At 53.4% G+C, this 56,799-nt stretch carries 54 protein-coding genes (1 of these 54 only partly in view); 33 read left to right on the top strand and 21 right to left on the bottom strand.

The features are described 5' to 3' along the window. Positions 1-386: the beginning of an EF-P beta-lysylation protein EpmB gene (gene epmB / locus MRS74_RS00270; protein WP_254578266.1), read on the bottom strand. The gene continues 634 nt to the left of window position 1, outside the view; only the first 386 of its 1,020 coding nucleotides appear in the window; the start codon lies at positions 384-386; its stop codon lies off the left edge, out of view. Between the two features lie 120 nt (positions 387-506). Between epmB and efp the strand changes: the two genes are divergently transcribed. Both efp and epmA read left to right on the top strand, forming a co-directional pair. Beyond that, positions 507-1,070, top strand: coding sequence for an elongation factor P (gene efp, locus MRS74_RS00265; RefSeq protein WP_067377782.1), 564 nt, complete (start codon positions 507-509; stop codon positions 1,068-1,070). A gap of 127 nt (positions 1,071-1,197) precedes the next feature. Then, entirely contained in the window at positions 1,198-2,172 is a 975-nt protein-coding gene (gene epmA, locus MRS74_RS00260) for an EF-P lysine aminoacylase EpmA (RefSeq protein ID WP_254578265.1), read from the top strand. A 37-nt stretch (positions 2,173-2,209) separates the two neighbouring features. Here epmA and MRS74_RS00255 read toward each other — a convergent pair whose 3' ends face one another. Further along, positions 2,210-3,364 (bottom strand): MalY/PatB family protein, encoded by a 1,155-nt coding sequence (locus tag MRS74_RS00255; RefSeq protein WP_254578264.1) that lies wholly within the window; start codon positions 3,362-3,364, stop codon positions 2,210-2,212. 328 nt (positions 3,365-3,692) lie between these two features. Here MRS74_RS00255 and MRS74_RS00250 point away from each other — a divergent pair, with 328 nt between their 5' ends. The 4 genes from MRS74_RS00250 to MRS74_RS00235 are packed head-to-tail and all read left to right on the top strand — an operon-like array spanning position 3,693 to position 7,316. Beyond that, the gene (locus MRS74_RS00250; RefSeq protein WP_254578263.1) at positions 3,693-5,234 is read left to right on the top strand and encodes a 2-isopropylmalate synthase; all 1,542 of its coding nucleotides are present in this window, start codon (positions 3,693-3,695) and stop codon (positions 5,232-5,234) included. Then, the gene (locus MRS74_RS00245; RefSeq protein ID WP_254578262.1) at positions 5,234-6,184 is read left to right on the top strand and encodes a uracil-DNA glycosylase family protein; all 951 of its coding nucleotides are present in this window, start codon (positions 5,234-5,236) and stop codon (positions 6,182-6,184) included. Before MRS74_RS00250 ends, MRS74_RS00245 begins: the two co-directional genes overlap by 1 nt. After that, positions 6,177-6,626 carry a ribosomal protein S18-alanine N-acetyltransferase gene (rimI, locus tag MRS74_RS00240; RefSeq protein ID WP_254578261.1) on the top strand — a complete coding sequence of 150 codons (450 nt, stop codon included), beginning with the start codon at positions 6,177-6,179 and terminating at the stop codon, positions 6,624-6,626. Before MRS74_RS00245 ends, rimI begins: the two co-directional genes overlap by 8 nt. 21 nt (positions 6,627-6,647) lie before the next feature. Then, positions 6,648-7,316, top strand: coding sequence for an energy-coupling factor ABC transporter permease (locus tag MRS74_RS00235; RefSeq protein WP_254578260.1), 669 nt, complete (start codon positions 6,648-6,650; stop codon positions 7,314-7,316). Between the two features lie 3 nt (positions 7,317-7,319). Here the strand turns inward: MRS74_RS00235 and MRS74_RS00230 are convergent, their stop codons facing one another. From MRS74_RS00230 to MRS74_RS00215, 4 genes are all read right to left on the bottom strand, one after another. Beyond that, on the bottom strand, positions 7,320-7,862 hold the full coding sequence (locus MRS74_RS00230; protein WP_254578259.1) for a response regulator transcription factor: 543 nt from the start codon (positions 7,860-7,862) through the stop codon (positions 7,320-7,322). Continuing rightward, the gene (locus tag MRS74_RS00225) at positions 7,849-9,117 is read right to left on the bottom strand and encodes an ATP-binding protein (RefSeq protein ID WP_254578258.1); all 1,269 of its coding nucleotides are present in this window, start codon (positions 9,115-9,117) and stop codon (positions 7,849-7,851) included. Before MRS74_RS00225 ends, MRS74_RS00230 begins: the two co-directional genes overlap by 14 nt. Positions 9,118-9,276: 159 nt before the next feature. Beyond that, entirely contained in the window at positions 9,277-12,420 is a 3,144-nt protein-coding gene (locus MRS74_RS00220) for an efflux RND transporter permease subunit (RefSeq protein ID WP_254578257.1), read from the bottom strand. Positions 12,421-12,436: 16 nt separating this feature from the next. Next, positions 12,437-13,639 (bottom strand): efflux RND transporter periplasmic adaptor subunit, encoded by a 1,203-nt coding sequence (locus MRS74_RS00215; RefSeq protein WP_256557720.1) that lies wholly within the window; start codon positions 13,637-13,639, stop codon positions 12,437-12,439. A gap of 135 nt (positions 13,640-13,774) precedes the next feature. Between MRS74_RS00215 and MRS74_RS00210 the strand changes: the two genes are divergently transcribed. From MRS74_RS00210 to MRS74_RS00160, 11 genes are all read left to right on the top strand, one after another. Next, positions 13,775-14,437, top strand: a complete 663-nt coding sequence (locus MRS74_RS00210; RefSeq protein ID WP_254578256.1) for a TetR family transcriptional regulator — start codon at positions 13,775-13,777, stop codon at positions 14,435-14,437. A 397-nt stretch (positions 14,438-14,834) separates the two neighbouring features. Beyond that, positions 14,835-16,043: a tyrosine-type recombinase/integrase gene (locus tag MRS74_RS00205; RefSeq protein ID WP_254578255.1), complete on the top strand. Its 1,209-nt coding sequence runs from the start codon at positions 14,835-14,837 to the stop codon at positions 16,041-16,043. 526 nt (positions 16,044-16,569) lie between these two features. Further along, complete coding sequence (locus tag MRS74_RS00200) at positions 16,570-16,809, top strand: hypothetical protein (protein WP_254578254.1); 240 nt, start codon at positions 16,570-16,572, stop codon at positions 16,807-16,809. 48 nt (positions 16,810-16,857) lie between these two features. Further along, positions 16,858-17,130 (top strand): hypothetical protein, encoded by a 273-nt coding sequence (locus tag MRS74_RS00195; RefSeq protein ID WP_254578253.1) that lies wholly within the window; start codon positions 16,858-16,860, stop codon positions 17,128-17,130. Between the two features lie 17 nt (positions 17,131-17,147). Further along, a complete protein-coding gene (locus tag MRS74_RS00190) occupies positions 17,148-18,323 on the top strand; it encodes a tyrosine-type recombinase/integrase (RefSeq protein WP_254578252.1) in 1,176 nt (391 codons plus the stop codon). A 399-nt stretch (positions 18,324-18,722) separates the two neighbouring features. Next, positions 18,723-18,905, top strand: a complete 183-nt coding sequence (mads1, locus tag MRS74_RS00185) for a methylation-associated defense system helix-turn-helix domain-containing protein MAD1 (RefSeq protein WP_193054396.1) — start codon at positions 18,723-18,725, stop codon at positions 18,903-18,905. Between the two features lie 11 nt (positions 18,906-18,916). Continuing rightward, complete coding sequence (locus tag MRS74_RS00180) at positions 18,917-22,132, top strand: helicase-related protein (protein WP_254578251.1); 3,216 nt, start codon at positions 18,917-18,919, stop codon at positions 22,130-22,132. A 12-nt stretch (positions 22,133-22,144) separates the two neighbouring features. Next, the gene (locus MRS74_RS00175; RefSeq protein WP_254578250.1) at positions 22,145-22,927 is read left to right on the top strand and encodes a DUF4391 domain-containing protein; all 783 of its coding nucleotides are present in this window, start codon (positions 22,145-22,147) and stop codon (positions 22,925-22,927) included. Positions 22,928-22,965: 38 nt separating this feature from the next. Then, positions 22,966-24,813 carry a site-specific DNA-methyltransferase gene (locus tag MRS74_RS00170; protein ID WP_254578249.1) on the top strand — a complete coding sequence of 616 codons (1,848 nt, stop codon included), beginning with the start codon at positions 22,966-22,968 and terminating at the stop codon, positions 24,811-24,813. An 11-nt stretch (positions 24,814-24,824) separates the two neighbouring features. Further along, entirely contained in the window at positions 24,825-27,857 is a 3,033-nt protein-coding gene (locus MRS74_RS00165; RefSeq protein WP_254578248.1) for a type III restriction-modification system endonuclease, read from the top strand. Between the two features lie 330 nt (positions 27,858-28,187). Beyond that, a complete protein-coding gene (locus MRS74_RS00160) occupies positions 28,188-29,012 on the top strand; it encodes a DNA methyltransferase (RefSeq protein ID WP_254578247.1) in 825 nt (274 codons plus the stop codon). 54 nt (positions 29,013-29,066) lie between these two features. Here MRS74_RS00160 and MRS74_RS00155 read toward each other — a convergent pair whose 3' ends face one another. Further along, positions 29,067-30,278: a toll/interleukin-1 receptor domain-containing protein gene (locus tag MRS74_RS00155; RefSeq protein ID WP_254578246.1), complete on the bottom strand. Its 1,212-nt coding sequence runs from the start codon at positions 30,276-30,278 to the stop codon at positions 29,067-29,069. A 413-nt stretch (positions 30,279-30,691) separates the two neighbouring features. Between MRS74_RS00155 and MRS74_RS00150 the strand changes: the two genes are divergently transcribed. After that, complete coding sequence (locus MRS74_RS00150; protein ID WP_254578245.1) at positions 30,692-31,024, top strand: XkdD/Y8K6 family phage-associated protein; 333 nt, start codon at positions 30,692-30,694, stop codon at positions 31,022-31,024. Continuing rightward, positions 31,015-31,326 (top strand): hypothetical protein, encoded by a 312-nt coding sequence (locus MRS74_RS00145; RefSeq protein WP_254578244.1) that lies wholly within the window; start codon positions 31,015-31,017, stop codon positions 31,324-31,326. Before MRS74_RS00150 ends, MRS74_RS00145 begins: the two co-directional genes overlap by 10 nt. A gap of 41 nt (positions 31,327-31,367) precedes the next feature. On the opposite strand, the gene MRS74_RS00140 is transcribed toward MRS74_RS00145, so the two are convergent. Then, entirely contained in the window at positions 31,368-31,550 is a 183-nt protein-coding gene (locus tag MRS74_RS00140; RefSeq protein WP_254578243.1) for a hypothetical protein, read from the bottom strand. Positions 31,551-32,387: 837 nt separating this feature from the next. Here MRS74_RS00140 and MRS74_RS00135 point away from each other — a divergent pair. The 3 genes from MRS74_RS00135 to MRS74_RS00125 all read left to right on the top strand — a co-directional run bounded on the left by MRS74_RS00135 (position 32,388) and on the right by MRS74_RS00125 (position 34,464). Continuing rightward, positions 32,388-33,296, top strand: a complete 909-nt coding sequence (locus tag MRS74_RS00135) for an ArdC family protein (protein WP_254578242.1) — start codon at positions 32,388-32,390, stop codon at positions 33,294-33,296. A gap of 85 nt (positions 33,297-33,381) precedes the next feature. Beyond that, entirely contained in the window at positions 33,382-33,594 is a 213-nt protein-coding gene (locus MRS74_RS00130) for a carbon storage regulator (protein ID WP_254578241.1), read from the top strand. A gap of 408 nt (positions 33,595-34,002) precedes the next feature. Continuing rightward, positions 34,003-34,464, top strand: a complete 462-nt coding sequence (locus tag MRS74_RS00125; protein ID WP_254578240.1) for a hypothetical protein — start codon at positions 34,003-34,005, stop codon at positions 34,462-34,464. An 11-nt stretch (positions 34,465-34,475) separates the two neighbouring features. Here the strand turns inward: MRS74_RS00125 and MRS74_RS00120 are convergent, their stop codons facing one another. Next, a complete protein-coding gene (locus MRS74_RS00120; RefSeq protein ID WP_254578239.1) occupies positions 34,476-34,892 on the bottom strand; it encodes a hypothetical protein in 417 nt (138 codons plus the stop codon). Between the two features lie 595 nt (positions 34,893-35,487). Here MRS74_RS00120 and radC point away from each other — a divergent pair. Continuing rightward, positions 35,488-35,988, top strand: a complete 501-nt coding sequence (radC, locus tag MRS74_RS00115; RefSeq protein ID WP_254578238.1) for a RadC family protein — start codon at positions 35,488-35,490, stop codon at positions 35,986-35,988. A gap of 73 nt (positions 35,989-36,061) precedes the next feature. Here radC and MRS74_RS00110 read toward each other — a convergent pair whose 3' ends face one another. Genes MRS74_RS00110 through MRS74_RS00100 form a run of 3 tightly spaced genes read right to left on the bottom strand, consistent with a single transcriptional unit; the run spans position 36,062 to position 38,129 of the window. Beyond that, positions 36,062-37,165: an AAA family ATPase gene (locus tag MRS74_RS00110; protein WP_254578237.1), complete on the bottom strand. Its 1,104-nt coding sequence runs from the start codon at positions 37,163-37,165 to the stop codon at positions 36,062-36,064. A 13-nt stretch (positions 37,166-37,178) separates the two neighbouring features. Continuing rightward, on the bottom strand, positions 37,179-37,895 hold the full coding sequence (locus MRS74_RS00105; protein WP_254578236.1) for a hypothetical protein: 717 nt from the start codon (positions 37,893-37,895) through the stop codon (positions 37,179-37,181). Positions 37,896-37,934: 39 nt separating this feature from the next. Then, a complete protein-coding gene (locus MRS74_RS00100; RefSeq protein WP_254578235.1) occupies positions 37,935-38,129 on the bottom strand; it encodes a hypothetical protein in 195 nt (64 codons plus the stop codon). A gap of 168 nt (positions 38,130-38,297) precedes the next feature. Between MRS74_RS00100 and MRS74_RS00095 the strand changes: the two genes are divergently transcribed. From MRS74_RS00095 to MRS74_RS00085, 3 genes are all read left to right on the top strand, one after another. Beyond that, positions 38,298-39,179: a hypothetical protein gene (locus MRS74_RS00095; protein WP_254578234.1), complete on the top strand. Its 882-nt coding sequence runs from the start codon at positions 38,298-38,300 to the stop codon at positions 39,177-39,179. Between the two features lies 1 nt (position 39,180). Further along, a complete protein-coding gene (locus MRS74_RS00090) occupies positions 39,181-39,681 on the top strand; it encodes an ankyrin repeat domain-containing protein (protein ID WP_254578233.1) in 501 nt (166 codons plus the stop codon). An 81-nt stretch (positions 39,682-39,762) separates the two neighbouring features. Continuing rightward, entirely contained in the window at positions 39,763-40,170 is a 408-nt protein-coding gene (locus MRS74_RS00085; RefSeq protein ID WP_254578232.1) for an ankyrin repeat domain-containing protein, read from the top strand. Positions 40,171-40,173: 3 nt separating this feature from the next. Here the strand turns inward: MRS74_RS00085 and MRS74_RS00080 are convergent, their stop codons facing one another. After that, entirely contained in the window at positions 40,174-41,718 is a 1,545-nt protein-coding gene (locus MRS74_RS00080) for a type IV secretory system conjugative DNA transfer family protein (RefSeq protein WP_254578231.1), read from the bottom strand. 342 nt (positions 41,719-42,060) lie between these two features. Between MRS74_RS00080 and MRS74_RS00075 the strand changes: the two genes are divergently transcribed. Continuing rightward, the gene (locus MRS74_RS00075) at positions 42,061-42,270 is read left to right on the top strand and encodes a hypothetical protein (protein ID WP_254578230.1); all 210 of its coding nucleotides are present in this window, start codon (positions 42,061-42,063) and stop codon (positions 42,268-42,270) included. A gap of 46 nt (positions 42,271-42,316) precedes the next feature. Here the strand turns inward: MRS74_RS00075 and MRS74_RS00070 are convergent, their stop codons facing one another. Both MRS74_RS00070 and MRS74_RS00065 read right to left on the bottom strand, forming a co-directional pair. Further along, positions 42,317-42,493 (bottom strand): hypothetical protein, encoded by a 177-nt coding sequence (locus MRS74_RS00070; protein ID WP_254578229.1) that lies wholly within the window; start codon positions 42,491-42,493, stop codon positions 42,317-42,319. 170 nt (positions 42,494-42,663) lie between these two features. After that, on the bottom strand, positions 42,664-43,389 hold the full coding sequence (locus tag MRS74_RS00065; protein WP_254578228.1) for a SprT-like domain-containing protein: 726 nt from the start codon (positions 43,387-43,389) through the stop codon (positions 42,664-42,666). Between the two features lie 718 nt (positions 43,390-44,107). Between MRS74_RS00065 and MRS74_RS00060 the strand changes: the two genes are divergently transcribed. Genes MRS74_RS00060 through MRS74_RS00050 form a run of 3 tightly spaced genes read left to right on the top strand, consistent with a single transcriptional unit; the run spans position 44,108 to position 46,508 of the window. Beyond that, complete coding sequence (locus MRS74_RS00060) at positions 44,108-44,458, top strand: hypothetical protein (RefSeq protein WP_254578227.1); 351 nt, start codon at positions 44,108-44,110, stop codon at positions 44,456-44,458. Beyond that, the gene (locus tag MRS74_RS00055) at positions 44,455-46,080 is read left to right on the top strand and encodes a relaxase/mobilization nuclease domain-containing protein (RefSeq protein ID WP_254578226.1); all 1,626 of its coding nucleotides are present in this window, start codon (positions 44,455-44,457) and stop codon (positions 46,078-46,080) included. The genes MRS74_RS00060 and MRS74_RS00055 overlap by 4 nt, the downstream gene beginning before the upstream one ends. Before the next feature lie 44 nt (positions 46,081-46,124). Beyond that, positions 46,125-46,508 (top strand): hypothetical protein, encoded by a 384-nt coding sequence (locus MRS74_RS00050; protein ID WP_254578225.1) that lies wholly within the window; start codon positions 46,125-46,127, stop codon positions 46,506-46,508. A gap of 93 nt (positions 46,509-46,601) precedes the next feature. Here the strand turns inward: MRS74_RS00050 and MRS74_RS00045 are convergent, their stop codons facing one another. The 4 genes from MRS74_RS00045 to MRS74_RS00030 form a co-directional block, all read right to left on the bottom strand. Then, positions 46,602-47,306, bottom strand: coding sequence for a competence protein CoiA (locus tag MRS74_RS00045; protein WP_254578224.1), 705 nt, complete (start codon positions 47,304-47,306; stop codon positions 46,602-46,604). Between the two features lie 46 nt (positions 47,307-47,352). Beyond that, positions 47,353-48,384 (bottom strand): AAA family ATPase, encoded by a 1,032-nt coding sequence (locus MRS74_RS00040; protein WP_254578223.1) that lies wholly within the window; start codon positions 48,382-48,384, stop codon positions 47,353-47,355. Further along, positions 48,369-49,940, bottom strand: a complete 1,572-nt coding sequence (locus MRS74_RS00035) for an ATP-dependent nuclease (protein ID WP_254578222.1) — start codon at positions 49,938-49,940, stop codon at positions 48,369-48,371. Before MRS74_RS00035 ends, MRS74_RS00040 begins: the two co-directional genes overlap by 16 nt. 67 nt (positions 49,941-50,007) lie before the next feature. Continuing rightward, positions 50,008-50,400 (bottom strand): hypothetical protein, encoded by a 393-nt coding sequence (locus tag MRS74_RS00030; RefSeq protein ID WP_254578221.1) that lies wholly within the window; start codon positions 50,398-50,400, stop codon positions 50,008-50,010. 439 nt (positions 50,401-50,839) lie between these two features. Between MRS74_RS00030 and MRS74_RS00025 the strand changes: the two genes are divergently transcribed. Together MRS74_RS00025 and MRS74_RS00020 are read left to right on the top strand one after the other, a co-directional pair. Beyond that, a complete protein-coding gene (locus tag MRS74_RS00025; RefSeq protein ID WP_254578220.1) occupies positions 50,840-52,426 on the top strand; it encodes a peptide chain release factor 3 in 1,587 nt (528 codons plus the stop codon). Between the two features lie 51 nt (positions 52,427-52,477). Continuing rightward, positions 52,478-53,284: a TatD family hydrolase gene (locus tag MRS74_RS00020; protein WP_254578219.1), complete on the top strand. Its 807-nt coding sequence runs from the start codon at positions 52,478-52,480 to the stop codon at positions 53,282-53,284. A gap of 26 nt (positions 53,285-53,310) precedes the next feature. On the opposite strand, the gene MRS74_RS00015 is transcribed toward MRS74_RS00020, so the two are convergent. Together MRS74_RS00015 and MRS74_RS00010 are read right to left on the bottom strand one after the other, a co-directional pair. Continuing rightward, positions 53,311-53,700: a hypothetical protein gene (locus MRS74_RS00015; protein ID WP_254578218.1), complete on the bottom strand. Its 390-nt coding sequence runs from the start codon at positions 53,698-53,700 to the stop codon at positions 53,311-53,313. A gap of 41 nt (positions 53,701-53,741) precedes the next feature. Beyond that, positions 53,742-55,652: a beta-ketoacyl synthase gene (locus MRS74_RS00010; protein WP_254578217.1), complete on the bottom strand. Its 1,911-nt coding sequence runs from the start codon at positions 55,650-55,652 to the stop codon at positions 53,742-53,744. Positions 55,653-55,963: 311 nt separating this feature from the next. On the opposite strand from MRS74_RS00010, the gene MRS74_RS00005 reads away from it, so the two are divergent. Then, complete coding sequence (locus MRS74_RS00005; RefSeq protein ID WP_497536482.1) at positions 55,964-56,620, top strand: YiaD family glycine zipper/OmpA-like lipoprotein; 657 nt, start codon at positions 55,964-55,966, stop codon at positions 56,618-56,620. Positions 56,621-56,799 lie beyond the last annotated feature (179 nt).

The raw sequence follows: 56,799 nt of genomic DNA, 5'->3' as shown, positions 1-56,799 counted from the left end.
GGAAAGTGACGCCGAAAGCAGTAGCGGCAGTTGATGGCGCAGGCGCCGGTGAGAATCAGCAGCACCCGTCCCTTGTACTTGTGGATCAGGCCATCGTGGTGATTGGCGGCCATTTCTGCCAGCGGGTCGGTCACATAGCCCGGCACATGCAGACGCTCGGCGCCAAGCGGCAATACCTGGCGCAGTAGCGGATCATCCGGGTCGCCCTTGCGGATACGGTTGAGGTAAGGCTTGGGGACGCGCAGCGGGAAGTCACCGGCTGCCGCCAGGGCCTCTGCCAGCAACACCTCAGGCAGTTCCAGCAGGCGCAGCAGCTCGGCAGGATCGTCAATGGTATGACTGAGCAGCTGCTGCCAGTCATCGAGCAGTGTTACCGGAAGATTCATCAGGGGTCGCGGACGCAAGAAGGGAATTTGATCGCATTCTGCTTTCAAGTAGAATGGCTGTCAATTTTCGGGCACTGCCCGGTCTTCAGTTAGCTAATCGAGTCCCGAGACTTTCCGTATATGGCAAATTACTCTGCGAACCAGTTCAAGAACGGCCTGAAAATCATGCTCGACGGTGATCCCTGCACCATGACGGACGTCGAGTTTGTCAAGCCGGGTAAAGGTCAGGCGTTCACCCGTGTAAAAATGCGCAACCTGATTTCCGGCCGCACCTGGGAAAAGACCTTCAAGTCCAACGAATCGGCGGAAGGCGCTGATGTCATGGACCGCGACATGGAATATCTCTACAGCGATGGCGAGATGTGGCACTTCATGGAGCCTGCCACTTTCGAACAGTTTGCCGCCGACAAGAACGCCGTTGGCGATGCCCACCAGTGGCTGAAAGAACAGGATCGCAGCATGATCACGCTGTGGAACGGCAACCCCATCTCCGTTACTCCGCCCAACTTTGTTGAGCTGGCCGTGACTGAAACCGATCCCGGCGTTAAGGGTGATACTGCCCAGGGCGGCTCCAAGCCCGCAACCTTGAGCACCGGTGCCGTGGTTCGTGTACCGCTGTTTATCGAAGAAGGCGATATTCTGAAAATCGATACCCGCACGGGTGGCTACGTCAGCCGCGCCTGATTCGAGCCTGCGGTTTTTCAGCGACGGCAGCTTAGGCTGCCGTTGTCGTTTTTGGACCCTGGCGCCCGCTGGCATTGCCATTGCTTCGCCCGGCGGGCCTGATCGTTCAACCAAGACATCTTTATATATGAAAGCCCAAGACTGGCGCCCGAGCGCATCAATTGAAAACCTGCGTCGCCGGGCGCAGATTCTGGCCGCTATCCGCCGCTTCTTTGCCGAGCGCTATGTGCTTGAGGTGGAAACGCCGGCGCTGTCGCACTGCGCCGTGAGCGACCCCTTTATCGACAGCATTGAGGCGGCCTATGCGCCTTTTCCGGGCGGGCCGTCGCAGCCGCTGTATCTGCAAAGCTCACCCGAGTACGCCATGAAACGGCTGCTGGCGGCGGGTTCCGGTGCTATCTATCAGCTGGGACGGGCCTATCGCAACGGTGAGTCGGGCGGCCGGCACAACCCGGAGTTCACCATGCTGGAGTGGTATAGGCCGGACTTCGACGACCGTGCGCTGATGGATGAAGTGGAGGCGCTGGTCTGCGGCGTGCTGAGCTTGCCGCCGATTCGCCGCGTGACCTATAGGGCGCTGTTTCAGGAGCAGCTGGGGCTGGATCCGCTAAGGGCAACGCTTTCGGATCTGAAGAGCAGGGCGCGGGCGTCGCTCGATGTGGCCATGGAGGATGACGACCGCGACAGCTGGCTGAATTTGCTGATGTCGCATCTGATCGAACCTGCGCTGGCCGGACAGGGCGCCGTGTTCGTACATGAATTCCCTGCCAGCCAGGCCGCGCTGGCACGCCTGCGCCCCGGTGCAGACGGAACGCCGGTGGCAGCACGCTTTGAGCTGTTTATCGAAGGCATGGAGCTGGCCAACGGCTACCACGAACTCACCGATGCTGCCGAGCAGGCACGCAGGCTGGAGGCGGATCAGGCTGGCCGTGCCGCTCTTGGCCTGCCGCAGCGGCCGCTGGAAGAGCGGCTGGTGAGTGCGCTGCAGCAGGGGCTGCCTGATTGCGCCGGTGTCGCCCTCGGGGTGGATCGGCTGGTGATGCTGGCGCTGCAAACCCGCTCGATCCGTGATGTGATCGCCTTTCCATACGATCTGGCTTAGCCGGCTGCCGCAAGGCGTTTGCCAAGCCGTTGCAGGGCTAGGCCGGCAGGTGATTCAGCAGGGCGCTGCGTATGCGGCGTACGGCTTCTTCGAGCATGCCGCGGGGGCAGCCGAAGTTGAGGCGCATATAGCGGTCATCGCCGAAGTCCCGTCCCGGTGACATGCCGACGCCTGCCTGTTCGAAGAAGTGTGCCGGGTTGTCGAGCTTGGCGGCAGATACATCGATCCAGGCGAGGTAAGTGGCCTCCACCGGCTCCATGCGCAGGCCGGGAATGCTGTTGATCTCCCGCACCAGGTAATCGCGATTGTCTCGCAGGTAATCGATCTGGCGTCGGTTCCAGGCATCGCCATCGCGGTAGGCAGCCAGCGCCGCAGTGTAGCCCAGCAGGTTGACGTCCGGCACTATGCCCCGGCGCACCCGGCGGAAAGTCTTGCGCAGATCGGGGTCGGGGATGATGGCGAAGGAGCAGCCCAGGCCCGCGATGTTGTAGGTCTTGCTCGGCGCCATCAGGGTGATGGTGCGGGCTTCGATGCTGCTGTTCAGCGAGGCCAGCGGCAGGTGTTCGACGCCCGGCTCCAGAATCAGATCGCAGTGGATTTCATCGGAGCAAACAACGAGATCATGCTGCTGCGCTATGGCCGCCAGGCGCTCCAGTTCGTCCAGCCGGTAGCAGGTGCCGCCTGGGTTGTGCGGGTTGCAGAACAGCAGCAGATGGCTGTCGGGGGTAATGGCGGCTTCCAGAGCATCAAGATCCAGCGTCCAGCGTGAGCCCTGTTGCTGCATAGGTACGGTGATCAGCTGGCGAGACGACAGCCGCGGAGCAGTCATGAAGGGCGGATACACGGGTTTGGGCGCCAGTACGCTGTCACCGTCGATACCGACACTGCGACAGCTGAGATTGAGGCCGCACACCAAGCCCGGCAGCCACACCAGCCAGTCGGCACTGATCGTCCAGCCGTAGAACCGCTGCATGCGCTCGATCACCAGGCGATTGAGTTCGGCCGGCGTCTGGGTATAGCCGAAGACGCCGTGGCTGATACGCTGCTGCAGCGCTTCGGTCACGGCCGGCGGCGACATGAAGTCGGTATCGGCGACCCACATGGGCAGTATTTCACTGTCGCGATACTTTTCCCATTTCTCGCTGGCGGTATCGCGGCGGTCGATAATGCGGTCAAAATTTTCTGGGGCCATGCTGCACCTTTTCGCGTTTGAGCCTGGGTTGCGGGCCATTGTAGCGGCACCGGGTTGCAAATAGTCAACGCGGCGTTATAGTTACGAACCGGAGCAGCCAGGCACTTCATTCCACCCTGTTATCGCAGTGATTGCAGGCCCGGGAAGAGGCCTGTACGCGGACTCGCAGTGCTGTAATCGGGCGCGCTGAGTGACTTGATTAGCGGGATGCGACCTGATTTTTCCTCCCCTCTTTCCTTTATATTAGTATCCTGTGAGCAGACCAGGCCGCATCCCGCCTGTGACGGCAACAACCGGGCGACGCCGCAACCCATTTGGAGACTTCCCGATGAGCGATAACAACAGAGTCATCATTTTCGATACCACCCTGCGTGATGGCGAGCAGAGCCCCGGCGCCTCCATGACCCGGGATGAAAAGCTGCGCATTGCCCGCCAGCTTGAGAAAATGCGCGTCGATGTTATAGAGGCGGGTTTCGCCATCGCCAGCCAGGGTGACTTCGATGCGGTCAAGGCGATCGCCGATACGGTACGCAACAGCACCATCTGTTCACTGTCCCGTGCACTGGACAAGGACATAGACCGCGCTGGCGAGGCTCTGCGCAACGCCAATTCCGGGCGTATTCATACCTTTATAGCCACCTCGCCGATCCACATGAAGTACAAGCTGCAGATGCAGCCGGATCAGGTGGTGGAGCAGGCGGTGAAGGCCGTTACCCGGGCCCGCAACCTGATGGACGATGTCGAGTTCTCGCTGGAGGACGCCAGCCGCTCCGAATTTGATTTCATGTGCCGCATTATCGAGCAGGTTATCGATGCCGGTGCGCGCACCATCAATATTCCGGATACCGTGGGCTATGCGGTGCCGCAGGAATTTTCCGCGACCATCGCGCGGCTGATTCAGAACATTCCCAATGCTGACAAGGCGATCTTCTCGGTCCACTGCCACAACGACCTGGGGCTGGCCGTGGCCAATTCCCTGGCGGCGGTGTCGGCCGGTGCGCGACAGGTGGAATGTACCGTAAACGGCCTGGGCGAGCGTGCCGGTAATGCCTCGCTGGAAGAGATCGTCATGGCGATCCGTACGCGCCACGATACCCTGGGCGTGACCACCAATATCGATACCACCCAAATCGTGCCGGCCTCCAAGCTGGTGTCCAGTGTGACCGGTTTTCCGGTACAGCCCAACAAGGCCATCGTCGGCGCCAATGCCTTCGCCCATGAATCGGGCATTCACCAGGACGGCGTGCTCAAGCACCGCGAAACCTATGAAATCATGACGGCCGAAGATGTGGGCTGGCACACTAACCGCATGGTGATGGGCAAGCATTCCGGTCGCAACGCCTTCCGTACCCGCCTCGAAGAGCTGGGCACCAGCGTGGCGTCGGAGGCCGAGCTGAACGATGCCTTCGCCCGCTTCAAGGATCTGGCGGACAAGAAACACGAGATTTTCGATGAAGACCTGATGGCGCTGGTGTCCGATACCCGTGCCACCGCCGGTAACGAAACGTACCGCCTGAGCAGCTTGAGGGTAACCTCCCAGACCGGTGAAGTGCCGGAGTCCAGCGTGACCCTGATGGTCAACGGCCAGGAACAGTCGGCGCAGGCGGTGGGGTCGGGTCCGGTGGATGCCACCTTCAAGGCGATCGAGTCCATGGTGCAGTCGGGCTCCAGCCTGGAGCTGTACTCGGTCAATGCCATCACCAGCGGCACCGATTCCCAGGGTGAAGTCACCGTTCGGCTGGAGCTGGGTGGGCGTATCGTCAATGGGCTGGGCGCCGACACCGATATTATTATCGCCTCGGCCAAGGCCTATGTGCACGCGCTGAATCTGCTTGAGGCCAACGTTCAGAAGGCCCATCCCCAGGTTTGATGAACGCTCAGGATTCGCAGTCACAACAGCTACGTCACCAGTATCTGCAGGCGATGGGCATCAGCAGCTGGCTCCCGCGGGAGCCGCTGGCCGGTGCCCGGCCGTCTGACGACTGGGTGTGGCAGTTTCAGCAGGGTGCGACGGATGGCTGGGGTGACGGCGAGAGTCCGGAGTCGGATGTTGATGACGCCGGTACAGTTTCGGCTGCCCCCAGCGGTGCCGGTCGTGCGGCGCTGCTGGACAGTCTGGAGGCTTCGCCTGGCTCCGTCTCAAGAGCTGCGCCCGCAATACATGAAACAGCAAGTCCTGTCGCTGCTTCTGTCGCTCCATCGGCCGCTACTTCTATAACATCGCCTGCCGGTGTTGCTGCAACAATGCCAACAGCTGCACCTGTGCCGTCAGGGGCTGACGAGGCCGCAATGCCGCGGGCACGGCGCCCTGAGCCGCAGGTTGTGCCGGAGTTCAAGCTGGCGTTTTTGTCCATGGGGGAGGGTCTGGTGATCGACTCCCTGCCGCCACAGTCGCGCGGGGGCTTCAGTCCCGCGCACCTGCGACTGGCGATGTCGCTGTGGCGTGCCCTGGGCATGCCGGCAGCGGAGCCGCCCCGGGCGCAGCTGCTGCCCTGGCCTGCCTTTACCAGCCGTTCCCTCGACCAGGGCTGGGAGCAGGCCCAGACGGCGGTGCAGCGCAAGTTCGACCTGATGCTGCAGCACTCACCGGCGCGCTTTGTGCTGCTGCTGGGTGACGCGGCCGCGGGGCTGCTGCTGCAGTCGCCCGAGGGCGGTGATGGCATGCGCGGCATGCTGTTCAGGCCGCGTAGCCATGTGCCGGCGCTGGCCACGGCGAGCCTCAGTGAAATGCTGCAGCTGCCGGGGTGCAAGCGGGATGTCTGGCGGGATCTGCAACCGCTGATTCGTCACCTGGCGCAAGTGACGCCCGCCGATGGCTGAGGTTCGAGCGCTGGAGCTTGCTGATCTGGCAAGCCTGAATCGGTTGCAGCCGCAGTGCTTTGATCCGCCCTGGAGCCAGGACATGCTGCGGGCGCGCCTGGTGCATTCCCGGGGTCTTAATCTTGGTATCTTCTGTGACGGTGACTTGCAGGGCTTCGTGCTGTTAAGTCATGTGCTGGACGAGGCCGAGGTGCTGCAGATTGGCGTGGCGCCGCAGTATCAGCGCGCAGGCCTGGCGCGCCAGCTGCTGACGCAGGCGCAGGCGCAGCTGGCAGGGCTGGGCATCGAACGTCTGATGCTCGAGGTGCGGGCCTCCAATCGGCCAGCGCTGGGACTCTACCGCGCATTGGGGTTCATCGAGGATGGACGCCGCAGAGGTTATTACCCCACCTCGACCGGTCACGAGGATGCGGTGCTGATGAGTGTTCGCCCGGGCGGTTGATGCCAACAGGAGAAAACCCGAATGAGTATCACCGACGGCCTGCTGACAGGCGCTGCTCCGCTCTGGTTTCACGCTCTTTTTGCGCTGTTTCTGCTGCTGGCCCTGTGGCGCCTGCCCTGGGGTGTGCTGCTGGGAAACCGGCACCTGCAGCATCTGTTTTTCGGCAGTACCGTGGCGCTGACGCTGCTCTGGACCTTGCGCGCCGGCATTTCACCGGGGCTGGGCATTCACTTTCTGGGCATGACCACCCTTACGCTGATGTTCGGCTGGGATCTTGCGATCATCTCGGCAACCCTGGCGCTGCTGGGCGTGACCGGGGTCGGGCTCGAAAGCTGGCAGGGTTTTGGCTTTAACGGCCTGTGCACCATCCTGCTGCCGGCACTGGCCAGCCTTGGCATTCTGCGGCTGGTGGAGGCGCGCCTGGCGAAGAACTTCTTTATCTATTTATTCTGCTGTGCCTTTATCGGCGCGGCTGTTGCTGTGGCGCTTGCGGGCCTCGCGGCGGCCCTGCTGCTGTGGGGGCTGGATGTCTACCCGTGGGATCGGATCAGCCAGGAATATGTAATGCTGCTGCCGCTAATCATGTTTCCCGAAGGTCTGCTCAACGGCATCCTGATGACCGGCATGATGGTGTTCTATCCCGACTGGATCCGCAGCTTCAATGCCCGCATCTATATCGACGACCAATAGCGGCTACCGCTTGACCGGGCGCTTCAGCAGTTTGCGCTGCAAGGTGCGCCGGTGCATGCCCAGTGCCCGGGCGGTGGCGGAAACGTTGCCCTGGTGCTCCCCCAGTACTTTCTGGATATGTTCCCATTCCAGCCGGCTGACCGACATGGGCTGGGTGTCGATCTCCATGCCGGGGTCGGCATCACGCTGTGCCAGTGCGGCCAGTATCTGGTCGGCATTGGCGGGTTTTGGCAGGTAGTTGCTGGCGCCAAGCTTGATGGCTTCGACCGCCGTGCTGATGCTGGAATAGCCGGTCAGTACCAGGATGCGCATCGCTGGGCTGGCGGCGCGCAGGTGCGGGATCAGCGTCAGACCCGAGGCCCCCTCCATTTTAAGATCCACTGTCACCTGGTCCGGCAGCTGTGCCTGCAGGCATTGCAGTGCCTGCTCGACGCTCTCGGCGAGCTGGACTTCATAGCCACGCAGGCGCATGGCCCGGGCCAGAATGCGGCTGAAGGTAGGATCATCATCCACGATAAGAAAATGCCGGTGTTCAATCCTGTTCATCGGGCTGCCTGTGGCTGGGTTTGCGGGGCAGCCGGACTTCGGTCAGGGTGCCGCCCTCGGGATGGTTGTAGAGCCGCACCTCGCCATCAATGCTGGCCAGGGTGCTGGTGGTCAGGAACAGGCCAATGCCGAGTCCGCGCCCCTTGGTGGTGACAAAGGGCTTGCCCAGGTCTTCGCTGCGCTCCAGTGGCAGGCCCGGCCCGCGGTCACGGATACGCAGCCAGCAGTTGCCGGTATCCCAGCTCAGCTGGATGCGGATATTGTCCGGGCAGGCATCGGCGGCATTGTTCAGCAGGTTGAGCAGCGCCTGGCGCAGCGAGATCGAGCACAGCATCTGCGGGGCCTCGCCTGGGTCTATCTGCAGCGTGTAGGTGATCTGCGGGCGCATTAACTGCCATTGTTCCAGTACCTCGCGCAGCAGCTTGTCGACGCCCAGCAGCTGGATGTTGTCCTGTTCGTCGCGTACCGAGTGGGCCAGGCTGCGCAGGCGCTCGGAGCAGCTGTCGACCTGGGTCTGCAGCAGTTGAATATCCTCCAGTAACTGTGGTGAAGCCTGGTGCTCCAGCGCCATTTCGTGCAGCAGCACCTGCATGGTGGCCAGTGGCGTCCCCAGTTCATGGGCGGTGCCGGCGGCATGGGTCGCCAGCGCCAGCAGCTGCTGATCCTCTATACGTTTCTGACGCTGGCGCTCCAGTCGATGCTGCTGTTGCAGCATGTTCTCGTGCATGCGGGCGACAAACCAGCCGATCAGCAGCACTGTGAGCAGAAAATTCAGCCACATGCCGGTGACATGCAGATCGAAAAGCGAGGTTCCCGGATTCGGATGCCCGGCCTGCGCCGGCCAGATGGGGATGGAGTGCTGCAGCAGTGAGCCGTAGATCGCCACGATCAGCGCGGCCATGAGCCAGGTGTAGCGCCACGGCAGGGTCGTGGCCGCTATGATCAGAGGCACCAGCAGCATGAAGATAAAGGGATTGCTGGCGCCGCCGGTCTGGTAGAAGAGCGCGCCGTAGAGGGCGGCATCGGCAGTCAGCTGGCCAAAGAGTTCCGGATTGGTGACCGGCAGGCGTGAATGCAGCCGGGCGTAGGTAAAGGCATTGACAAGTGTCATGGCCAGCAGGGTGGCGACGGCCTGCCAGCTGTGCAGCTGGGCGTCCAGCTTGTAGACGGCATAGAGCAACAGGCCGCCAAGCCCGAACAGGGCCAGGGTGCGCAGGTAGGTCAGTTGCAGCAGTTGTTGGCGATTGCCGTGCACAGGGCAGCTCCACAGGCGCAGACGGGTCGGCGGCCATTATACCCGCCCTCTGGCGCCCGGGGTATTTATGCGGTGCGTGAAGGGCGGGAGCTGTGCCCGGTCGGGGTCAGCTAGCAGGCGCCGAGTACCAGGCTGCCGATGACAAGGCTTAACAGGCAATTAGTCATGGCTGAGTGCCTCGGTGGTGGCGACGCTGACGCTGGCACGTCGTCCGAACAGGCGCATGACCGTGACATAGAACAGCGGCACAAAGAAGATAGCCAGCACTGTGGCACTGATCATGCCGCCCATGACGCCAATGCCGATGGCGTTGCGGCTGCCGGCGCCGGCACCGGTGCTGATGGCCAGCGGCAGTACGCCCAGAATGAAGGCCAGGGATGTCATCAGGATGGGACGCAGACGCATGCGGGCGGCTTCAATCACGGCCTCCACCAGACCGGCGCCCTGATCGTGCAGATGCTTGGCGAACTCCACGATCAGGATGGCGTTCTTGGCCGAGAGCCCGATGGTGGTGAGCAGGGCGACCTGGAAGTAGACATCGTTGGACAGGCTGTAGACAAAGGCCGCCACCACTGCGCCCAGTACCCCCAGGGGTACCACCATGATGACCGAGAACGGGATGGTCCAGCTTTCATACAGCGCCGCCAGGCAGAGGAAGACAATGAGGATCGACAGCGCGTAGAGTGCCGGTGCCTGATCTCCCGCCATGCGTTCCTGCAACGACAGGCCGGTCCATTCGATACCGACGCCGGGGGGGAGTTGGCCGACAAGGCGCTCGACCGCGTCCATGGCGTCGCCGGTACTCATGCCAGGTGCGGCCTGGCCGACGATATTCACCGCCGGTGAGCCGTTGTAACGCTCCAGACGCGGCGAGCCGTAGCTCCACTGCGTACTGGCAAAGGCGGTAAAGGGCACCATGTCGCCGTCACTGTTGCGGACATGCCACAGCTTCAGGTCCTCCGGCGTCATGCGAAAGGGTGCATCGGCCTGCAGATAGACTTTTTTCACCCGGCCTCGATCAATAAAGTCGTCGATATAGGCCGAGCCCCAGGCGATGGAGAGCGCATCGTTGATATCGTCTATGTTCAGGCCCTGGGCCAGTACCCGGTCGTAATCAATCTTGACTTGGAACTGGGCGGTATCGTTCATGCCGTTGGGGCGCACGCCCATCAGCGCAGGATCCTGTGCCGCCATGCCCAGCAGTTGATTGCGGATCTCGATCAGGCGTTCGTGGCCCAGGTTGGCGCGATCCTGCAGGTAGAAGTCAAAGCCGCTGGCCGTTCCCAGCTCCGGAATCGGCGGCAGGTTGAAGGCGAAGGCGTTGGCTTCCTTGATGCCCATGAGAAAGCCCATGGTGCGGCCGATAATGGAGTCGGCGTCACGCCCCGGTGCCTTGCGCAGATCCCAGTCCTTCAGCTTGACGAAGACAATCCCTGCGTTCTGGCCGCTACCGGCAAAGCTGAAACCGGCCACCGTGAGCACTGAATCAATATTGTCTTTTTCCGCTTCCAGCAGATGGCTGCGGGTGCGGTCCAGTACGGCCTTGGTGCGCTCCATGGAGGCGCCGGCCGGCAGCTGCACCAGGCTGAAAAACACACCCTGGTCTTCGTTCGGCAGGAAGGAGCTGGGCAGGCGCACGAAGAGTACCGCCAGCACGACGATCAGGCCCAGGTAGAGTACGCCATAGCGGATACCCTGCTTGACGATCCGCCGCACACCCTTGGTGTAGCCCTGGGTGCCGTTATCGAACATGCGGTTGAACCAGCCAAAAAAACCGCGCTTGTTACCTTGGGCATGGCTATCCACGGGCTTGAGCAGGGTTGCGCACAGGGCAGGCGTCAGCACCATGGCGACGAGTACAGACAGAGCCATGGCCGACACTATGGTGAGGGAGAACTGGCGATAGATGGCGCCGGTGGCGCCGCCAAAGAAAGCCATGGGCACGAATACGGCGGACAGCACCAGTGCAATGCCGACCAGGGCACCGGTAATCTGCCCCATGGACTTGCGCGTGGCCTCGCGGGGGGACAGGCCCTCCTGTGCCATGATGCGCTCGACGTTCTCTACTACCACTATGGCATCGTCAACCAGCAGGCCTATGGCCAGCACCATGCCGAACATGGTGAGGGTGTTAATCGAGAACCCGAAAGCCGCCATCACGCCAAAGGTCCCCAGCAGCACGATCGGGACCGCAATGGTGGGTATCAGGGTGGCGCGGAAATTCTGCAGGAAGAGGTACATGACGAGGAACACCAGCACTATGGCCTCGAACAGTGTCTGTACGACTTCCTGGATGGAAATTTTCACGAAAGGCGTGGTGTCGTAGGGGTAAACCACGGCCATTTCAGCCGGGAAAAACTCGGACAGCTCGGCGAGCTTTTCCCGCACGGCCGTTGCGGTATCCAGGGCATTGCCGCCGGTCGCCAGCTGAATCGCCACGGCGGCGGTCGGCTGGCCATTGTAGTAAGCCTCGGTGCCGTAGCTTTGGCCGGCGAGTTCGACCCGCGCCACGTCCCTGAGATAGATTTTGGAGCCATCGGCGTTGACGCGCAGCAGCAGGTTGTTGAATTCATCAACATTGCTTTTGCGTGCCTGGCCCATGAGGGTGGCGCTGAACTGCTGTCCGTCAACCGCCGGCAGGCCACCGAGCTCGCCAATGGCGACCTGGCTGTTCTGCGACTGGACGGCGCTGCGCACATCCTGCGGCGTCAGGCTGTAGCTGTTGAGCTTGTTGGGATCGAGCCAGATGCGCATGGCGTACTGGCTGCCAAAAACGGTGACATCGCCCACGCCTTCGATACGGCTCAGTGGCTCGCGCAGGCTGGCCGTCATGTAGTCACCCAGGTCCTGGCTGTTCATGCTGCCGTCCTTGGAGATCAGGGCGGCAACCATCAGAAAGCCGGTGGACGACTTGGATACCTTGATGCCCTGTGCCTGCACTACCTGGGGCAGCTGCGGGGTGGCCAGTTGCAGCTTGTTCTGCACCTGTACCTGGGCGATATCGGGATCGGTGCCGCTGGTAAAGGTCAGGGTAATGGTGGCGTTGCCGGCGGCATCACTCTGGGCCGACATATAGCTCAGGTTATCCAGCCCGGTCATATTCTGCTCGATCACCTGGGTGACCGAGTTTTCCACCGCCGTTGACGATGCGCCCGGGTAGCTGGCGTTGATCTTGACCGTCGGCGGAGCGATGGTCGGGTACTGGGCCACAGGCAGTGTCAGGATCGACAAGGCCCCTGCCAGCATGATGACGATGGCGATAACCCAGGCGAAGATAGGGCGGTCTATGAAGAATCTGGCCATAGCGGCGCGCTCCTGGTTAGTGCTGGCTGGCGTCGGCTTTGGTGGTGGCGCCGTTCTGCTGGCTATCGTTCTGAGCGGCATCCGGGGTGCTGACCCGCACGGTCATGCCGGGGCGTACCTTCTGGGTGCCGGCGGTGATAACGCGAACGCCGTTCTCCAGGCCAGATTCAACCAGCCACTGATCACCAATGGCACGGCTGATATCTATTTCACGCAGGCCTACGGTGTTATCTGCATCCACGGTCAGGACAGTGGCGCGGCCATTGGGCGTGCGTGTAACGGCCACCTGGGGTACCAACAGACCCTGGGGGCGTTCGCCTTCGGTCAGTTCACCACGTACAAACATGCCGGGCAGCAGGAACAGATCCGGGTTGGGGACCTCGGCGCGCAGGTTAACCATGCCGGTGCTTTCATCGACGCTGACATCGGCGAACTGCAGCAGGCCCTGCTGATCATGTTTTGAGCCATCCTCCAGCAGCAGGGTAATGACAGCCTTGTCACCTGCGACTGTGACCAGGCTGCCATCGGCCAGGCTGCGCTTGAGGCGCAGCAATTCGGTGGTGGACTGGCGCATGTCAACATAGAGCGGGTTGAGCTGCTGGATGCTGGCCAGGGCCAGGCTCTGCTGGGCTGTCACCAGGGAACCTTCGGTAATGGCCGATTTGCCAATACGGCCGGCAATAGGGGCCTTGATCTCGGTGTAGGCCAGATTGATGCGCGCGGCATCCAGCTGTGCCTGGGCCGAGGCAATCTCGGCCTGCTGCTGCTTCAGGCTGGCCTGGGCATCGTCATGATCCTGGGTACTGATGGCATTGGTCTTGACCAGTTCCGCATAGCGTCGCGCCTTGAGGCGGGCGCTGCTTTCGGACGCACGTGCCTTGGCGACGGCAGCCTCGGCAATGGCGACCTCGGCCTTGTGGCTGGCGGGGTCTATGCGGTACAGCACCTGGCCTGCCTTGACGTCCGAGCCTTCAGTGAACAGGCGCTCAAGAATGATGCCGCTTACCTGGGGGCGAACTTCGGCGATGCGGTAGGCGCTGGTGCGACCGGACAGCTCGGTAGTCAGGCTGACCGGCTGGCTCTGCAGTGTTACCACGTCTACTTCCATGGCCATGGGTGCGCCCATGCTGGCATTGGCGGGGCCTGAATTATCGCAGCCAGTGAGCAGGATGCCGGCCAGTACGGCGACGGACAGCGTACGACGGATTGGAGTGTTCAAAATAGTGCACCCTGATTGGTTGCGCTGCGCGGTTGCCGGTTTTTGCGGCGGCAGCAGATTGGCAGTCAGTTAATAGAGGCGTATGATACATACAAACTTGTATGTATGTAAATAATCTGACGGCGGAAGTAGGTTATGGTGCGTCGCACAAAAGAAGAAGCGCTCGAAACCCGCAACAGCCTGATGGTGGCCGCGCTGGAACAGTTTTGCGAGAAGGGCATTGCCCGCACCACGCTGTCGGATATCGCCACGGCCGCGGGCGTGACACGGGGGGCTTTTTACTGGCACTTCAAAAACAAGGCGCAGCTGTTTGAGGCGCTCTGGGCGCAGTTGCGCAATCCGCTGGATGAGCTGGCCTATATCAGCGAAAACCCGCAGGAACCGCAGCCGCTGGAAAAACTGCGCGAACTTATCGTGCTGTTGTTACAGATGGTTGTAAGCAATCCGGTGCATCAGCATATTTTTCGGCTCATGATCAATCGCAACGACCTGGATGGTGAACTGCGCGAAATCGGTGCCCACATGCAGCTGATGCAGGGCCAGTTTCGGGCCCGAACGGAGCGTATCCTCACTAATGCTGTCAGGCGAGGGCAGTTGCCGGCGGATCTGCCGGTGGAGCTTGCGGCCTTTATGCTGCATTCCATGGTCGATGGCCTGATCGCCAACTGGTTTACCGGCGACACCCGGGTGGATATGCACGCCCAGGCGTCTGTCATCGTCGATGCGATGCTGGTAATGCTGCGCCAGGGCTTCGGCGGATCTGCCGCGCTGGTTGTTGAATCACCGATTGTTTCTTGATGCCTGATCGGGGAAAATAGACGGTTATCCCTATCCAGTGAGTCCGGCGGACGAAAGGGCGCGATCAGGCGCCGAGCGGCTGTAATTGCCGCGCCGGTTATCAGAGCGAAATATCAATCTATGTCAGCCACTGAGCTTGCCCGCGCCGTCGGGAACAGACGCACCTTTGCCATCATCTCGCACCCAGATAATTCCCTCTGAGTCACCGTAAGACAAGCTAAGTCAGAAAATCTCTCTATCCCTTGCTATACTTGATATGTAGGCTTTTTTTGGTTGTGACGAAAGTCAACCAAGGACAGGCCGAGTCTTCGAAGTTATGTACACAAGGATGTACATAAAACGGCCTTCTGAAGGCCTTTTGAAAATATGTACACAGCATCATGCGGGGGTATGCCTCATGGCACTTTCGGATAGCTGGCTGAAAGCCAATAGCGGGAAGGAAAGGCCGATACGCATGGAGAAGGCAGACCGTGACGGTCTGAGCGTCCGTGTAACGCCGAAAGGGAAGATCGTCTTCCAGATGCGTTACCGGTACAACAAGAAGCTCCAGCGCCTTGATCTGGGCTCTTACCCTCTAATGACCCTGAAGGAAGCCAGGGATGAGAACCAACGGCTCAGGAAAGAACATGAGCAGGGGCATGATCCCAGGATCATCCGCCAGCTTGAGAAGCAGTCAATTGCCGATGCGGTTTCCCTGACGGCTCTCTTCTTGCAGTGGTATGAGGCCTACTGCAAGAGAAATAAGAAGGGCCATCATGACATAAAGCGCAGCTTTGAAATTCATATACTGCCTGAGCTCGGCAAGCTGCCTGCCGACAAGATTACCCTGCACCAGTGGCTTGAGTTGCTGGAAGCTCTGGCTCAAAAACGTCCCGGTATCGCGGATCGTCTTCTCACCAACAGCAAGCAAATGCTGAAATGGGCTGTAAAACGCAAGCTGCTTTCTTCCAACGCGCTCGCTGAAATCAATGCCAAAGAAGATTTGCAGATCAAGAATGTTGCCGGAAGCCGGTCTTTGTCAGATGAAGAGATACGGTATGTCTGGCAGGCAGTCGATGAGTCCCGCATGTCGGCGAAGAACAAACTCTATGTGAAGCTGTGTCTCGTTTTCGGTTGCCGTAACGGTGAGCTACGACTTAGCGAGAAAGATCATTTTGATCTGCATACGATGGTATGGACCGTGCCGCCGGAAAATCACAAGCTAGGAAAAACGACGGGTAAGCCGCTACTGCGTCCGATCATTGAAGAGGTGAAGCCCCTCATTGAAGAGGCGATGGCTTTGAGCGGAAGAGGGAAGTATCTGTTCAACAACAGCGGTACAAATGAGCCTATGGGGCAAAGTGCGCCCTTGGCTCTACCGTACAACATCATGCAGTGGCTTCGCCGCCACAAAGACTATGAAATGAAGCATTGGTCTATCCACGACCTGAGGAAAACAGCCAGAACCAACCTGTCTTCGCTGACTGAGCCTCATATTGCCGAAATCATTTTAGGCCATCGTCTGCCTGGTACGTGGCAGGTGTATGATCACTATGATTACCTGCCGGAGCAGAAAGAGGCATATGACGCGTGGTGGAAAAGACTTTCTGAAATTTTGACAGGGTAGCGCTCACGTGGCATCCGCTGTCCGTTGTTTCTCTCTCTCTTCCCATTGCAGGATATCTTCTCTGTTCCAGAGATTGCATGCCCCTGACTGCTTGATGCATGGTTTGGGGAAGGGATTTTCGGCTCTGTTCATGCGGCGGAATATTGTCCGCGAAGAACAGCGATACCGATCACGTAAGTCGTGAGTAGATAAATAAGCACCGGTCATGGCTTGATCCTCCTTTTGCTGGTTTATGCCATGACAGAATTTTTTCATACAGGGAGTGGGCCGCTCCTCGTGCTGTCCTCGTTATGTCGTGTAGCCTATGTCCGAATGCTATGAGCTATTTTGTATCTTTATGAAATAAATCCGACTATTCGCAACTAAAACGATAAGTAAAAATCCGTGAATATTTTGGTATTTGTAATTAAAAAGCTCATAAATGGCTTGATTCTGCCGTTTTTACTTGTTTGTTAACTAAATATTAACCATTTATGTAAAACCATAGATGTATGGGCTTTTTACGGCTCATAGAAAGAAGGCTCCCATGCAAATAAAAATCCGTGGTGAAATGACAATCGCGGATGTCAGGCAGGCCCTGTTCGAGAAGCTGAATGATGTCGAAGAGGACCTTGCCATTCGCTACTCAAAGGGGGCGACCCTGTATCTGCATCCAACCAATGGCTTTGGCGATGAGGTTGTTCCTCGTAATCACTCCGGGCGGAGGGTTGATAAAGTTTTCAGTGACGGCCCTTACCGCAGCGCCGCCGATGAATTTAAATTGTAGTGTATAGATGTGGATGGTCTGGCTTTTACCTATGAATAGAGAGGGCGCATGAAAAATCCATGCTTTTTGACATTAAAACAGGCGCAGCAGGTACTGGCTGATATAGGCATTGAGCTGAATGATCGGCAGATTAAGAGGGCCGCAGACAAAGATGCTACCGGGCGGCGAAAACTTCCATTCTTTGTTGACCCTATTGATAAGAAACTACGGATCGAAAAGGGAACGATTCTGGCGATATATAACGAATGTCAGGTTGAGGCGGCGAAGAACTCACATGTTAAACCGGGGAACCTTAAGAAATTGTTTGACGATAAAAGCTGAGTGTTTTATGACGAATCATGGCTGATATAAGGAAAAGGACAGGAAAAAAGGGAATAACCTATCAGGTTAGATATCCATGCCCGTCAACAAAATCCGGCTATTCCTTCAAAACATTCAACACAATGAAGGAAGCGCGTACCTTTACCGAGAATCTTGGGAGCCTGGCCGAGAAGTCTGGCAAGGAAGATAAGGCTGTTACCGAAGCGATTGACGACTGGCTTCGGATTTGTGCTACAGAAGGCCGGGGCGGGCGAGACCCTGTAACGGCATACACATACGAGAACTACGTTTATCTCAGCAATATTATGAAGGCTTTTTCGTGGGAAGCACCTCTTGGCGATCTGAGCAGCACGGAAATCGTGGAATTCAGGTCGTGGTTGCTTAAGACCCAAAGTCGGTACCTTGCTCGTAAAACGCTATCCTGTTTTCAAGCCGTCTTGAACGAGATGTGTTTGCGCGGTTATGTCACCAGCAATGTGGCAACCGGTATTACTGTCAAAGGCTCGACACGCTATAAAAAGCCCATCGAAATTCCGACATTCGATGAGATCATGGAGCTTCTTGCCGCCGCTGACCGTCTGGCGAACAGCAAGAACAGGCAGATCGCTCGGACATGGGAACGTTATCGACCGATGGTCTATCTTGCCGTCGATTCAGGCATGAGGCCGCAGGAATATTTGGCGCTTGCGGGCGCGAACATTCTCGATAACGGCGTACAGGTGGAGCGCGCTGTCGAACGCAATGGCGTCCTCTCTGTGCCGAAGACTCCTGCATCGCGCCGTTTCATCGACATTAGCCCTGATGTACTCGACATGGTACGCCACTATAGAGACCATCACGCCGCCCCCAACAAGTATGACCTTGTGTTTCCCACTGAGTCGGGACGGTGGCAGACGGTCGATAACTGGCGGAAGCTCTGCTTCAGGTCGCTGTCGAAAGAGGCCGGATTGATGGAAACGGTAACAGAAAGTGGAAGGGAATATGAGCGTCCGAAATATAATCCCTACGCGCTACGTCATTTCTATGCGTCCATTCTGATTGAAGAGCGATGCAATCTGAAACGCATCCAGACCCTTATGGGGCATAGCAATATTTCCACTACATTTGACGTGTACGGACATCTGATTGAAAAGGTCGAGCAGGCCCAGAAAGGCTCTACCGGAATGCTCGCGCGTAACCGAAATCAGAAATGATGTGGCAAATTTGTGGCTGGCATGGTCTAAGTATCTAATTTACTTGAATAAAATACTGACTACGGATCAGGAGGTTGAGGGTTCGAATCCTTCCGGGCGCGCCATAATAAAAACAATCACTTAGATTAATAATATGACAAAAAACGGGCCTTTTTGGCTGTTTTTGCCACAAAATATGTGTCCTCGGTAACCCGCATTAATCTGCCATTGTCTGAAGTGTTCTTTTTCTGCTTGTGGCAAATTTGTGGCGAAAATTGTGGTAGGAATGAGAGGAAGGGAGCCGTTGAGGCTCGCATAGCTATACATACCTGTCTGCTAAACAAGGCGATGTACCGGCTTTCCGGTTGTCCTTTCCCTAATTTTCCCATATTCTCCCAATTGTCTAGGTTGGGGGAAGCAATGGCTGAACAAATATTGACCATCAAGGAGGTCGCTGACTTCCTCAAGTTGACGGAGAAGACAGCCTACCGGCTGGCGGCTGAGGGTAAGTTGCCTGGGTTCAAGGTAGGAGGGAGCTGGCGCTTCAAACAATCCGATATCGATGCCTGGATTGAAGAAAGTAAAGCCGGTCACAAGAAATAGGGAAGCAGACAATGTTATTGGATAACAAGAATAGCGGCTATGTGGGAACGGAGCTCAAGGCTCACGCCTATGAAGGCTCGAAACTGTCCGTGCTGTCTGCGTTATTCACGCTTTATGGCTTTTCTGTCCTCAAGAAAGAGCTTTCAAAGACATCGAATGTCCGGTTGTTGCTGACTGACTGGCCGCATTCGAACCTGCAATCCCTCATAGGCTCCGAAAAAGAATTACGGCTTACCAATAAGCTGGATCAGAAGCGCATTGCCCAGGAGTGCGCCAAATGGTTATCCGATAAGGTTGAAGTCAAAGCTTCCCATGGACTGAATCAGGGCAATCAAAACCTGTTTCATATACAGAATACCGATGAGCCGGATTTTGCGGTGCATGGTAGTGCAACGTTCAGCCCCGTTGGTTTAGGTGAAGTACAGTCCGACCGCTTTCAAATGAATACAGGTATCAGCGATCCGGAGACAAGCCAGCAGCTTCTAGGCTGGTTCAATTCGATCTGGACTGACGAGACGGCGGTAAAGGACATCAAGGCCGATTTGATCCGGCAACTGGATTTCATCGCTGCGGACCAGCCAGTAGATTTCATATATTTTCTGACGATTTACAACATCTTCAAGGATTTCCTGGAAGATATAGATGAAGAGAATATCATCAAAACCAAAACCGGCTTCAAGGACACGACTGTCTGGAACAAGCTTTACAAGTTCCAGAAAGATGGTGTGCTGGGCGCCATCGACAAGCTTGAAAAGCACAACGGCTGCATCATCGCCGATAGTGTCGGTCTTGGTAAGACGTTTGAAGCCCTGGCCGTTATCAAATACTACGAGCTCCGCAACGACCGTGTACTGGTGCTTTGTCCCAAGAAGCTGCGCGACAACTGGACAATGTACACGATCAATGACAAGCGGAACCTGCTTGCCGGTGACCGGTTCAACTACGATGTACTGAATCACACCGATCTCAGCCGCGTGAAGGGATATTCAGGGGAGATCAATCTCGAAACCCTGAACTGGAGTAACTACGACCTCATCGTCATTGATGAGTCCCACAACTTCAGGAACAACCCGAACAAGGCCGAAGGCAAAACCCGCTACGAGCGATTGCTGGATGACATCATTCGATCAGGCGTTAAAACCAAAGTCCTGATGTTGTCTGCGACGCCGGTCAACAACCGGATGAACGATCTGAAGAACCAGATCGCTTTCATCACCGAAGGCCAGGACGACGCTTTTCAGGGTGTCGGGATCAAGAACATTGAAAGCACATTGCGGCTTGCCCAGCGGCAGTTCAACTCGTGGCTCAATGAGCCTGTGGAAAACCGTACGACAGCCACCTTGCTGGACAGCATGAGCTTTGATTACTTCAAGCTGCTGGATGTCGTCACGATTGCCCGCTCGCGTAAGCACATTGAGAAATACTACGGCACATCCGACATCGGGAAATTCCCGACGCGGCTTAAGCCGGTCAATATCTATGCGGATATCGATCTGTCCAATGAGTTTCCGCCGCTCAAAGAGGTCAACAAGACGATCCGGCGGCTATCTCTGGCCGGTTACTCTCCCCTCAAGTTTGTTCGTAACGACAAGAAAGAAGAGTATGCGCGCCGTTACGATAAGGCTGTAGGCGCGGGCAAGGGCGTCTTCAAGCAAATCGACCGTGAAGAAAGCCTGATCCACTTGATGCGGGTGAACCTGTTGAAGCGCATGGAGAGCTCGATTCATTCCTTCTCCCTGACCGTTGAAAAGCTTCTTGCTCAGGTCGATGCTCTACTCGCCAAAATCGAGGGACATGAGCAAGGCGACATTGATGCCCTGAACATTGAGGAGATTCAGGACATCGAAATGGATACGCCGGAGTTCGAGCCATTCCTGATCGGTAATAAAACCAAAGTGCTGTTGCAGGACATGGACCTGATCCGTTTCAGGCAGGAGCTCGAAGCGGATCATCTATTGCTCGAAAGCATCCTTGAGGATGCCAAGCAGGTGACGGCGGATAGGGACGCGAAGTTACAACAGCTCAAGATGACCATTGCCCGGAAGGCAGAGAATCCGCTTAACCCAGGCAACAAGAAACTCATCATCTTTACTGCCTTTGCCGATACCGCACAGTACCTATACGCCAATCTTGCCGGTTGTGCGTCGAAAGAGCTTGGCATCCATAGCGCATTGATAACAGGTACAGGAACGAACAAGACAACGCTTAGCGGGCTTGGGTCGGACCTGAACAACCTTCTGACGGCCTTCTCGCCGGTATCAAAAGAGCGCGCCAAGATTGACCCTGATGCGACACAGGAAATCGACCTGTTGATCGCTACGGACTGTATCAGTGAAGGCCAGAACCTACAGGATTGCGACAGCCTCATAAACTACGACATCCACTGGAACCCCGTCCGGATTATCCAGCGTTTTGGCCGTGTTGACCGGCTGGGATCAAAGAACACCCAAATCCAGCTTATCAACTTCTGGCCGAATATGGAGTTGGACGAGTATATCAACCTGGAGGCCAGGGTCTCAGGGCGCATGGTACTGCTCGATATCTCCGCTACAGGTGAAGAAAACGTCATTGACGAAAATGCCAAGGAGATGAACGATCTGGAGTACCGCCGCAAGCAGTTGCAACAGCTCAAGGATACGGTTGTTGACTTGGAAGACATGACTGGCGGTGTCTCCATTACCGACCTGACGCTTAACGATTTCCGCATGGACTTGTCGGGCTACCTCAAGACTGAAAAGCAGAACCTTGAGAAAGCGCCCCTTGGACTGTTTGCCACGATCAAGCTTGATGACGAGCTGAAAGCGGATGGCCTTGAGCCGGGTGTCATCTTCTGCCTGAAGAACATCAGGACAGGGCGCGAAGCCGTTCAGGTGGATGATAACTATCCGCTATCACCGTATTTTCTCGTCTACGTTACCGACGATGCAGACATCCAGCTCAATTTTACCCAGAGTAAGAAGGTGCTGGATTTGATGAAGCGTCAGGCCTTTATGGCCCATGATGTTGATGATGTGGCAGCGAAAGAGCTCAACGCGGCCACGAAAAACGGGGCCGACATGGAGCATTATCAGCACTTGCTGGCCGTTGCCGTGGACAGCATTGCCGGTAAGAGCGAAGAAAAAGGCGTTCAAAGCCTGTTTGCCAAAGGCGGAACAGTGCTGACTGCCACCAGTAGTCAGGGGATAGAAGACTTTGCAGTCGTTTCCTATCTCGTACTTCTCGATTAGTTAGGGTGAGAAATGGATATTCATAACCTAGAAAGTTTTCTGGACAGTTTGCAAGTTCCGGCATCGTGCCAGCTTAACAAGCCGGTTTACAAAAAGATGTTCCTTGATATGGGAGCATTGGATGCAACCGACAAAGTCTGTCTGAAGGATGATGTAAGCAAGATTCGCTGGCTGTATACACTCAAACCCGGCACGATCAATATCCCTGTATATAAGGATTCCATCCGCGAATATGAAGAGGTGGCGATCCTTCTGGTTGAGTTGAGCAACCATACGCGGATTAAGCGTATTGCCGGTTTTATGCAGCGCTCGATTCCGTACCCTCTGGTATTAATTTTCGCCAATAACATCGAAGGTAATGATTTACTGTGTTTCAGTCTTTCTGATAAGCGGATCAATCAGGCCGATAAGGAGAAATGGGTCATCGAAGATACCGTTTTTACAGACTGGATAAGCCTTCAAGAGCAATCAAATGAAGAGTCTGATTTTCTACAAAGTCTATCTATCAACAACCTTTCCTTTAAAAATTTCTGGGAATTCTACAAATCATTTACCGAGCGTGTTATAGCCATAAACTGTGCCGTACACAGTGGATTATTCATGTTGGAAAATGCCGAAAAAGCGGAGCCGGTTGATAGACTTGTGAAGCTTAAAGAGCTGGAGCGGCTTGAGGTTAAAAAAGCGGAGCTCGCCAATAAGCTGAAGAAAGAAAAGCAGATGGGGCGTCAGATACACCTCAATACCGAGATTAAACAGATTAAAGACCAGATGTCCGCCATTAAAGGCAGTCTTTAATTTAGCCGAATTTATAAGATTTTTAAAAAGGTGGCATGATGGAACAAGTTAAGTTTGAGGATGGACAAAGTCTGGACGTGGTTTCAGAGAACATCGAAAGGCTGAAAGAGCTTTTCCCTGATGCCTTCTCTGAAGGGGGAGTGAACTTCGATACCCTGCGTCAGTTGCTTGGTGATGCTGCTGTTTTGGATGAAGGTGAAGAGAAATACGGGCTGAACTGGCATGGAAAGAAGAAGGCTAGGCAGATCGCATTGACACCCTCTACCGGGACATTGCTGCCTTGCCCGGAAGAAAGTGTAGACTGGGATACAACGCAGAATTTGTTTATCGAAGGCGACAATCTTGAGGTGCTGAAGCTCCTTCAGAAGAGCTATGCTAATAAAGTCAAGATGATCTATATCGATCCTCCCTATAACACTGGTAAAGAGTTTATTTACCCGGATCGTTTTCAAGAGAATCTAAATACCTATCTGAAATATACCGGACAGATTGACGATGAGGGGATAAAGTTCTCATCTAATACCGAAACGACTGGTAGGAAACATACCAATTGGCTAAACATGATGTATCCAAGAATTAAATTGGCGAAGTCATTATTAGCGCAAGATGGAGTTATCTTTATTTCTATTCATGATGTTGAGCAGGCTCATCTGAGAGTGATATGTGATGATATCTTCGGCGAGGATAATTTTATAGGTAATATCACATGGAAAGCTCGTGTGAAGCCTGTAAATGTTGGTGAGGCAAAATATAGGCCACAAAAAGAAATTGAATACGTCCTTGTATATCAGAAAAAAGAATTTCCTGGGGCGTTTAGCCCAATTTATACGGGCAGTGAAAGAACTTATCCGCATGAGATAAACGGCAGAAGATATCGTTTAACTACCATTCTTAAGTCAAATAGAGGAGCGAGTAAACGAACAACTATGAGTTTCTCGCTAGGCGATTACACGCCTCCAGAAGGTCAAAGATGGCAAGCTGGAGAGGACGAGATAAATCGACTTAATCGCGAAGGTTATATTGAGTTTAAGGATGGAACTCCATTTAGGAGGTATTTTGAAGATGAAGAGGGGGCTGAGCATAAACCACTCTACTGTTATATGGACTCTGAGTGGTCTTCTACTTCAGAGGCAGGAAAAACATATTTGAATGGTTTGATTGGTGATGAGCATGGTTTTGATACAGTAAAGCCTGTTCGTTTAATTAGAACTCTTATACAGGCAGCTACAAGGCCTAATGAGAACGATATTGTCTTAGATTTTTTTGCGGGCTCATGCTCATCATCTGATGCTGTTATGCAACAAAATATCGAGGATGCTGGTAATAGAAGATATATTGCAGTTCAACTACCCGAGCCTGCCGGAGAGAAATCAAGCTTTGATTCGATTACTGAGTTAGGTTTAACGCGTATTAGAAAATGTATAGATTCGCTACCTGATAGCGCAGGTATTGATAAAGGCTTTAAGATTTTTAAACTTTCAAATTCAAACATCCGCGTTTGGAATCCGGATCATTCTGATCTAGAGGAAAGTCTTCTTTCTCATGAAGAACACTTAATTGAAGGTCGCACGGAGCAAGACGTCCTATATGAGCTGCTCCTGAAGCGTGGTGTGGACCTTGCTGTTCCGATTGAGAGCCGCGAAGTTAGTGGAAAAAGTATCTATTCCATCGGCTACGGTGTCCTCTTTGCTTGCCTGGATGAATCTATAAGCCGTGAGCAAGTGGAAGGCATAGCGCAAGGGATTTTGGATTGGAAGGCGGAGTTGTCCCCAAGCTCCGATACTCACGTCTTTTTCCGTGACAGTGCGTTCCGTGATGACGTTTCAAAAACCAACATGGCCGCCATTCTTGAGCAGAACGGCATCAGCCATGTTCGCAGCTTGTAAGGAGAGCTTTCATGAAGCTGCATTTTGAAGATGATCTGGATTACCAGCAATCCGCTGTTGAGTCGGTGGTGGGCTTGTTCAAGGGGCAGGAGATATCCCGGTCTGAGTTTACGGTGACGTATCGAACCGAAGCCAGTCCGCAGGCCTCACTGGGATTTGACGAAAATTCTCTGGGCATCGGCAACCGCCTAAAGCTCGTTGATGAGGAGATTCTGGAGAACCTGAAGGCCATCCAGCTCGCTAACGGCCTTCGTCCGTCGGAGAGCCTGGCGAGTGGCGATTTTACCGTCGAGATGGAGACGGGGACCGGTAAGACCTACGTCTATCTTCGTACAATCTTCGAACTCAATAAGAACTATGGCTTTTCCAAGTTCGTCATTGTTGTGCCGTCGGTGGCGATCAAGGAAGGTGTGTATAAAACACTCCAGATCACGCAGGACCACTTTGAAGGGCTTTACCCGAAAGCAAAGGGGTATGAATACTTCCAGTACGACTCCTCTAAGCTAGGGCAGGTACGCAATTTTGCCACCAGTTCTAACATCCAGATTATGGTTACAACCGTTGGGGCCATTAACAAGAAAGAGGTAAATAACCTCTATAAGGAAAACGAAAATACTGGTGGTGAGAAGCCGATTGATTTGGTACGAGCAACTAACCCTATCATCATCGTCGATGAGCCGCAGAGCGTTGACGGGGGGCTGACCGGTAAAGGCAAAGAGGCCCTTAGTTTAATGAAGCCGCTTTGCACGTTGCGCTATTCCGCGACCCATCTTGATAAGCACCACATGACGTATCGCCTTGATGCGGTGGATGCCTATGAGCGTGGACTTGTGAAGCAGATTGAAGTTGCCTCTCTTGAGATCGACGGAGGGCATAACAAGCCCTATGTCCGCCTGATATCTACACATAACCAGAAGGGATCAATCACGGCCAAGATCGAGATCGATGTCCAGCGCGGCAAGAACATCCGGCCTGAAATCCTGACGGTCGAAGACGGTGACGACCTGGAGCAGATCGCTAATCGTGTCATCTACGAAGATATACAGATCGGAACGATTACATGCGGCAAAGACAATGAGTCCATTGAGGTCAAGGGCCGTGGATTTGATGAAGTGCTAAGACCTGGAGATGCTGTTGGTGGTGTTGATCCGGATGCGGTTAAGCGCATGATGATCCGCCGTACGCTAAAGGAACATTTGGACAAGGAATTGACTTTTGCGGCCAATAAACAGCCGATCAAGGTCCTGAGCCTCTTTTTCATTGATAGTGTGCAGCATTACCGGCAGTACGATGAAGATGGAAACCCCGTTAAGGGTAAATACGCCCTAATGTTCGAGGAAGAGTACCGGCAGCTTGCCAAGTCAGCCGACTATCAAAGCCTCTTTGGTGAAATCGACCTTAATACGGACGTAGGGGAAATTCACGACGGCTACTTTTCTATCGATAAAAAAGGTAAGTCTGTTGATACTGCCGAAAATAATCAGCTGAATAAGGACAATGCCGAGCGTGCCTATAACCTGATTATGAAGGACAAGGAAAAGCTACTGTCTTTTGATACAAAACTGAAGTTCATCTTCTCCCATTCGGCGCTGAAGGAAGGCTGGGATAATCCCAACGTCTTCCAGATATGCACCCTCCGGGATATGGGCAGCGAACGGGAAAGACGGCAAACGCTCGGGCGAGGTTTGCGCCTGTGCGTTAACCAGGATGGTATACGTTTACGCGGTAACGACATCAATACATTGACTGTCATTGCCACTGAAAACTACGAACAGTTCGCGGAAAACCTCCAGAAAGAGATCGAGGAGGACACTGGCATCCGCTTCGGTATTGTCGAGCAGCACCAGTTCGCCACGATCAAGACCGTGGATGACAAAGGCCAGGTATCCAACCTTGGTGTCGAGCAATCCGAGAAGATATGGAAGTTCCTGAAAGAGGAGGGCTTCGTTGATGCCAAGGGTAAGGTCCAGGACACCTTGAGAGCCGCTATCAAAGACGGCTCGTTTGCTCTGCCTGACGAGATCAAGCAGGAGCTTGCCGATCAGCATGGCCATGAGCAGGCCGAGGCCATTGCCGTTGATGTGCAGGCCGTGCTTCGTAAGCTTGCCGGTAAGCTGGACATCAAGAATGCCGATGACCGCCGCGTTATCCGGACCCGCGAGGCGGTCCTTCAGAGTGAAGAGTTCAAGGCGCTCTGGGAACGCATCAAGTATAAGACCACCTATCGCGTCGAGTTTGATAACGACAAGCTGATAGCCGATTGTGCCGAGGCCATTCGTGACTGCCCGCCGATCACAAAGACGCGGGCGCAGTTCCGGAAAGCCGATATAGCCATAGGGAAGGGCGGTGTGACAGCCGACGAGACTTCAGCGTCCGGTTACACCACGCTCCATGAGGACGATATCGAGCTTCCGGACATCATTACCGATTTGCAGGACAAGACCCAGCTCACACGAAAGAGCATCGTCCAAATCCTTCGTGACAGCATGCGGCTGGAAGACTTCAAGCGGAATCCGCAGCAATTTATCGATTACTGTTCGGAGTCCATCAACCGGACCAAGCGTTTGGCTCTGGTGGACGGGATCAAGTACCGGAAGATCGGGGAAGAACACTTCTACGCCCAGGAGCTTTTTCAGCAAGAGGAGCTGAAAGGATACCTGAAGAACACGCTGGAGACACAGAAGTCTGTCTACACCCATGTTGTCTATGACTCTGCCGGTGTCGAGAAGACCTTCGCGGAGGACCTGGAGAAGAACGAGAAGGTCAAGGTTTACGCCAAGCTGCCGTCGTGGTTCAAGGTGCCGACACCGCTCGGAACCTACAATCCGGACTGGGCCGTTGTTCTAGATGATGAGGGCCAAGAAAAACTATACTTCGTTGTCGAGACCAAGGGCAGTACATGGTGGGGTGACTTGCGCCACGCCGAAGGTGCGAAGATCAAATGCGGTGAGAAGCATTTCGAAGAGATAGCTTCCGGCATCGAAGCTCCGGCCAAGTACATCAAGGCCACTGATGTCGATGGAATGATGGGGTATACCTCCTGAGGCTACCATTGGTAGCTTTGGTGTACCCACTGGCCGACCTCGAAATCTGACCTGATTTCGTATGTAAGAAGGCCGGACATCTGATCCGGCCTTACTTAAATATTCCCTGCTAACCGGAATTGCCGCTGTTCCCGTCCGGCGTTCCAGTGCCTCTCCTTTTCCGGTGTCCTTTAATCATCCGCTTCGTATCAGGCCGGTTTCCGTCCGCGTACAGGGGCCGTGTCCTCGCCGTTATACGGCTGCGGGCCGCACCGCCCCCCTGGACACGGGCTCCCGGCCTGATCGTCTCCTTCGCGGTTAAAGGACATCCAGGAAAAAGGAGATAGAAACATGGACGTGAACACTAACATCAACCCGGAATTCGGCAGTATCGATATCAGCTTCGCTGCAAGGCCTGCCGATCACATTCTGTACAGGCTAAAATCCAACGGCTTTCGCTGGTCCGCCCAGAAGAGGCACTGGTATGCGCCAAAAAACGAGGAGCGTGAGGCCTTGGCCCGTTCGCTCTCCAGCCCGTCATCGCCAACGTCGCCATGCAATCAAATCATTGAGGGCGCTTGTGCTGATGTCTTGCGCGGTATCCCGGAAGGTTACGCCGATCTTGTAGTGACCGATCCGCCTTATCTGGTCGGATACAAGGATCGTCAAGGCCGTTCCATTAAGAACGATGTGGACAGCGCGTGGGTCGAGCCTTCGTTCACGGAAATCTATCGTGTGCTCAAAGATGACAGCCTCTGTGTATCCTTCTACGGTTGGAACCACGTCGAGACCTTCATGTCAGCCTGGAAGAAGGCCGGGTTCCGGCCCGTGGGCCATATCGTCTGGCAGAAGAACTACGCATCTGCAAAAGGTTTTCTGGGATACCGGCATGAACAGGCATATCTGCTGGCTAAGGGCTATCCCGAACGACCGGCCCACCCGCTGCAAGATGTGCAGCCCTGGGATTACACCGGCAACCGGCTTCACCCGACAGAGAAGTCCGTCAAGGTGATAGCGCCATTGATCGAGAGCTTTTCCCGGCCCGGTGATCTGGTGATCGATCCGTTTTGCGGTTCCGGAACGACGGCGCTGGCTGCCAAGCAGCTTGGCCGTCGCTATATCGGCATCGATATGGAGCCGGAGTACGTCGAAGTCGCGAGAAGTAGACTGATGTGACCGTCCAGCTAACGCCGGATCGTGGATCGGTCCGGCGCGTTGACATCTAACCGTTCAACGCCTGCTCTTCACGAAGCGGCGTATGGGGTCTTCCTTTCCGACGACCTTGGCTGTCACGAAAGGCTTAGAGTTCAGCACCTTATAATCGGCCAACATGCCCCGGTCTAAGAGATACGTGATGGCCGGATTGAGCCTGCGGGGTTCCCAGCCGTATCTATCGGCAATCTCATTACAGGCTGACGGGAAGGCCGGATCGTTGGCAATATCTGCTGCCAGCCGTAGCGCATCGTCTGCTGCGTCCCACTCTTTCCAATACCGGTCGAATTCGGTGAACAGCGAGGGTTGGACCAATACCGTGCCGTGCGACTCCTTCAGGAAATCAGACAGCTCAAACAGCGCGTCCTTTAGATCGGGAAAGGTAAGTCCTGTTGCCTGTACCAGTGCTTCAAGCCGGTACTGTGGGTCAGCAAACATACCGTTTTCTGTCTTCTCAACGAATAGCCCCGCAACTGTTGTGGCTGCCGGAGAGTATTTCGTCTTAGCTTCGGCAGCGTTTGCAACATGCTTCGGCTTCGGGCCGAGCGGCGGTTTCAGGCTTACGCCATGAATGTCGTTGACGAGCTGCTGGATATACTCTTCATCCACCACCTCGGGCGAATGTAACCCGGCAAGCAGGGGAGGGAGTTCCGAGGCAGGAAGTCCGTGCCGTACCGGCAGAAACTGACATTCGTCGTTGAGCTTCCGGACCAGCCCTGCGTCCATTTCCTGATTGACCCAGGGCTTGCGGATCGACTGCGGTGTCAGCAGAACGAGGAAGTGTGTACATTCGGCCAGACCTTGATCGATCTTCTGCCGGAGGCTGTCGCCCGCGCCGATACACCACTTGTCCCACCAGGTGTCGATGCCATTGGCCATCAACGCTTCCGCAATCTTTCCGGCCTGCTCGGCATCATCCGAGGTGTAGGACAAAAATACTTTCGGTTCCTTAGCCATGTCGTGCTCCTGCTCTTCTTCGTCGCTGCCCGTGAGCCCCAGACGTTCACTGACGAGCGCGATCATTTCCTGTGAGCCTTCGACATGCATTTTCAGATCGTCCAGGCTGTTCCCTCTGACCACGATAGTGGGGAACTCGCCGGTATCTGGATCACGTATCGACCCCACTGCTGTCTGAATATGTTCCCTGATCTGTTCGAGCGCGAACTGCATAACCGCATCGCCGAAATTTCCCGGCGTGACCTGTCGGCCTCCAATGATGAATTTGATCATGGCGTTCCATACCTCCGGTACGTGCGCTGTTCAGAAAGTAACCTAACATGATTGTCCTGTAACGCAATCAAACTCTTCGGCGTCATGCTGGGTCGATAGCCCGGTCTGTCTTCCGGTCATCTCTTCTGCCCCGCACTCCTTTTTCGGTCTTTCTCAAGTTTGACGCATCACGAGACGGGCGCGCCGTAGGATCAACGGCCTGCCCGCACCGCTCGCCGCGCCTTGCGGTCTGCGGCGACCGTGTTGGCCGTTCCCCCTGACGGGTGATCCTACGGCTTATACGCCCGTCTTTCCGTTTCCAGCGTCTTGAGAAACCGAATGAAAGGAGACGGAACAATGACATTACTAACCAACGACATAAGAGAGCGGCTAAACGCATTGGCCACAGAGACCGTAAGAAAGGCAGGTGCGTAATGAGAAAGCATACACCTGGTCCCTGGCGGTTTATTCCCGACCATTGCATCGTCACAGCCCTTGATGAAAAAGGCCGAGAAGAGCTGGTCTTCGACCTGAAAGGCTCTTGTGGGGCCGTCGGCCATCGGAACCTGTCCGAACAGGTTGATGCGAACATCCGCCTGATAACAATGGCTCCGGAATTACTGGATGCACTGGAGGATTTAGCCGAGCTTGTGGAAACCAACCTCGTTACGCATGAGGTGAGTGATGCTGCCTGGGAGGCTGAATTCCAAAAGTCCCTGTCCGTCATCAACAAAGCTATAGGGAAAGGACAGGAGCAATGCCAGTAACGGAATGCGATACGTGCGGTGGCCGGTACGAGTGGCTCTGGGAAGAGGCGTTCGACAAGTTCGGCTTCAATGACGGCGACGGCCAGATCGAGACATGGCAGGTCGAAGCCGTTCTGACCGAGGCCGGATATAAAATCGAAGTCCATAGCTGGGGGATGCACAACACCGTCATAGCTTCGATCAGGAAGGACGGTACAGAGCTGATCCCGGACGAGGACTCCGGCGTGAGGTTCGGATATGACTGTCCCAGAACATATTTGCCGGAAGATGTCGTGGCATTGCTAGACCGGGAGTTACCGTAACTCCTTCCTCTGTACCGCAAGTACAAGATGCCAGGGCCTGCCTAAGGCCTTGGCATTCTTGAACGCATCACGCGGCGCACGTTTTCCAGTGTGGCCAGGGCATTGTGCCGGTCGGCAGAGTGCTCTTCACTGCGGGCCAGTTCGTTAAAAGCGTCTTTCGCAATCGCTTGCAGCTCGGTATCACTGCGGACTGCCAGTTCGAAGACGGTCATAAGCTTCATCATTTTTACCTCCATTGCGGTAGAGGCCGCGCCGGTCGCGACCTTTCATGGAGGCGGTGTCAGATGTATGGGATGGCGTTTTTGGCACCTTTTCGGCTCAAAAGGCCGTAACGATAGAGGAGGAGGGGCTTGCCCCTTGCGAAAACCCGGATGTCATGCAGCAAACATCCCCGATTGAAAGGACGTGAGGCCGTCGCTATGTCTCGAATGGCATGGAGGTCCTGATGACGCTCTTAAAACCGCTCGCCTGAACGGCAGGCTCCGTCTTGTGTATTCGCAGGCTGGATGCTCTGATCGACTACAAAGCCGGTGTAATGATCGGGGCTAATGAAGATGCTCTCCCGCGCCGTCTGTCCCGGTGCGCCTGTCTGTCTGCAAACGAAAACTCTCCCGCGTGATCTTCTATGAAGGCATGGCCGCTCATGGCTTTGCTTACGGTCGGTGGCTGGATTGAGGCCTGATCTGTCTGGCAAGGAAAGGACACTACCTGTCTTCCGGCCTCTTATGACTGGAAGTTCGGAGGGATGGCCTTCCATCCTGCTCTCCAATTCAGGGCCTGGTCTTTTCCCTTCTCTGATTGTCGATGCTCCGGTATGGCGGGTATAGAAATCCCCTCATTTTGATCTTCCGGCTGTGGTTCTTCGCGTTTTGCCCGCGTCTTTCCTTTTTGGATAGCAGTGCGAGAGTTCGGGGCACTTTGGCCGGTGGCGAGGACCGGTCAAGGGTCCGTGTGCTCGGTTTCACCTGCGCGCCGCGCCAACTCCCGTGACCGGTCCTCTCGGTTCCCCCGGCAAGTCTTCCCCGTTTTGCACTCTCGCAAAACCAAAAAGGAGACTTGTCATGAAACGCACCACATCCCATCAAAACGATGTCTATACCCGTATCACAGACCGGATCATTGCCGACCTCGAAAAGGGCGTGAAAAGCTGGACCAAACCCTGGAGCGCCGGAAACATAGAAGGCCGTATCGCTCTCCCCAAGCGTCATAACGGAGAGGCCTATCAGGGCATCAACATTCTCTCCCTCTGGGCCAGCAGCATGGATCAGGGCTTTACCTCATCCATCTGGATGACCTTCCGGCAGGCCAAGGAGCTCGGCGGCCATGTCATCAAAGGCGAAAAAGGCTCACTCGTCGTTTACGCGAACACCTTGCAGCGCACCGAGGAGAACGAGAACGGCGAGGAGGTCGAGCTGCAAATCCCCTATATGAAAGGCTACACCGTCTTCAATGTCGAACAGATCGAAGGGCTTGCCGATGAATACTACGACAAGCCGGAACCGGCAGGCGAGGCGGTAGAGCGTATCGACCATGCCGATCAATTCTTTGCCGCGACCGGCGCATCTATCCACAACGGCGGGGATCGGGCCTATTACGCCATCGGGCAGGACCATATCAAGCTCCCGCATATCGAGGCCTTCCGAGACGCCGAAAGCTACTACGCCACGCTGGCCCATGAGATGACCCACTGGACCCGCCATGAAAGCAGGCTGGACCGCGACTTCGGACGCAAGAAATGGGGCGATGAAGGCTATGCCCAGGAAGAGCTGGTCGCAGAACTCGGTGCAGCGTTCCTTTGCGCCGATCTGGGATTGGCCCTCGAAGATCGTGAAGACCACGCCGCCTATATCGGCTCCTGGCTCAAAGTCCTGAAAGACGACAAACGCGCTATCTTCCACGCCGCCGCCCACGCTCAGCGGGCCGTGAATTACCTTTACAGATTGCAGGAGGGCAAAGACAAAGCCGCGTAATGCGGCTTTTCACCGTCATTCCCTGTTCGGCATGGCGGTGTATACTGATCCGGATCATTCCCATATCACTGCAAGGAGGCAGGCTATGGCCCTTACCGTTACCCGCCGTGCGAATGAAGCCCTGTTGATCGGGGATAACATCACCGTCACTGTCTCTCAGGTATCCGGCGGCAAGGTCAGGCTGACCGTCGATGCTCCGAAGGATGTCAAAATTCACCGGGACGAACTGAGGCTGCCGTTCTACCGGCGCAAAGCTTTCCTGCGGCGTATCGTCCGGAGCCTGAAGAGGCGGCTCTAATCCATCGGCATTTCCGGTCTCTACCGGAATTCCTTATTCTGATCTATCGCTGCAAACTGGCGCTCTCGTGGGTTTTTGCTATACCTGATCTTAACCATGAACGGTAACTCTGCATTATTCGTTCTCTTGCGGGACAGGGATTGATGGCGTTGCCATCCCTGCTTACCGCTGTTGCCGCACCGAACTGGCACGGGCGGCTGCTATCGGCTTAAGCTGTCAGACACAGTAAAAAAGGATTTTGCTATGCCTTTGTACAAATACGGTGTTTCGATAGGCGGTATTCTTACCGCTAAATCGGCATGTGCGCCCACAGCAATAATTTCTCGTACTGGAACCGGTGGAAGTGCCGAGGTGACTGAAAGCTCTATGCTATCCACAAGGACCCACTAAATAAAAAAGGAAATCACTATGCCTGTATTAGATCCAGCCACCATGGGAAGCACGTTAACTATTATGTCATCCATACTTTCCATTGCTGCATCCGTAAAACAGTTGATGGAGAGAGAAAGGGTAAGTGCAAATGATGCTGTAGATAAGTATAAGGCCAGAGCCAGTGCAGATGAAATTTTATTGCTTGATGAAGCTAAAAACGCAGAACATGTGAAAGCGCTCTGTTCTACTACGATGACTGCGGCCTTATTAAGCCAATTACATAGAGAAGCACAGGCTTGTGAAGATCGATATATTGCCAACAGGCAGAAAGCTTTTGATAGTGAAAGAGACGCCGATTTGATTTCAGCAAAGAATCAAGGGGAACGCTGCATGTGTAATACATTAAAATTTATGATGGATCATAATCAAGGTAGACTTCCTGATTACGACGAATACCAAAACTGGTTTGACACGTACAACTGTATAAAACACATATAGTACTTGATGTTTTACCCTAGAGGTCGTTCCCCTGGCATTGGAGGACGGATATTTTTTAGGTTCTCGATCATTTGAGGAATATTCATATTTTTTAGTTCATCCATTGACGATACAGTTTTTGATGAACGTGTTCGATCCGGATTACTCCAGCGGACAACGAAGTTTTCGTTTCCCTTGAAGAGTATGTTTACTCCAAACATTCCCGCTGAAAAATCACTCCATCCCACACTAACTATTCTTGTAGGGTCATTTGTGCTCCCTGCATATATATCTGGCTCTTGATATTTTTCAGGAAGAGACTCTATAAATGCTATGGCGTCGTCTATTGCGCTTTGTGCAGTAGGATCATTTTCAGGCCTGAAATACCCGTCTGATCCACCTACGAAGTGAGCTTTTAAGTTTATATTATACTTGGTTTTTTCTTTCATCTATTCCTCCCTTACAAATATGATATCCCAGGTCCATGTGAAACGACGTCGTAGAGATATAACTTTTAGTTATATTTAGCAACGAGTCAAGGCTCGATCAAGAAATGCGATCACATATTAAACTTTAGCTCATGTTAAAGATCATATGCATGTGATTGAAATCAAACGAGTATCAACGCCGCTGCATCCTACTCTATTAATCGTATCCTATCTTAGTCAGTCTTTAGGATCGTTTCTAAGCCAAGACGCTTATCTTGATGAGCGGATACCGAGCCCTTCACTGACATAAAGGCGTCAAGGCATCGTCTATGACACCAGCGCCTACTGCACATGGGCTTTCTCCGGTGGCCTGATCGTATGACAGTCAGTATAGACGGGTGGTGGTCCGGACCTTGTTTGCGGTGCTCCTGACCGGCTTCTGGTTGATTTCAGGTGCGATCGTGACCGTGCGCCGTCCCGGCATCCAGCCCGAGCCTGACGGTGTGGCCTGTCGCCCGTGTTACCCGCGCCAGCTCCGGCCTCAGGCTGGATTCCGTTACTTATCCGCCCGGCTTTTCCGGTCGCACATCAACCAGGTGCGATCAGGAGAGCTACCATGTCTATCGAAACCACCACCCGTACAACCTTTATCATTCACGATCTGGACGGCCACGCTCACTATGTGCAGCAAGACGAGCTTATGTCAGTCGCCTGTGACTGCATCCGGGAGCACTTTGCCAAAGGCAGCACTGTCACCAATCCGGCTACGGCAAGCCTGCAACTGCAACTGCTTCTCGGAGCCTACGAGCATGAAGTCTTTTCCGCGCTCTGGCTCGATAACCGGCACCGGATCATCCGTCACAGCGAGCTGTTCCGGGGTACTATCGACGCCGCCAGTGTCTATCCCCGCGAAGTCGTTAAGGATGCGCTCTCCTGTAACGCCGCCGCTGTCATCTTCGCTCACAACCACCCAAGCGGCATTGCCGAGCCCTCACAGGCCGATGTGAAGATCACCGAACGGCTGGTGAAGGCGCTGGAGCTCATCGACGTCCGGGTTCTCGATCACTTCGTAATCGGCGAGACCGTCGTCTCGATGGCGGAGCGCGGGCTGCTTTAAGCAGCCCTTTACGCCAAAGAGTTTGCCATGCCGCCTATATCGGCTCCGGGCTTCGCGTCCTGAAAAGTGATAATTACCAGTCAAACTCCTCAGGAGCTGGTATGTCTGCGGCACTAAAGGTCTGAAGCTTCTGTTTATCTGGCCGCTTTCCTGCTGCTACCAGTCGCCTTGCCTGGTTCATGAGCGCTGCTTCAAAGACATTTCGGATTGTCCGGCCATTTCCGAATTGTTCATTTTTATTGGCATCAATGTGCTGGCAAAGCTGCCTAAGTTGCTTATCCGTTTCGGGTTCGAGAAGATAGGCTTCTTTTTCACAAAAGAACCTGAACATCGCGCAGAGCTCTTCGCTGTTATAGTCCTGAAACTCAATTTTGTTTTTAAACCGGGATTTTAAACCGGGATTTGAGTTCAGGAGAGCTTCCATTTCTTTGTCGTAACCAGCAACGATGACAACGAGGCGGTCACGATAGTCTTCCATATATTTTATTAGGGCAGCAATGGCTTCCGCGCCGTAGTCCTTATACGAGTTACTGTCACAGAGGGAATAGGCTTCGTCGATAAAGAGAACACCATCAATAGCGCTTTCGATAATTTTCTTGGCTTTTACATTGGTCTCGCCAAGATATTGCCCCGTCAGATCACGTCCGCCGATTTCTACAAAATGGCCTTTTTCTAGCAAGCCAAGCTCCCGGTATATGTCTCCCACAATACGGGCGACAGTTGTTTTTCCAGTGCCTGGATTACCTGTAAATACCAGGTGCTGACCCATCGTTATAACAGGAAGTCCTGCCTTCTTACGGGCTTTCTGGACTTTCTGGAAGTCTGTAATGTCGTTTATCTGTTTCTTTACTTTCTTCAATCCTATAAGGCTATTGAGCTCACGTATGGAAGGAAATCTGATGAGCTTTGTATCCGCTGTTTGCATCATCTTATGGCTCTTAAATTCATTCCAGTCCTGGAACTTCAATTTCTTGATGTCGTCCGTAATCTCAATGTTCTGACCATTTAATTTAACGGTAGTAATCGTAAGATTGAATGATGTTGCCGCGTGATAGAGCAGGGACATGTCTTCCAGCGATGTTCCGTAAGCCATTACACCGTCTTTTTTATGCTCCGGATTTTCTGAGGATTTTTTTGCCATTTCCCAGGCCTCTTTTGGAGTTATGTTTTTACTCATTTTCCTATTCCCCCTAGTCATTCCAGTCGTCCCAGTCATCGAGGTCTCCCGGTCCTGTTTCCCACTGGTCTTCCGGTTCAAGCGTTGTGCCTTGACCACCTTGTGTAATTCCGCCGAGAACGTCATCAATGGCTTTCAGACGCGTTACTACGGCAAGAGCTTCTTTGTGACCGTAAATGTCGAGGACGTCGTTCCTCTGTCCCATATATTCGAAGATGAGATGGAAGGATTCGGCATAGTAGGGCTTCTTCATGATCACCTTGCCCTGTGCACTAGCCTTACGGACTTCATACTCATGCTGCATTTGTTCGACTTTTGTTTTATCGTGTCTGATGAGTGCAAAGCTGTGGGCCAGCTTCCTGTTGTATCCAGCGCCGGAAAAAATACCTCCAACCCTGAATTCGTCCGCATCGAGCACTAAGGTCTTTTCTGTCTTCAACATTGATTGCCATAACCAGCGGAATACTGGATAAAGCGCGAAGAGAGAGCCCCAATAAAGAAGCCATCCCCACAGATTGTTAATTGCTTGATCTTCAGCCGAGATAAAGAGACCAAATCCCCAGAAACAAAGACTGGCTGCTGTCAGTAAATCTGCTGTTTTGGCTGCCAGAGGCGTCAGGATGCGAGGCTTAACGGTAAATGTAAGCTTGCCATCTTTTTCGTACTGATGTGTTTCCGGGAAACCGTCAAAAGGGGACCGGACTTGCATTATCCTAACCTCGTTCTTCAAATAGAGCAGTCCGGCCCGGAAGCCGGACAAAAATAAATTTTACTTATTGCCAGAATTGTTCTTTTTCTGGTTATAAGCTGCGTCATAGTTTTTCTTTTCCTGGTCACTCCAGTTCGGATTGTTCGCAGGCCCTTTGTTCTGGTTTGCGTCATTGGCTCCCTGCTGGCGCATATAGTCCTGATTGCTCATTTTGTTCACCATTCTGGTCTGTTGATGGCAACGGGCTTCTCCCATTGCCTATTTCCGACTGTATATGAGCGTTTCAAGGTCCTTCCTCGCAGCGACCTCGTCTGCTTTGGCGTGTAGGGAAAACAGGGACTAGACTTGATGTGTGGGACACGAGGGCTGATAGTTGAAGCTCTAGGTAATAGACGAGAAATCAATTACTTAGGGAGTAATTCCATGTACTCGGATTGGCAGCTCAATCTAATTCGAAATGCGTTACGTATGTATAAAGAGTGTGAGAGAAGAGAGGACGGAAAGGCTTACAGCTGGCAGGATATACATGCCGCTATTGCCGATTATACGGGCTATGAAATCAGTGAAAGTCAGAAGCTAGGAGCAGAAAGCATAAGAAAATTTGTAGAAGGGGAACCTCGTAAAGGAGGTTGGCGTCATTTTTCAAAACCCGATTGGGTTCCATATTCTGTGGAGTTTTTGACGCATGATGATGTTCTGGTATTAACCGAAGATGAACTTGATGGTTACGTCAATGATCTAAAAGCGGCTGCGTTCTTAACTGATTATTTGTATGGTGATAGATTTTACAAAACCACTGTTGGAACTAAGTCGGGTTCGTATATTGCTAAAACCGAAGAGAAGTTTGACTTTGTTGCTATAGATCTTAGTTTAGAGGGTTGTGTTAACCCTTACATATATGAGATCTCGTTAATTGAGAATTATTATTCACGTGACTCTTCTGAACGATATGAAAAATGGACTGATAAAGAAAAGCAGGATGAGCGATTATCTTATTTTATGTCTTCTGGTTGGGCAGTGCACACGCCTGAGGATGAATTGATTGTATATCTTAAAACAGCAGATGGTGTTAATGAGACTTTGTATACAGCTACTCTATTTGGTGATGGTGGATTGTTGAAAAAACTGCCGGATGAATTTGTTCTTGTGAAAGCTAAATCAGGACATTCTATTTCGCATTATAAGCGTGAAGAAAAGAAATATGAAGGTTGTAATTTTACGGTGATGTTTACTTCTTCTATTCATGAGCAGATTCTACTTTTTTCTATGGTCCTTCCTAGTAATGTTTCTGTTATAGGTGAGTAGTATGACAAATCCTGCCGATGATAAACCACCAAAAAAAACAAAATTAGCAGATTATCATATAGAAAAGTCAGATAGTCTTGACGAAGTTCATCGCAAAAGTCTGAATTTTTATTTTAGTAATTATGTTGAAAGTCATTCAGAAGCCTCTAAGGAAAAGAAGAGGGAGATGATTGATAGAATATTATATATCGTTAAGAGGGGGCGGGTCGATTTATTTAATATATATCTTGAGCATGGGCTTTCTATAAACATTCAGTCCGATAGAACAGGTTTCACAATATTGCATATGGCTGCTGCTTGCGGGGCAAGAGACATCTTGCGTGTTTTGATTAAGCGAGATGACTGCGACTACCTTTTACGTGATAAGAAAGGAAGGCTTGCTTCCGAATTGGCTTATTTGTGTGGGCCTACACCAGATGTTGCTGTTAGTCGTTTACTTGGAATTAAGGAAAAGAAACAAGCTGATAAACTCGGTATAAAACTAACTCGGCGCCCGTTATAAGAATTATTTTCTTGCGCTGGTTTTGCTATTTGTCATATAAGAATATACGTTTTGTTTTACGTAATAAAATGGATTTGGCAAATGAATAGCAAGGAAGAATTTGAAAGAAGGCGTAAGCTGGATTTTAATAAGCAAGTAGATTCTGCGGGCTCTACAAAAAAGTTGAATGAAGAGTTTCTGGATGCCATACGCTGCGGTAATCCGGCTCGTATACAGGCTGCTTTTGATAAGGGTGCATCTGTAAATTACCAGAGTGATGAAACCGGCTTTAGTCCGCTTCATATGGCTGCTGCCTGTGGCGCACGACATGCTGTACGTGCGCTGGTTGCTTTAGACGAAACTGATTATCTGTTACGAGATAAGCAAGGTCGCCTGGCATCTGAATTGGCTTATCTTGGAGGCCATCAACCCGATGTGGCCGTCAGCAGGCTGCTCGGTATGAAAGAAGTGAAACAGGCAGAAAAGCTTGGTGTCACCTTAAGCCGCTGACCTCTATTCGCTTGTCAAAAGCCTCCCTTGGATGTGTTGGAAGAAAGGGCCTTTCTTATCAAAGTACTCCACCCGTTGCAGGATCATCGGATGGTAGCCCGTCCACATGATGATTTGCCGCTTGAGGCTGTCATTACGGGCAAAATACCGCATGATCTCTTCGGGTGTCATGAGGTCATATTGATCAAGGCTTTCCGTGCGTCCGGTCAAACCGTGTTCGCGGCTATCCGGGGCAACCTCGCCTTGTCTTGCGACTTCGACAAGGGTCTTGCCCAAACGCTTTGAAATATACTCTGTTGTCGTCAGATCATTGTTACCGAAGAATTGTAGTATCCCGGCATTGGCGGCGAAGGATTCCCAACGCTCGCCATACAAGGCCTTGCCCTGGCTCCAGTCCTGTAACAGGACCCAGAGCTTCACATCAAAAGAGGCAAGCTGGCCGACCGCATTTTCCAGTTGGCGCATATAGCCGAGCACAGGGAATTCATCGAGGCAGGCAAGGACCGGCGCAGGAGGTCTTTCCTTAACTCGTTCCATCGCGTCGAGAAGCTGATTTATAAATATCCTGAGCCAGCGATTGCTCATCTCGATCCGCGTGGCCGGAAAGCATAGATAGACTGTCATACCCTCCGGAAGGCGTTTCAAATCGGCCAGATCAAAATCGTGTTTCATGACCGTTTGGCGCATGGCGGTATAGTCCAGGAACTTCGTATGACGGCGGACTACGGAGAGCACGCTGTCCCGCTCCCGATCGCTCTTTTCGTAGAAATCGCGTGCGGCCCCCTCAATCGCCCCGCCGATATCGGCAGTGCCAGGCCATTGCCCAAGATTGGCTGCGTTTTCAAGCATGGCGCGCTCCAGTGCCGCTAAGGGCTCGTCATCGGTAGCGTCCGGGTCCGGCCTCATGGCCTGCTTGATCAGCTCTCGCACAGTGACGAGGTGCCGCTCCTCCCGGTGTTCCGGTGAAGTGGCCACATGCAGGATAACGCCCTCGATGAAGTTCTGGGCGCTTTCATCCCAGTGATCATCCCGGCTTCCCTGTGCGCGAACGACGATGGCCTCTGCGATCAATCCGGCATCTTCGATGATTGTCGGGCTGGTGATCTTCAGGACAGATAACGGGTTATATCCGGCTCTGAACTCATCAAGCGAAGAAGGGCAATAGCCGAACGGATCGAGGACATGGACTTTCTGGCCCATCCGGGCTCTGGCAGAGGCCGTTATCGTCGCGAGCTCTCCTTTGGGGTCGGTTGCCAGGACTGAGCCGCGATAGCAAAGGAGGTTCGCGATCACCGTAACCGATTTGCCTGATCGTGATCCTGCCACCGTCAGGATATGTCGGTTGTCCTCGATCCCGACCAGCTTTTCACCGAACGCTCCGACCAGAACCTTCTTTTCCGGATCGGCGGGATTGTAGGACAGTATCCGGCTTGCCGCGATTTTCTCCGGCGATTGCCATCTGGCGCGTGGGGCTGATTGCTCCTTCAGATACCGGCTTGTGTCACCTCTCGGTATATCCTTGAAAATCTCATGGGTACGCCTCGCCATGGAAAACCTCTCATGCAGTTGTGTCTTTACCGCACAGCATGAGCCTTGGCTGGTGTGACAAACCTCGTGCTTTCCTCGTTGCCAGTGGTGTCTTTCGATAGTTTTTACGGTCCTCATCTCCGTCGTTTCAAACACATCGCGGCATGGCTTATCCCAGCGAATAACCCGTAATCCTTAGCAAAGCTGCCGGTCATGCTGCGCGGCGTGTCAATGGCTTGCCCGCTCCATTCGGGCTGCGTTGCAGCCCTCCCGTGTTGCCATGACACGTGACCTGCAGACTTTGCTTTAAGGCGGGTACGGCTGGAATAGCCCAGCCGCCCAAATTGAAACAGGAGAAAGATCATGACGACCGATAACGAAAATACACAAACTGAACAACAGCAGAATGAAAGCAACCTGCCCACCCATATCGCCAAGGTCCGGCACGGCTACGGAAAGCAAGCTACTTACGAGAGGATCGGCGCGGCGTGGCGCAATGAGAAAGGCAGCATATACGTGAAGTTTCACGGCACCCAGATCGTCAGTGAATTCACCCTTTTTGAGGTCAGCTAGAACCAGTCTGGGAGGGCTCAAGCGGCCCTCCCGGATATTTTTGTTGTTACCGCGATCCGCAGTAGCGGCTGATGATTTTCCAGAACCGTTCGGCCCGGTGATTGCCGTGCCGCCTGGCTATCTCTGACTTGGCTTTCGCGCCTTCAGTCAGGGAGGTCAGGCTCCCTTCGCATTCTTCCTGCAAAGTCAGGATCGCGTTCTCCAATACTTCATAGATGCTCATTTTTAGTCTCCTCTGGCGGACCTCAGGATCAAATTCCGGAGGGCTATGGAGCTATTGGAATACAGGTGCGATTGAGCGAACCTCGTGCGTTCCTCGTGACATTGACAGGCACCAGGCAAAAAAACGGGAAGCCGTGGGCTTCCCGTGATCTTGAATATTGAGGGTTCCGGTCAGGCCGGAGAGGAGGGCTCGGGTTCCATCAAGGCCGGTTCGTGCTGCGTTCCTTTCTGGTGGTTTCCCTGGCAGAGCGGTAATTGACCGGAACAGCCCCGCAGGCTCTGTCCGCACTGTGAAAACGTGCAGACATATTTCAGACGTTCACCGCTTCTGGTGATCTCCTCGTCGCCCTCGCTATCCCGAAGCTTGCGTGATGGCTTGGCGTGCTGCGGTAACTCGACCCAATGCACTTCCAGCCCTTTAGACGAGAGCCGGGTGGCGGCTTTGTCAAAAAGCCCGCCGGGGATGATGGAATGGAAGACACGCTCGCCTGTCTCCTTGCCGCCTTCTTCTCCAGTGTCAGTGGGCTGTAGACCAATGCTTTTCATTTTCTCTGCCCACTGGCGATTATGATAGGAACCGCGACCGCTCTTCCCGTAATGATGTTGCCACTGGTGCACCATCTCATGGGCAAGGGTCGCCAGTACTTCTTCGCTCGAACGGCCCTTGAAATGGGCAGGGTTGAGCGCGATTTCATCGGTACGCTCGCCATCCTGCCGCGTAAACCGGTTTCGGGAGAAAAATCCGTAGGTCCGTTTCCGTCTTTGCAACGTCAACAGACAGCCGGGAAGTTCACCGTCAAACAGGTGCCGGTTCAGGTAATCGTACAAATATTGCAGCCGGTCATAGGTCTCTTTGGTCGGCTTGATGATGTTGGTGGGAGGGGAGTTCTCTGTCATGGCATGGCCTCCTGATCAATATGGGGGACCTGCCTTTTTGGGATGTCCATTCCAGTCTGGAATGTTCATTACAAGAGGTCTGAAGGCATCCCGTGGGGCAGGGATGCTTGATGGTTTCATGGCTGTCTATAAGCCTTCCTCTTGCCAACCTCGCGGTATCCGTATAGACCTGTAACGCAGGTTATACTGCGCCAGATGTCTTAACGCGGGAACCGGCGTTAAGACTTTTTTAACCTCTCGCTCTCTACAATTATTTGTAGAGGCGAAAAATGCGAACGACAGTGAGCACAAGGTGTGAGTGGTAATACCGCTTCGCGCTATTTGCACCACTCCCACCTTGCGGGGGGACTTACCAGTCCCCCGCGTACCCCCCTCGGAATGTCATGGCTCATCCGTCTTGTGGACGTATTCACCTATGACATTGCCATGCTGCATTGCTTCATATTGTTTGCGTGCAAGCATGGGCAACATTTCGTCGTTGCATCCCGACCAGAGGAGATTCGGCTCTCCCTGGACCCATCCGGCTATGGGACTTCAGCTCCCCTAGCAACCCTCGACCAGTGAATTCGGCACTGGACACCGACCAAAAGGAGATTGCCGCTCTCCCTTTGGAAACCCATCGGCCAGGGCTGGACGTGAACCTGGTCCCGCGATGAGGATCGACAGGCGCGAGGAACGTGTGAGGTTGTCATCAACACGGACAGCTTATGGTCAGCGGATGGATACGCCAGACAAGAAAAAACGACTGCCTCCTTATTCCTACCGGCCTCCGGTCGATCTGCGGGAGGAGTTCGAGCGCCGTGTCGAGGCCTCAGGGCTCTCGACGTCGGCCTTTATTACCAAGCACTGTCTCGGCGAAGTCCTTCCCTCACAACACCGTAACCAACCAGAACAGAAGAAAGACCTCGCCCGTCTGCTGCATGAGGCGGCGCAGATCAAAGAGGCTCTGGATGAGCTGAAAGCCGGACATCCTGATCCGGAAGTCCTAGTAGACACCATCGAACAAGCCAAATCCGAACTGGTCGTTATCCGTACTCTCATCATGCAGGCGCTGAGGAGGAAGTCATGATTTCCTTTGCCAGCGAGCGCGGATTAGGTCAGGACCTTGCCACCCACTTGATGAATGCCGATCAGAACGAATATGTCGAAGTCGCCTTCGTGCGCGGAGCCGTGGCCGATGATCTTCATGGCGCTTTCGCCGAATGGGAAGTCCAGGCGCACTCGCTCACCAAATGTAAGAACTACCTTTACAGCGTTTCGATCAATCCCGATCCGGCGCAAGGACCCATCACCCGCGATCAGTATCTCGATTACATAGGCCGTGTTGAGCAAAAGCTGGGTCTGGAAGATCAGCCTTGTGCTGCCGTCTTCCATATCAAGGAAGGGCGCGAGCACTGCCATGTTGTCTGGTCAAAAATCGACGCCGAGAAGGAAAAGGCCGTCCACCTTGCCTTCGACCATGACAAGCTGATGGCGGTCACGAGGCAGTTTGCTCGCGCCCATAATCTGTCGCTTCCCGATGGCTACCACAGGGAAGGGGGGAGCGGTAAAGATCAGCTTACCCTTTACGAGAAGGCGCAGGAACGCCAGAGCGGTATCAGTCACGAAGAGCGCATGGAGCAGGTTACAGACGCCTGGCGGCAGAGCGATAACGCCAAGGCGTTTGTCCATGCCCTTGCGGAGCAAGGTTACATTCTCGCTAAGGGCCGCAGGCCCTATGTGCTCGTTGATTTCTACGGCGGCATGAATGCCCTGCCGAAGATGATTGATGACAAGACCGTGCGCACCAACGACATCCGGCAGTTGCTTCAGGATGATTTTCCGCCGGAGAGCCTGCCCACCGTTGCCGAGGCCAAGGCCCTCGTCGCCGACTACCGGAAGACGATGGAGGCGTATTTCAAGGACGAAGAACGCAACGAGCAGGTCGAAGCGCTCAAGCAGAAGCAGCATGAGCGGCGCATGGAACTGGCTAAGGAGAAAGAGCAGCTTCAAGCCCGCCAGCGACAGGAAGCGGATACGCTCGTGGCGAAACAGAAAGAGCAGCGCGCCGGGTTACGGGGCAAGCATACCGAGACACTGACAGCTTTGAAAAGGCAGCGTAGGACGTTTCGTCAGAACGGTCTGTCTTCATTCCTCGGGAAAGTCACCGGGATCAGTCTGATCCGCAAGAAAATCCACAAGCATCAGGACCGGAAGGTAATCAGGGCCTATCTTGCCGACAAGAAGGAGCTTGCTGAAACGCATCGGTTGGAACGGGACGAACTGACCAGGCTCCATGAGTTCCAGTCTCTGGATATAAACCGTCGGCTAAAGGCTCTCGATCATGTTGATAAGCGGGAGCTGAAAACACTACAGGAAGCGCGGCAACGGGAAATCCGCGTCTTTGCACGCGGTGGCCGGTCACAGATGCCGGCATTGAACCTGGCGCTCACGCCTCCCGGCAGAAAGGCCGTGCCGCACAAGGCGATCAACCGGCATAAGAACAAATCTTTGGAAGAACGCTTTGTCCAGGCGAGGGACCATAAGACCCCGGATATCGAGTTGTCGGAAGAATTCAAGCGTGTCGCTGATACCGAGGACTCCGGCAAAACCGGCGGTAATGACTCCCGTTCCAGTAAGCCCAGGTCGCCGTCAGACCAGCAGCGATTCAGACGGAAGGGGCGAGATTCCGACAAGGACCGTGATTTATAGCCGGTGCAGACTGGCACCCAACATCTAAGTCAGGCAGGTGATTTATGTCGAGCACATCAAACACAACTGATACCCCAAGTGACCACAAGGCAGTTTTCGAAAAGCAGGCCGAGAAGGCGGCCAAGATCATCAAAGAGCATGACTTTGACAAGATGGGCTATGACGTCTCGGTTGTTTCCGTCTACGCCAATGCCTTCGTCAAAGGTTCATTGTCCAGCGTCTATTCCATCTCGAAAGATGAGGCGGAACAGGCGATCAATGCCCAATTCAAGGAACTTTACGGCAAGACACCAGCAGAATACCGGGAGGGACAGCCGGTCAGGCTGTCTACTCCCTACCGGCAAGTCAGGGACGGAAAAAGTGATACGAGAGCGACCCGGCACCGTCTTGCCAGAGGCAAGGACAATGACCGGGATCGAGGTCGGTAAAGGTAAAAGCTGCATTAGAATCTGGGTTCAATCCAAAAGCCAATTGGAGGTGCTGGTAAACGCTTTCGTTTAAGGTTGTATACGTATATGTCTTTAATAAATATTCCAGCCAGATGGAGAATAGCTAAACTCTGATTTAAGTATGCTGTCAATCCAATTGTTAGTACTAACAGAGAAAAATCCTGGTGCTTTAATTGGGCGTTCATCTTCCGGATCAAACCATACTATTGGTAAAATTGAAATCTGTCCTAGTCCCCCGCCTATATTAAGATCTGTCGGGAATACATTACCAAATTCCTCTTTTAATCTATATTTAAGAATGGATTTGGTAACCGTTATGAAACGTGGTTTATAGAGTACCCAATAGCACTCAACACCGGAATTTATATATCTCTCCTGGCGTTTGAAATATTCGCTTAAGTGTTGATAGGAGTGCTGTACTTCAAAAACTATTTTTCGATTTTGATATTCAAAATAAATATCAGCTTTCCATTTTTCACTCTTAAGTCCACCGGGGACCTCATCTTTTGCTTGAATGGACTTTTTTCTCAGTTCTTTTATAAAAGATTCCTTGGTATTTAAATGCCATATTGTCTCGGGAGCTGATGCGCATTCGTCAGAGTAATGAGAGAAAAACCTTAATCCATTTGCACTTGTTTTAGGAATTGCAGGTGCGCCACAACAGAGCATTGAAAAATCACCTACTACGTGATTTTTCTTCATTAGTTCCCACGATTCCATATCGAAATCAGAACCGGCTGAAAAATTACCATCTTTATTTAGTGCGACCTCTGTCATTTTATTGTCCGTATGTTTTTCTATTTTGGTTTTAAATACGCAAAGATTAGCGTGATTTAAATGATTTTAGTTCTTTCTCGTCGATGAAATATAAGGCTCTATTAGACCTTGTACATGCTACATATAGTTTGTTTCGGCTGGAAGCAGGTAATTGAGAAAAATCACTATCAATAAAGCCTTGTAAGGCTTTGGGATAAAGGGCGATACATACATCTTTATAGTTGTCCAGTCCCTTTGATTTTCCCCAGTTGTTCGAATGGCAGGGATATTTGTGATGCTCTTTAAAGAATAGTTTTACAATATTATCATCATAAAAAATTTCAGTAATAGTTTTCTCGCCATTAAGATAATGAATTTCATATTCGTCATTCTTGAAAGATTCTATATTAATTCCCAGATTCTCCCTTACAAAGGTACAAATTGAAGGCGAGCATCGGAAACTATGCGATAAGGATTTAGTATCAACTTTAAGGCCGATATCAAGAAAGTGTTTTTTATACTTATTGAAATCGTCGTAAAGGCTTTTATTTATTGCTCCATCTCTACTTGTGTCGAATGTATGCTGGAAAAAATCACCTACTAGCAAAACGTCAATTTTGCTCTTGCAAATTTTTTTTAGAAGATTGAAATCATGCCCTGCAAAATCCTGAACTTCATCCACTAAAAAATCATCATAATATTTTTCCAGTCTGGACATGATATCACTAGCGGCATTGTCAGCTACTAATTTTGCAATTCGATTACTGTAGAGTCGCTTGTTTTTATCAATATAAAACTTTCTGTCAGTTCTCTTTAGTCTTAAGGTAAACTGCGGCGGGGTGTCCCAATTAATTCCTTTCGAGTCCCAAATGTAATGCAGAAACGGTTTATAACAAAAAGAATATAGGAAAGTGTAATATGTCTGGATAGTAATGTTTTTGGGGATATGGCCAAATTTCTCAATTACTTTTCGATTGAGGTGGTGGCAATTGTTTTCTGTATAGGTAATTACGAGAGACCGCCTATCGAGTGATAGGCTATTTATGATATGAGTAGTCTTGCCGGAACCTGCAACGGCAAATATTACCTTCTTATCCATTCGAAAGCATTTCCTATATATTTTGGAGCGACAAGACGGTCCATACCCTGTTCAAGTATTTTTAGGGCTGCATCAGCTTTATTTGATAGCATGTACTCTTCAACAGATAATGTTTTTCTACCTGGGGACAATAGCTCTTCGCATAACGCTTCATTATCTTGATATATGCATTTTTCCAGAGTTGTTCTGTCAGTATCGTTTTCGTCACTGAAAACCTGTACCAAATCTCCCGTATAATCTGCATAATTATCTATACAGTTTTCCTGGTGCTTCCCGTCGTTATCTCGAATTACCGCAGTTTTGATCTTCAATAAATTTGCTAAATCTAGATAGCGCTTAAAACTGGTACCGCCAACTGAGATAATATGAATGTTAGCGTCTTCTGTTTTCTCTCTATACGTGTTCTCGTACATACCATCAATAAGCATATATTCGGCGTCCCCTTCCACTAGCAATACTTTTTTGGATAATATGAATTCCAGTATTTTATTGTTTGGGGCCTTAATAAAAAAGTTTGCTGTATCGTCCGGCAAATCTGAAAGAGAGATAGAAATGTTTTCTAGCGGGCTTATTAGAGAGGCGTTATGAAGGTCTAAACGCGAACACACACTGTTACTATGTGTTGCAATAAATATTTGAGTCTGCGTTGCTTCTTCAATTTCGTTAATAAGCTTTCTCATATTAAGATGGCTGAGATGGTTTTCAGGCTCTTCAATGAGTATTAAATCTATAGGTTTGGCTCCTTTTCTTTGCTGCAAGGCAAATTCTGTTTTAATAAAACATTGCTTACCTTTCCCCATTTGTGCGACAGGAATTCCTTCTTGTGTAATCATTAAATCCTGTTCAAGATTAGATTTTCCATCGCTCTTTACATCAAACTGAGTTTTATCTAATGCTGCATTTAGTTGAACTAAAGATTCTACTGTGAAGTTCGCTTTGGAGTGTCTGTAAGCATGATTGTTTTTATGGCGCTCCACCAAGCTAGTGTTGGCTTCATATAAAGATTTAGTATACTGCCGAGTTGCGTACTCAGTCCCAATTAGGGAGCTGTCGATTAAGATGTGGTTTAAAAATCTTCGGTTTTGTGTATACAGCTGACCAGCAAACGTTGAAAACTGAATGTTGTAATATTCAAAAGGAAAAAGTGCACCTTCATGTTCTAGAGCGCACTCTATTTCTTGACTGTATTCTTCGATCATCGGCTCGCAAGCAAGCTTAACGCCATGGCAGACAACTTCGTCAGAATTATTTTTTCCATCTAGAAGTAACTCGCCATAATCATTCAAGTAAATCTCAATTACCATGTGCGGTAGGTCCGTAAGTTTCTTATCTCCCTTTAAAAATTCAGTAACGATTTTTTGATGGAATAAAGTTTCCAAACCAATAATTTCAATGCGGGAGCGACTGCCTGTTAGTACCAGATCAATAGCTTGCAGAATTGTACTTTTACCTGCTTCATTGTCACCGATAAAAATATTTCTTTTTTCTCTAGCTATATACTCAAAGCTTTCGAAACGTTTGAAATTAACTAATTTTATTTTCTTTATGTATTTCATATATCTTCCTTAATTGGTTATGTCATCCTTGATACTTGATGCTAGTTCGTATTTTACGAATAAAATATCAGGACAGCTTGAAATACTCTTGGTAGTGCTCTTTTTTAGGCGTAGGTCGAGTTTGCGATTTTATTAAATGATGATTCCACGCTTCAAACTTAGCTTTTGATATTGGATTGTAAAGGGTATTTTTAATTGTGAACACATCTAGTATATAGATTGTGTTGTGAATAAATTTCAACCAATTCGAGAATGGGATAAGCGATCTTATTCTACTCTCAAGCTTTCGTGCTTCATCAATAGAACTATACCCCCCTCCGGTGTGTAGCTTCTTTGTTTCAGCCCGATCGGTAATCAAATCCATCAACTCACGGCTGGCCAATACCGGTGTTTCAGAGACACCGTCAAGATTACACAAGCCGAATTTGAACAACCATTCCTTACATTGCATTTCATTCATACCAAAGTTCCTTCTATACCAGTTGTTCTTCATGAAGGCGTCTTATTGAGGTTTACCCAACAGAAGCGCTGCCCCGGCTCTTGGCTTTCCCCGCCCTCGCCGGGAGGCAGGGGTTCGTGGTTCCGAACCCTTATTGAAGGGTAGTAAGCCCCATGTCAGCGTCAAGGACTACTCGGCGCAGAGCGCCTGTGTTCCTCCTTGACCCTGAAAGAAAGCTTCGCACTAGCTTCGGACGAGACGCTGCTGGATTGGTGTGTTCGCCGTTGCCGTGACTGTCATGTGCTCCATCATTCTGGAACCAACAAGTCCTCGATCGATCTCCTGACATATCAAGCTGATTTGCGGTAAAATATGCCCCATTTTTCATGCGCGGCTCTTCGTGCCTGAGTAGATTTTTTAATGTGTACATATTGGTGTACACAGTAGAGGTAATTCATAAATGTCATCAAGCTCAATCGCTGATGAAGTAAGCAAAAGAAGAACTTTTGCCATCATCTCGCACCCGGATGCGGGCAAGACCACCATTACCGAGAAGTTGTTGCTGCTGGGTCAGCTGATCCAGAAGGCCGGCACCGTCAAGGGCAAGAAAAGCGATCGTCACGCGACCTCCGACTGGATGACCATGGAGCAGGAACGTGGTATTTCCATCACCTCTTCGGTAATGCAGTTTCCGTACAATGGGCGCACTGTCAATCTGCTGGATACGCCGGGGCACGAGGATTTCTCGGAAGATACCTACCGTACTCTGACGGCGGTGGATTCGGCGCTGATGGTGGTGGATGGCGCCAAGGGTGTCGAGGATCGCACCATCAAGCTGATGGAAGTGTGCCGCCTGCGCGACACGCCTATTTTCTCCTTCGTCAACAAGCTCGACCGTGACATTCGCGACCCCATCGAACTGCTGGACGAGATTGAGGAGGTGCTGCGCATTGAGGCGGCGCCTATCACCTGGCCGATCGGTCAGGGCAAGGAGTTCAAGGGTGTCTATAACCTCTATACCGATGAAATCCATGTGTTCGAGCCTGGCAAGGGCTCGGTGCTGTCCGACGATATCCGTATCAAGGGGATTGATTCAGCCCAGGCGCGTGAGCTGCTGGACGACATCTACGACGACTTTGTCGAGGAAATGGAGCTGGTGCGCGGTGCGACCCATCGGTGGGATCGGGAAGCGTTTATGGCGGGCAAGCTGACGCCGGTTTACTTCGGCACCGCGCTGAGCAACTTCGGTGTGCGGGAAATGCTGCATGACTTTGTCGAGTGGGCACCGGCGCCCGCTGCGCGCCAGACCCAAACTCGTCCGGTGGAAGCCGATGAGGCGAACTTCAGTGGTTTTGTGTTCAAGATACAGGCCAACATGGATCCCAAGCACCGCGACCGTATCGCCTTTATGCGGGTGTGCTCGGGCAAGTACGAGCGGGGCATGAAGATGCGCCATACCCGTATTGGCAAGGATGTCAAAATCGCCGATGCGGTGACCTTTCTGGCCGGCGATCGCGAGAATGTTGAAGAGGCCTGGTCGGGTGACATCATTGGCCTGCACAACCACGGCACCATTCAGATTGGGGACACCTTCACCGCCGGTGAAGATCTGAAGTTCACCGGTATTCCGCACTTTGCGCCGGAAATGTTTCGCCGGGTGCGGCCCAAGGATCCGATGAAAATGAAGCAGCTGCAAAAAGGTCTGCAGCAGCTGTCGGAAGAGGGCGCGGTGCAGCTGTTTCAGCCATTGAAAAATAACGATCTGGTGCTGGGTGCGGTCGGTCAGCTGCAGTTTGATGTGGTAGTTTACCGCCTGCTGGACGAGTACAAGGTTGACTGCGTCTATGAGGGTGTCACTGTACAGACGGCGCGCTGGGTCGAATGTGGCGATAACAAGATGCTGGAGGAGTTTCGCCGCAAGGGTTACGAAAATCTGGCGATTGATGGCGGTGGTCTGCTGACCTACCTGGCGCCGACGCGGGTTAACCTGAGCCTGACGCAGGAACGCTGGCCGGATGTTGCTTTCAGGGCCACCCGCGAGCACTGATGCCCTAGGGGCTTTGTACCCAGGGCTCGTCTTTGATGTCGGGGGGTGATTATGGAATCCGATCTGGATCTGTTTGACAGCCACTGTCACCTGGACTTTGACGCTTTCGATGGCTGGCGCGATCAGGCGATGCGCAATGCGCGCAGCGCCGGGATTCGCCAGATTCTGCTGCCAGGCGTGACGGCGCAACACTGGCCGCGCCTTTTGCAGTTGTGTCAGCGCCCGTCTCAGACTGTCGCGAACTATCCTCTGCTATACCCGGCCCTGGGGTTACACCCCTGCTTTATGACAGAACACCGGCCTGAACACCTCGGTCTGCTGCAACAGCGCCTCGTTGCGGGCGAGGCTCTGGCTGTCGGCGAGATTGGGCTCGACTTCTTTATCCCTGATTGCGATGCGCAGGCTCAGCAGCAACTGCTGGAGCAGCAACTGCTGCTGGCCAGGCAGTTCGATTTGCCGGTACTGCTGCATGTGCGCAAGGCCCATGATCAGATGCTGAAAACCCTGCGGCGGCTGAAGTTGCGCCGCGGCGGCATAGTGCACGCCTTTTCCGGCAGCGAGCAGCAGGCGCACATCTATATTGATCTGGGTTTCAGGCTGGGGTTTGGCGGCGTGATCAGTTATGAGCGTGCCACCAGGCTGCGTCATCTGGTGGCGACCTTGCCGCTTGAGTCTCTGGTGCTGGAAACGGATTCCCCCGACATGCCGTTGTCCGGCTGGCGCGATGAGCCCAATCGGCCGGAGCGCGTGGCGGATGTGCTGGGCGTTGTGGCGCAGCTGCGGGCAGAGCCTGCGCGGCAGATTGCCCGCCAGACAACGAACAATGCCTGTGCGGTACTGGGGTTGGCCGGCGGCTGAGGCCGGAGAGTCGGCAGGGGTGGCTCTTAGTTGTTGTCGTCCGGGTAAATCCAGTCGAAGATGCTGTTCAGTGTATTCCAGACCACGGTGGTTTTGTCATTAATCGGCAGCATGTAGTAGCGGCCATTTTCATCCGCAGGCGTGGCGCTGTAGCTTCCATCGGCGGGCTTCAGCATCATCTTTGCCAGGCTCAGCGGGTAGTTGGGCTGCGTCAGCTGCTGATTGTAGGCTGTCTCGATGGGGTCGGCCAGGGCGATGCCGGATGCGACCAGTGCCAGCTCCACACAGCTGTTCGAAGTGCCGCGGCATAGCTCCAGGTAGCGCGTGTCCAGGGTGTAAAAATCTTCCTGTTTGGTCTCAAGTGCGAGGCAGCCACTCAGTGTCAGGACAAGGGCGAAGAGAGTAACGAGGCGCATGGGATTTCCTGTCTGTGATATCTGTGCCGTGGCGCAAGGCCTCAGCACATGTCCTTGAAGGGATTGTCTTCGATCAGGCTGACGGCCTGTTCGTAGCCCGGCAGGCGCACTTCGCTGTCGCTGATCTGCAGGTCGCTGCCTTCCAGTACGCCGTTGTCGTAACGGTAGATCGGTCGGCTCAGGCCTTTGCTGGCGGCATCCTCATAGGCGGCGGAAGCGGCAATGGCAGCTTCGCGCTGCTGGCGCCAGTGGGTCATGGCCTTGGCACCGTGGCGGCGCTCCAGCAGCTGCTCGGTAACAGTCGGTGAGAGCACTGGCGCGCTGGCGTTGTTGCCGCCAAAGCCCTTGGCGTTGAGCAGGACGGCGTCCATGCCCTGGGGTCCGACCTCCAGATGCTGATGCGGGAACAGCAGGTTGCTGCTGTTAACGTCGTCGGCGATTTGCGGCGTGGTGTGGATGCCCGGAATAAAGCCGTACTGCCAGGTGCCCAGTGACATGCTCAGCTGATCGCCGCCGGCGGTGCCCTGGGAGTGTCCCAGGTAGGACTTGATCGCCGCCACGGGCCAGGATTCGATGCCGAAGGCGCGGGCAATTTCGTTCAGTACGTGGGATTCGGTCACGCGGTTTTGCGGCGTGCTGGTGCCGTGGGCCTGTACGAAGCTGCGCTGGCGCAGGGCTTCGTCGCCCAGCAGAGTGCGTACCATGCCGGCAGCCTTGCCAAGGCACAGGTAGTTGCCGACGCCGGGGGCGGAAATCGACTTCTTGTAGCCGTCGGCGTTAACGAACACCTCGGGCACTGAGCCAAAAATCTGGCAGCCCATTTCCAGTGCCAGGTCGTCGCTCATCAGCAGTACGAACTGGCTCGACTCGCCAATGGTGAAGCCGCAGTTGTCGGCGAAGGGGCGGCAGGCGCGACGGTAGTCGTCGCCGCTGAGTTTAGTCAGGCCGTCCAGCGCCAGCAGATCCTTGTCTTCGGCCAGGGCGCCCATGGCGCGAAAGCCTTCGATGATCTCCGGCGTTACAGGGGCATCGCTGCCGCCTACCAGAACGACCTTGCGGGCGCCGCTGCGAATGTCGTTAACGGCGTTGCGCAGGTTGTAGAGGAAGGTGGCGCAGGCGCCCAGGGCACCGCTGGTGACGCCGACATTGCCCAGCACGTAGGCATTGACGAAGTCGGCCGGCATCTGGGCATAGCCCAGTGGCATCTGCTTGGATGTAGTGCGTTTGCCCAGTGCCGGGAATTTGGTCAGGCCGCCGAAGCCGAAGTCGTCCAGCTGGCCGATGGAGTTGCTGGCATAGACGCCGATCTGGTCGGGCCTGACTCTGGCGGCGATACGCTCAAAAGGTACGCCACTGGACTGCAGGGCATCGGAGGCAGCAAAGACGGTCATCTGCAGGTTGCGCGGATGGTTGCGCGACTGGTAGAGGGTACCCGGCGCGAAGCCAGTCGGCAGCATGCCGGCGGATTGCACCTGGGCGGTCTTGCTGTCGGGGAATATGACTTCACAGCGCCCGCTGATGGTCACTTCCACCTGACCAGATCCCAGTGGTCGTACGTCCCAGTTGTCCGGCACCTGCTGGGGCATGTGGCGGCTGCGCAGCTGGAAGCGCAGCTGATCATCCGTGCCCTGAATATTGGCCGGGCGATTGAACATCACCGCATCGACATCAAACCAGTCGGGATGAATGCGCCGTATAAGGGTGTTGTCGATGACCTGCTGCCCGACCTGCATCAGCAAGTCTTCCAGCGGGAGGGCTTCGCCGCGGGCGTTGAGGTACTGATCGTCCTTGTAGCTGGCCAGATTCATCAGCGTCGCCAGGCTGAGCAGCGTCTGCTGGCGGCTGTTCGCATCAAGCTTGTCAAGAATCACGCGGCGATAGGCGTGATGCGATGAAGCTCGGCCGGCCGGATTGATACCACCAAAACCGACAATGACAGGCAGCTGAGACAAAGGGGACTCCTCGGTTAGAACAGGCGCTGGGTTTTAAAGAGGACAGGGTGAAGCGGTGACATTTTATCGGTTGTTCGTCGGACTGACTAGCGCTAATACCCCCGCTGGGCCTTGTGGAGGGTCAATAAATAGTGGCATACGGTTGCCAGCCGGTACAAAGAACCTATGCTAAAGGGGTTATGGTGGGGCCTGCTGGCATGCAGTGAAAATGTGCTTTCAGGGGGCTTCAGTAGCTGTTAATGCAGCACGTTTAGAATGGATCCTGAGCCGCCCGAAAATCGGGCGTAAAAGCTGGAGTTGGACTCTCAATGATGAAAAAAGTAATTACAGCGACGATGTTGGTGAGCGTGCTGGCGGGCTGCACGACTCTTGACCCTTATTCCCGGGAAGAAAAAACCGCGAATGCCACCAAGGGTGCGGGCATTGGTGCCGTGAGTGGCGCGCTGCTCGGCGCCGCCGTGTCCAGCCGCAAGGATCGCGGCAAGGGTGCTCTGATCGGTGCTCTGGTTGGCGGTGCCGTGGGCGGCGGTGTTGGCGCCTACATGGACAAGCAGGAAATGGAACTGCGCCAGCAGCTGGACGGTACCGGTGTCGGCGTTGAGCGTGTGGGTGATGACATCCGCCTGATCATGCCGGGCAATATTACTTTCCAGACCGGCAGTGCTCAGCTGGATACGGGCTTTTATGCCGTGCTGGACGATGTGGCGCTGGTGCTGAACAAGTACAAGAACAGCGCCGTGGGTGTCAACGGCTATACCGATAGCACCGGTTCCTTCGAGTTCAACCAGAGCCTGTCGGAGCAGCGTGCCGCCAGTGTCGCCAGTTATCTGGTAGGTCGGGGCGTATCCCAGTTGCGCTTGACGACCCAGGGCTATGGTCCGCGCTACCCGGTGGCAGACAACGGCTCGGCTGCCGGACGTGCGCAGAATCGCCGCGTGGAAGTCTATATTCGCGGCACCGCGGGCTGATAGCTAATCTCTGTCTGCCGTTCGTCTGAGCGGCGCATAAAAAAGGGCCCGGTCAACAGACCGGGCCCTTTTTTGTACAGGGACGTACTTATCCTGTGGGTGCATGGATGCGCAGGAACAGGGCTTGTACAGGGACGTACTTATCCTGTGGGTGCATGGATGCGCAGGAACAGGGCTTG

Source organism: Marinobacterium sedimentorum (assembly GCF_024267675.1).
Classification (GTDB): Bacteria; Pseudomonadota; Gammaproteobacteria; order Pseudomonadales; family Balneatricaceae; genus Marinobacterium_A; species Marinobacterium_A sedimentorum.
This window is presented reverse-complemented; position numbering and strand designations above follow the sequence as displayed.

What these genes read in the sequence shown, in the direction of transcription:
- efp (WP_067377782.1), top strand. Translation starts at nt 507, where the DNA reads ATGGCAAATTACTCTGCGAACCAGTTCAAGAACGGCCTGAAAATCATG.
- epmA (WP_254578265.1), top strand. Translation starts at nt 1,198, where the DNA reads ATGAAAGCCCAAGACTGGCGCCCGAGCGCATCAATTGAAAACCTGCGT.
- MRS74_RS00255 (WP_254578264.1), bottom strand. Translation starts at nt 3,364, where the DNA reads ATGGCCCCAGAAAATTTTGACCGCATTATCGACCGCCGCGATACCGCC.
- MRS74_RS00250 (WP_254578263.1), top strand. Translation starts at nt 3,693, where the DNA reads ATGAGCGATAACAACAGAGTCATCATTTTCGATACCACCCTGCGTGAT.
- MRS74_RS00245 (WP_254578262.1), top strand. Translation starts at nt 5,234, where the DNA reads ATGAACGCTCAGGATTCGCAGTCACAACAGCTACGTCACCAGTATCTG.
- rimI (WP_254578261.1), top strand. Translation starts at nt 6,177, where the DNA reads ATGGCTGAGGTTCGAGCGCTGGAGCTTGCTGATCTGGCAAGCCTGAAT.
- MRS74_RS00235 (WP_254578260.1), top strand. Translation starts at nt 6,648, where the DNA reads ATGAGTATCACCGACGGCCTGCTGACAGGCGCTGCTCCGCTCTGGTTT.
- MRS74_RS00230 (WP_254578259.1), bottom strand. Translation starts at nt 7,862, where the DNA reads ATGAACAGGATTGAACACCGGCATTTTCTTATCGTGGATGATGATCCT.
- MRS74_RS00220 (WP_254578257.1), bottom strand. Translation starts at nt 12,420, where the DNA reads ATGGCCAGATTCTTCATAGACCGCCCTATCTTCGCCTGGGTTATCGCC.
- MRS74_RS00210 (WP_254578256.1), top strand. Translation starts at nt 13,775, where the DNA reads ATGGTGCGTCGCACAAAAGAAGAAGCGCTCGAAACCCGCAACAGCCTG.
- MRS74_RS00205 (WP_254578255.1), top strand. Translation starts at nt 14,835, where the DNA reads ATGGCACTTTCGGATAGCTGGCTGAAAGCCAATAGCGGGAAGGAAAGG.
- MRS74_RS00200 (WP_254578254.1), top strand. Translation starts at nt 16,570, where the DNA reads ATGCAAATAAAAATCCGTGGTGAAATGACAATCGCGGATGTCAGGCAG.
- MRS74_RS00195 (WP_254578253.1), top strand. Translation starts at nt 16,858, where the DNA reads ATGAAAAATCCATGCTTTTTGACATTAAAACAGGCGCAGCAGGTACTG.
- MRS74_RS00190 (WP_254578252.1), top strand. Translation starts at nt 17,148, where the DNA reads ATGGCTGATATAAGGAAAAGGACAGGAAAAAAGGGAATAACCTATCAG.
- mads1 (WP_193054396.1), top strand. Translation starts at nt 18,723, where the DNA reads ATGGCTGAACAAATATTGACCATCAAGGAGGTCGCTGACTTCCTCAAG.
- MRS74_RS00180 (WP_254578251.1), top strand. Translation starts at nt 18,917, where the DNA reads ATGTTATTGGATAACAAGAATAGCGGCTATGTGGGAACGGAGCTCAAG.
- MRS74_RS00175 (WP_254578250.1), top strand. Translation starts at nt 22,145, where the DNA reads ATGGATATTCATAACCTAGAAAGTTTTCTGGACAGTTTGCAAGTTCCG.
- MRS74_RS00170 (WP_254578249.1), top strand. Translation starts at nt 22,966, where the DNA reads ATGGAACAAGTTAAGTTTGAGGATGGACAAAGTCTGGACGTGGTTTCA.
- MRS74_RS00165 (WP_254578248.1), top strand. Translation starts at nt 24,825, where the DNA reads ATGAAGCTGCATTTTGAAGATGATCTGGATTACCAGCAATCCGCTGTT.
- MRS74_RS00160 (WP_254578247.1), top strand. Translation starts at nt 28,188, where the DNA reads ATGGACGTGAACACTAACATCAACCCGGAATTCGGCAGTATCGATATC.
- MRS74_RS00155 (WP_254578246.1), bottom strand. Translation starts at nt 30,278, where the DNA reads ATGATCAAATTCATCATTGGAGGCCGACAGGTCACGCCGGGAAATTTC.
- MRS74_RS00150 (WP_254578245.1), top strand. Translation starts at nt 30,692, where the DNA reads ATGAGAAAGCATACACCTGGTCCCTGGCGGTTTATTCCCGACCATTGC.
- MRS74_RS00145 (WP_254578244.1), top strand. Translation starts at nt 31,015, where the DNA reads ATGCCAGTAACGGAATGCGATACGTGCGGTGGCCGGTACGAGTGGCTC.
- MRS74_RS00140 (WP_254578243.1), bottom strand. Translation starts at nt 31,550, where the DNA reads ATGATGAAGCTTATGACCGTCTTCGAACTGGCAGTCCGCAGTGATACC.
- MRS74_RS00135 (WP_254578242.1), top strand. Translation starts at nt 32,388, where the DNA reads ATGAAACGCACCACATCCCATCAAAACGATGTCTATACCCGTATCACA.
- MRS74_RS00130 (WP_254578241.1), top strand. Translation starts at nt 33,382, where the DNA reads ATGGCCCTTACCGTTACCCGCCGTGCGAATGAAGCCCTGTTGATCGGG.
- MRS74_RS00125 (WP_254578240.1), top strand. Translation starts at nt 34,003, where the DNA reads ATGCCTGTATTAGATCCAGCCACCATGGGAAGCACGTTAACTATTATG.
- MRS74_RS00120 (WP_254578239.1), bottom strand. Translation starts at nt 34,892, where the DNA reads ATGAAAGAAAAAACCAAGTATAATATAAACTTAAAAGCTCACTTCGTA.
- radC (WP_254578238.1), top strand. Translation starts at nt 35,488, where the DNA reads ATGTCTATCGAAACCACCACCCGTACAACCTTTATCATTCACGATCTG.
- MRS74_RS00110 (WP_254578237.1), bottom strand. Translation starts at nt 37,165, where the DNA reads ATGAGTAAAAACATAACTCCAAAAGAGGCCTGGGAAATGGCAAAAAAA.
- MRS74_RS00100 (WP_254578235.1), bottom strand. Translation starts at nt 38,129, where the DNA reads ATGGGAGAAGCCCGTTGCCATCAACAGACCAGAATGGTGAACAAAATG.
- MRS74_RS00095 (WP_254578234.1), top strand. Translation starts at nt 38,298, where the DNA reads ATGTACTCGGATTGGCAGCTCAATCTAATTCGAAATGCGTTACGTATG.
- MRS74_RS00090 (WP_254578233.1), top strand. Translation starts at nt 39,181, where the DNA reads ATGACAAATCCTGCCGATGATAAACCACCAAAAAAAACAAAATTAGCA.
- MRS74_RS00085 (WP_254578232.1), top strand. Translation starts at nt 39,763, where the DNA reads ATGAATAGCAAGGAAGAATTTGAAAGAAGGCGTAAGCTGGATTTTAAT.
- MRS74_RS00080 (WP_254578231.1), bottom strand. Translation starts at nt 41,718, where the DNA reads ATGGCGAGGCGTACCCATGAGATTTTCAAGGATATACCGAGAGGTGAC.
- MRS74_RS00075 (WP_254578230.1), top strand. Translation starts at nt 42,061, where the DNA reads ATGACGACCGATAACGAAAATACACAAACTGAACAACAGCAGAATGAA.
- MRS74_RS00070 (WP_254578229.1), bottom strand. Translation starts at nt 42,493, where the DNA reads ATGAGCATCTATGAAGTATTGGAGAACGCGATCCTGACTTTGCAGGAA.
- MRS74_RS00065 (WP_254578228.1), bottom strand. Translation starts at nt 43,389, where the DNA reads ATGACAGAGAACTCCCCTCCCACCAACATCATCAAGCCGACCAAAGAG.
- MRS74_RS00060 (WP_254578227.1), top strand. Translation starts at nt 44,108, where the DNA reads ATGGATACGCCAGACAAGAAAAAACGACTGCCTCCTTATTCCTACCGG.
- MRS74_RS00055 (WP_254578226.1), top strand. Translation starts at nt 44,455, where the DNA reads ATGATTTCCTTTGCCAGCGAGCGCGGATTAGGTCAGGACCTTGCCACC.
- MRS74_RS00050 (WP_254578225.1), top strand. Translation starts at nt 46,125, where the DNA reads ATGTCGAGCACATCAAACACAACTGATACCCCAAGTGACCACAAGGCA.
- MRS74_RS00045 (WP_254578224.1), bottom strand. Translation starts at nt 47,306, where the DNA reads ATGACAGAGGTCGCACTAAATAAAGATGGTAATTTTTCAGCCGGTTCT.
- MRS74_RS00040 (WP_254578223.1), bottom strand. Translation starts at nt 48,384, where the DNA reads ATGGATAAGAAGGTAATATTTGCCGTTGCAGGTTCCGGCAAGACTACT.
- MRS74_RS00035 (WP_254578222.1), bottom strand. Translation starts at nt 49,940, where the DNA reads ATGAAATACATAAAGAAAATAAAATTAGTTAATTTCAAACGTTTCGAA.
- MRS74_RS00030 (WP_254578221.1), bottom strand. Translation starts at nt 50,400, where the DNA reads ATGAATGAAATGCAATGTAAGGAATGGTTGTTCAAATTCGGCTTGTGT.
- MRS74_RS00025 (WP_254578220.1), top strand. Translation starts at nt 50,840, where the DNA reads ATGTCATCAAGCTCAATCGCTGATGAAGTAAGCAAAAGAAGAACTTTT.
- MRS74_RS00020 (WP_254578219.1), top strand. Translation starts at nt 52,478, where the DNA reads ATGGAATCCGATCTGGATCTGTTTGACAGCCACTGTCACCTGGACTTT.
- MRS74_RS00015 (WP_254578218.1), bottom strand. Translation starts at nt 53,700, where the DNA reads ATGCGCCTCGTTACTCTCTTCGCCCTTGTCCTGACACTGAGTGGCTGC.
- MRS74_RS00005 (WP_497536482.1), top strand. Translation starts at nt 55,964, where the DNA reads ATGAAAAAAGTAATTACAGCGACGATGTTGGTGAGCGTGCTGGCGGGC.